Raw genomic sequence first — 56,778 nt, forward strand, 5'->3', positions numbered from 1 at the left:
TGCGGTCCGGGAGGGACCCCGCCGCCCACCAGCCGTCGCGCTCGGTGAGGGGGGTGCCCTCGTAGAGCCCGAGCAGCTCGGGGTCGTCGGCCGGCGCCTCGTCCTCGACGAGCACGACGACGTTGTCCATGAGCGCCGTGAGCTCGGGGGGCACGAGGTCGAGCGCGTCGCGCACGGCGTCCTCGAAGGCGTCCCGCGTCATCTCGACCACGGCCCCATCGTGCGGCCGGAGGGGCCGTTTTGGAGATCGGGCCCGGGGTCGCGTACATTGAACCCCGGTCTTCCGACGCCTCGACGTCCGGGGCGGCAACGCCCTCATCGTCTAGCGGCCTAGGACCCCGCCCTTTCACGGCGGTAGCACGGGTTCGAATCCCGTTGGGGGTACGAGCTCGGCAGCACGGCGCAGGTCAGCACGGCAGCAGGAACAGCAGGAAGGTCTCACCACGAGGCCCCGTAGCGCAGTTGGTTAGCGCGCCGCCCTGTCACGGCGGAGGTCGCGGGTTCAAGTCCCGTCGGGGTCGCTCCACCACCCGGTCCCCGGACCCGGGTGACCACGGCTCTGTAGCTCAGTTGGTAGAGCGCACGACTGAAAATCGTGAGGTCACCGGATCGACACCGGTCGGAGCCACCACCGACGCAGGCCCCGGAGCACATGCTCCGGGGCCTGCGTCGTGCTCGGGCCCCGTCGCCACGGCGCCCTGCTCAGCCGTGCGTCCGCGGCCCCGGCGCCGCCCCGTCGTCGGGCAGCGTGTGCAGCACGAGCGCGACGAGCGCCGCCCGGTCCAGCAGCGTCGGGAACCGGACGTGCTCCGCCTCGGCGTGCGCCCCGCCGCCGTGCGGCCCGAAGCCGTCGAGCGTCGGCAGGCCCAGGGCACCCGTGGCGTTCGTGTCGGCCGCCCCCGGGGCGGGACGCGCCGTCACCGGGGTCCCCAGCACCGCGGCGGCCGCGGCCACCGTCGCCAGCAGGCCGGCGGAGGCGGCACCCGGGGCCCAGGTCGGCCGGTGCGTGAGGACCTCCGCGGCGAGCCGGGCCCCCGGCCGCACGGGCGTCAGCGCGGCGAGCGCGTCGAGCACCTCCCGCTCCACCGCGAGGTCGCCGAAGCGCAGCCCCAGCAGCGCCTCCGCGTGCCCGGCGACGACGTTCGCCCGCCCGCCGCCGGACACCGCGCCGGCGTTGAGGAGCACGGTGCCGGGCCGACGGGCGGCGACGTCCGCGGCGAGCCCCCGCACGGCCAGCAGGGCGTCGACGAGCTCGTCGATCGCGGAGACGCCCTTCTCGGGGTCGACGGCGGCGTGCGCCTCGCGCCCCGTCACCGCCAGCCGCACGCGGGTGGAGCCCAGCCGCGCGTCCTTGAGCGCCCCGTCGGCGTGCGGCGCCTCCAGGCCCAGCACGGCCGCCACCCCGTCGGCGACCTCGGCCACGAGCGCGGCCGACGTCGGGGAGCCGACCTCCTCGTCCGCGACGACGACGAGGCGCACCGGCCGGTGGTCGGTCCCGGTCGCCGCCAGCGCCGCGAGCGCCGTCTCGGCAACGACGAGGCCCGCCTTCATGTCGAGGGTGCCGGGCCCGGCGACGACGTCCCCGCTCTCGCGCCACGGCACCGCGCCGGCGAGGGTCCCGACCGGCCAGACGGTGTCCGCGTGCCCGACGAGGAGCACCGGCGCGGCCCCCGCCCCGGCGCCGGCCCCCGGGACGTCGACGACGAGGTGCGGGCCCAGGTCGCCCACGACCGTCCGGGCGCGCGCCCCCGGCAGGGCGCCGAAGGCCTCCGCCAGGAGGTCGACGACGGCGGTGACGGCGGCGACGTCCCCCGTCGGCGACTCGAGGTGGACGAGGTCGCGCAGGCGGCGGAGCGCGCGGTCCGCGCGGCCCGCGACGGCCTCGCGCAGGGCCGCCGCCGCCACGGCGGGGTCGGGGCGGGCGCCCGGGGGCACCGGGGCAGCGGTCATGCGGGCAGCATACGCACGGCATCCGTCCGCGACCCGGGGCCGGCACGTGCCCGCGCGGACACCCCTGAGCCGCTGACACGAGCCGCCAGGCCCTTCCGTCCGGCGACATACGTTCCGTAAGGTGGCGCGGGTGACCACGCCGTCGCCGTCCCCGCCCGGGTCCGCCGCGCCCGACCTGGGAGCCGTCCGGGTCGAGGAGCTGCACACGGCCGAGGACCTCGACGCGGCCTCCCGGCTCTACCGCACCGTCTTCGGCTACACCGGGCCCGAGGCCGGGCTCAACCGCCGCCTGCTGCGCGCCCTGGCGGTCAACGGCGGCGCGACGCTCGGCGCCCGCGTCCCCGGTGGCCCCCTGCTCGCCTTCGCCTACGGCTTCCCGGGCCTGAGCGCGGGCGTCCCCTACTTCTACTCGCAGGCGGCCGTGGTCGCGGCGGGGGCGCAGGGGCTCGGGCTCGGCCGGCGCCTCAAGGCCGCCCAGGCCGACGCGGCGCGCGGCCGCGGCTTCACGACGATGCGGTGGTCCTTCGACCCGCTGTACGCCCGCAACGCGCACGTCAACCTCGACGTCCTCGGGGCGGTCGGCCGCTGGTTCCACCGCGACCTGTACGGCGACGGCGACTCCGACCGGCTCGTCGTGGAGTGGACCCTCGCGACCGCGGACGAGCCGGACGGTCCGGGCGGGGCGGGTGCCGTCCGGCCGGGGCCGTGGCGCACGTACGGGCCGCAGGACTGGGGGCGGCCCGACCCGCACCCGGACCGCCCGGACGCGCTCGTCGCGCTCCCGCTGCCCGCCGGGGTGCAGGTCGGCGCCGGCGACCGCGCGGCCGCGGCCGACGTGGCGGCCCGGCTCGGGCACGCGCTCGACGCGCTGCTCGCCGCCGGCCTCCCGGCCGTGCGCTGCGTGCGCCAGGACGCGACGACGGCCGTCTACGTCTGCGCGGCGACGCCGTGAGCGCGGGGACCCCGGGCGGTGCCCGCGGACCCGGCGCCACGACCGACGCCGGGTCCGACGCCGGGTCCGACGCCGGGTCCGACGCCGGGTCCGACGCCGGGTCCGACGCCGCGAGCGACGACCGGCTGCTCGATTCGCCCTCGGCCCGGTTCGGCGCCCGGCTGCAGGGCACGGCGTCGGCGGTCGCGCTCCAGGCGCGGCTCGTCGAGCAGGAGCGCCGGACGCTGGGGGCCGTCCTCGACGAGCACGTCGCCTCCGGGGCGCTGCTGCGGGCCGCGGCCCTCACGGTGGCGGCCCGCCGGCGCTTCGTCCTCGGCAGCGGCAAGTCCTTCGCGTACGCGACGCTCCTGGCCACGGACCTGTCGGCGGCGCTGTCGAACGTCACGCTCGTCGACGACACGATCGTCGGCGCCCTCGACGTGCTCACGGAGGTCCGGGACACGGACGTCCTCGTCGCCTTCTCCTTCCGGCGGTACCGGCGCACCACGGTGGCCGTCGCGGAGCAGTTCGTCGCCGCGGGTGGCACGCTCGTGGCCGTGACGGACGACGCCCGCGCCCCGCTGGCCGCGCACGCCGCCGTGACGGTGGTGGTGCGCACCGGCAGCGCGTCCTACGCCGACTCCCCCACCGCCGTCGCCGCGACGACCCACCTGCTGTCGGCGCTCACGACCGCGAGCTCCAAGGGCGCCCGCCGGCGGCTCGCGCACCGCGACCGCCTCAGCGTCGACCTCGGCCTGCACCTGGACGCGTCGGACGCGCCGCGGCGCGGGCCGGGCGTCGGGGGGAGCGGGCACCGCGCGGAGGGGACGCCGTGAGGGTCGTCGAGGCGGCGCTGCACGTCGTGCGGCTGCCGCTCGTGCACGCCTTCGCGACGAGCTCGCACTCCAAGACCACGCTCACCCACGTGCTCGTCGAGCTCCGCGGCGAGGACGGCACGGTCGGCTGGGGCGAGATCGCCTCGCCGGCGGGCCCCTGGTACTCCGCCGAGACCGTCGGCACCACGCTCCTCGTCGCGCGCGAGTTCCTCCTGCCCGCCCTGCTCGGCGCGGAGTGGGACCACCCGCGGGCGGCCGGCGCCCGGTGGCGCAAGGTCCGCGGCCACGAGTTCGCGAAGGCGGGCGTCGACGCCGCCGCGTGGGCGCTGTGGACGCAGGCGGAGGGGGTGCCGCTGGCCCGGGCGCTGGGCGGGACCCGCGACCGCGTGCCGGTCGGGGTGTCCCTCGGCATCGAGCCGACGGTCGACGCGCTGCTGGCGCAGGTGCAGAGGCAGGTGGACGCCGGCTACGGGCGCGTGAAGCTCAAGATCGCCCCGGGCTGGGACACGGAGCCCGTCGCGGCGGTCCGCGCCGCCTTCCCCGACCACGACCTGCACGTGGACGCCAACGGCGCCTACCCGGCCACGGAGGCGTCGTTCGCGGTGATGCGCGCCCTCGACGCCCACCGCCTGACGATGCTCGAGCAGCCCTTCGCCCCCCGGGACCTCCTCGCGCACGCCGCTCTGCAGGAGCAGGTGGCCACGCCCGTGTGCCTCGACGAGAGCGTCGTGGAGCTCGACGACCTGCGCACCGCGCTCGCCCTGCGCGCCGTGGGCGTCCTCAACATCAAGGTCTCGCGCATGGGCGGGCTGTCGGCCGCCGTCGACGCCCACGACCTCGCCCGCGAGGCCGGCCTGCCCGTGTGGTGCGGCGGGATGCACGAGTTCGGCGTGGGGAGGGCGGCGAACCTCGCGCTCTCGAGCCTGCCCGGCTTCACGCTGCCCTCGGACGTCTCGGGCTCGGAGAAGTACTACGCCCGGGACGTCGTCGTGCCGCCCGTCGTGTCCCGCGACGGGCACTCGGCGGTGCCGACCGGGCCGGGGCTGGGGTACGCGGTCGACGAGGCCTGGGTGCGCGAGAACACGCTCGGGCGCACCGTCCTGGCGCTCGCCCCGGACGGCGGCGTGCGCGTCGAGGTCACCCCCGGTCCCGCGGGGACGGGCGACCCCGGGCCCTGACCGCCGGCCCCGCCCGCGTCCGCACGGCCTGCACGCCCCCGTCCGTCCCGTCCGCGCCCGTCCGCCGCCGTCCCGCCCCGACCGCCAGGAGCCCCGCCCGTGCCCGTCCTCCTCCTCGTCGACGCCGCCCGCACGGGCGCCGGCGCCACCGACCCCGACGACCGCATCCGCGTCGTGCGCGCCGACGCCCCCCACGTGCAGGTCCTCGACCTGGGCGTCACCCGCGGCGACGGCGTGTTCGAGTCCTTCGGGGTCGTCGACGGCGCCGTGCAGGCCCTCGAGCCGCACCTGGCGCGGCTCGGCCGCTCCCTGGCGATGCTCGACCTGCCCGAGCTCGACCTCGACGTGCTCCGCACCGCGGTCCTGCGGTCCGTCGAGCTGCACGAGCCGCGGCCGGAGCTGCTGTGCAAGCTCGTCGTCACGCGCGGGGTGGAGGGCAGCGGCGTCCCGACGGCCTGGGTCTACACGGACCCGGGCGCCGACTTCTCGCGCGAGCGCCGGGACGGGATCGCGGTCGTGACGCTCGACCGCGGCCTCCGTCACGACGTCGCGCGGACCTCCCCCTGGCTGCTCCAGGGCGCCAAGACGCTGTCCTACGCGGTGAACAAGGCCGCGCTGCGCGAGGCGGCCCGCCGCGGCGCGCAGGACGTGCTCTTCGTCAGCTCGGACGGCCACGTCCTCGAGGGCCCGACGTCGACGCTCGTCGCGCGGTACGGGCGGACGGTCGTCACGCCCGCCACCGACCAGGGCATCCTCGCCGGCACCACCCAGGCCGCCGCGTTCGACTGGTTCGCCGCCGAGGGGTTCGACGTCGCCGAGCGCGTGCTCCTCACCGACGAGCTCGCCGGCGCCGACGCGCTGTGGCTGCTCTCGAGCGGGCGGCAGGCGGCCCCGCTGCGGGCGCTGGACGGCCGGGCGCTGGTCGTCGACGCGGAGACCACCACGGGCCTGCTGCGCCACCTGCTGGGCCGCCGGGAGTGAGGTGCGGAGGAGGCGCGGAGCCGGCCGGGGGGTGAGGTGCGCCGCACCGGGCGCACCTGGACGGGGCACGTCTCGCGTCGGGCAGCGCGGACCGACAGACTAGGCCGGACCGCCGCAGGCCCCGTGCCGCGGGCGGGGGCCGGGACCGCGGGACGGAGAGGGAGCACATGAGCACGCCACTGAGCACGTCACCCCTGGCAGGCGGGGGTGCGACGGGCCGCGAGCGGACGCTCGGCCAGCTCGTCAGCGACCTCAGCGAGCAGGGCGCGCGCCTCGTCCGCGCCGAGATCGACCTGGCGAAGGCCGAGCTCGTCGCGAAGACGAAGTCGCTGGGCACGGGCGCCGGCATCCTCGCCGCGGCGGGGGTCGTGGCGCTGTACCTGGTGAACGTCGTGCTCGCGCTGATGATCATCGTCCTGGACGAGTGGCTGCCCCTGTGGGCCGCCGCCCTGATCGTCGCCGGGCTGCTGCTCGTCGTCGTCCTGGTGCTGGCGCTCGTCGGGATCCGCGTCCTCAAGGCCGGCACGCCGCCGGCCCCGACGCGCGCCCAGGAGAACGTCCAGGAGGACATCACCGCCGTGAAGGAGGCCATCCGCTGATGGGCACCGAGGACAGCTTCGCCACGCCCCGCACCGTCGCCCTCGAGGCCGAGCTCGCCGCCACGCGCCGGCAGCTCGCCGAGACCGTCGACGAGCTCGCCGACCGCCTCGACCCGCGCGCCAACGCGCAGAAGGTCGTCGAGGGCGGCCGCCGGTACGTCGACGAGGGCCGCCGGCTCGTCCAGGACGTCGTCTCCGGCGAGGCGTCGGCCGACGAGCGCAACCGCGTGCTCGCCGTGGCCGGCGGCGTCGTCGGCGCCGTCGTGCTCCTCGTGACGATCGGCCTGCGCCGCCGCTGAGGCGGGCCTGAGGAGCACGGCCCCACCGACGACGACGGCCGCCCCGCTGCTGCGGGGCGGCCGTCGTCGTGCGCGGGTGCGGGTGGTGCGTCAGCCCTCGCCGACGCGCGGCCGCGGGAGGCCGTCGAGGAGGCTCCGGACCTCCGACTCGCGGTAGCGGCGGTGGCCGCCGAGCGTGCGGATCGACGAGAGCTTCCCGGCCTTCGCCCAGCGCGTCACGGTCTTCGGGTCGACGCGGAACATGCTCGCCACCTCGGACGGCGTGAGCAGGGTCTCCGACTCGGACTGCAGTGCCATGGGACCACCTCTTTCCGGGCCTGGGCGTGGGACACCTGTGGAGCTGCTGCCCCGTACACCGGGTGGGGTACAGGGGACAATCTACCCACCGGGTGAGATTCGGCGCGATTCGTGAGACCGATCCTGTACCGGATCTTGACGATCCCGACACACGGGTCGCGCTCGCGCGCGACGTGGCGGTCGCCACACGTCCTCACCCGGCCACGGCACGGGACCCGGTGGTCGGAACACTCCGGCGCCGTGTAGCGTTGCGCCACGACAAGACGAACCGGCATCCAGGGGCCGCCCGTCTCGGTTTCGAGAACGGTGCCGCCCCTCATCCACGTAAGAGGGGGTCGATGCCATGGGGCGCGGCCGTCAGAAGGCGAAGCAGACCAAGGTCGCTCGCGAGCTGAAGTACTACAGCCCGGAGACGAACTACCGGGCTCTCGAGCAGGAGCTGGGCGCCGTCGGTCATCGCGACGACAACCGGCGTGGGGCGCTCGAGACCTCGGACCGGCCTGCCGACCGCCTGCCGGACACGTGGGAGCGTTGGAGCGACGACGAGGACGACGACCGCTAGGTCCGTCGTCAGGTCATGACCGTGCGACCGGCCGTCCCCCGGGGCGGCCGGTCGCGCGCGTCCGGCACCCTCACGGTCGCCGGCGGGGCCCCGGTCGCCCCGGGGCCGCCCGCGTCCCGTCGGCTCAGGTGCGGTACGTCCCGTGGAGCAGCACCGCGCCGCCCGTCACGCCCTTCGTCCCCTCGACGAGGCCGCGGTCGTCCTGCGCGCGCGGCCGCACCCGCCCGAGCTCCCAGGCGGCGAGGCCGAGCGTCCTCGCGTGCGCCAGCACGGCGTCCGCCACCTCCGGCGCGACGACGGCGACCATGCCGACCCCGAGGTTGAGCGTGCCCTCGAGGTCCTCCCACGGCACCGCGCCCAGGCCCTGCACCAGCGCGAACACCGGCGGCACCGTCCACCCCGAGCGGTCGATCTCGGCGACGACGCCCGCGGGCAGCACCCGGGCGACGTTCGCCGCCAGGCCGCCGCCGGTGACGTGGCTGAACGTGCGCACCGCGCCCGCCGGAGCGGCGTCGACGAGCGCGAGGCAGTCGGCGGCGTAGACGCGCGTGGGCTCGAGCAGCTCCTCGCCGAGGGTGCGGCCCAGCTCGTCGACGTGCCGCTCCAGCCCCCAGCCGGCGTGCCGCACCACAGCGCGCACGAGGGAGTAGCCGTTGGAGTGCAGGCCGGACGACCCGAGCGCGAGCAGCACGTCCCCCGCGCGCACGCGGTCCGGCCCGAGCAGCGCGTCCGCCTCGACGACGCCGGTCGCGGCCCCGGCGACGTCGTACTCGTCGGGCGCGAGCAGGCCCGGGTGCTCCGCGGTCTCCCCGCCGACGAGCGCCGTCCCCGCCACGGAGCACGCGGCCGCGATCCCGCGGACCACGTCCGCGATGCGCTCCGGCACCACCCGGCCGCAGGCGATGTAGTCCGTCATGAAGAGCGGCCGGGCGCCCACGACGACGATGTCGTCGACGACCATGCCGACGAGGTCGAACCCGATGGTGTCGTGCACGTCGAGGGCCTGCGCGATCGCGACCTTCGTGCCGACGCCGTCCGTGCTCGTGGCGAGCAGGGGCCGCCGGTACGCCGTGAGGGCCGAGGCGTCCCAGAGCCCGGCGAAGCCGCCGACCCCGCCGAGCACCTGCGGCCCGTGCGTGGCGCGGACCGCCTCCTTCATGAGCTCGACCGCGCGGTCGCCCGCCTCCGTGTCGACGCCCGCCGCCGCGTAGGTCAGGCCGGCACCGGCAGCCGCCGCGGTCACGGGTGCTCCAGCGCCGAGGCGCCACCCGCACCGGGCACGATCGAGAGCAGCCCGTCCTCCGGCGCACCGATGGGCAGCACCTCCTGCTCGAGCAGGTGCTTGCCGAGCCGGTCGGCCGGCGGCAGCTCGATGGGGTACTGGCCGGTGAAGCACGCCGCGCAGAGCTGGCTCGCCGGCTGCTGCGTGGCCTCGACCATGCCGTCGACGGAGATGTAGCCGAGGGAGTCCGCGCTCAGCGACGCGGCGATCTCGGCGACCCCGAGGCCGTTGGCGATGAGCTCCGCGCGCGAGGCGAAGTCGATGCCGTAGAAGCACGGCCACTTCACGGGGGGCGACGAGATGCGCACGTGCACCTCCGCCGCGCCCGCCTCGCGCAGCATGCGCACGAGGGCGCGCTGGGTGTTGCCGCGGACGATGGAGTCGTCGACCACGACGAGCCGCTTGCCCCGGATGACCTCGCGCAGAGGGTTGAGCTTGAGGCGGATGCCGAGCTGCCGCAGCGTCTGCGAGGGCTGGATGAACGTGCGCCCGACGTAGGAGTTCTTCGTCAGCCCCTGGCCGAAGGGGATGCCGGACTCCGTCGCGAAGCCGATGGCGGCCGGGGTGCCCGACTCCGGCACCGGGATGACGAGGTCCGCCTCGACGGGGTGCTCCTGCGCGAGGCGGCGGCCCATCGCCACGCGCGCGGCGTGCACGGACCGGCCGGCGATCGTCGTGTCCGGGCGCGCGAGGTACACGTACTCGAAGACGCAGCCCGCGCGGTCGGGCGTGGCGAACCGGGTGCTGCGCAGGCCGTCGCCGTCGATCGCGAGGAACTCGCCCGGCTCGACCTCGCGGACGAAGGACGCGCCGACGATGTCGAGCGCGGGCGTCTCGCTCGCCACGACCCAGCCGCGCTCCAGGCGGCCGAGCACGAGGGGCCGCACGCCCTGCGGGTCGCGGGCGGCGTAGAGCGTGTGCTCGTCCATGAAGACGAGGCTGAAGGCGCCGCGCAGCCGCGGCAGCACCTCGAGCGCCGTCGCCTCGAGGGTGTGGTCCGGGTCCCCGGCCAGGAGCGCGGTGATGAGCGCCGTGTCGGTGGTGTTGCCGCGCGCGAGCTCGCCCCGCCGCTGCTGGCCGTACCGCTCCGCGACGAGGTCGACGAGCTCGGCCGTGTTCGTCAGGTTGCCGTTGTGCCCGAGGGCGACCGTGCCCCCGGCCGTCGCGCCGAGCGTGGGCTGCGCGTTCTCCCAGGTGGAGCCGCCGGTGGTCGAGTACCGGGCGTGCCCGATGGCGATGTGCCCCTGGAGGGCGTTGAGCGCCGTCTCGTCGAACACCTGCGAGACCAGGCCCATGTCCTTGTAGACGAGGAGGTGCTCGCCGTCGGAGGTGGCGATGCCCGCGGACTCCTGCCCGCGGTGCTGGATCGCGTAGATGCCGAAGTAGGCGAGCTTGGCGACCTCCTCCCCCGGCGCCCAGACCCCGAAGACGCCGCACGCGTCCTGGGGTCCCTTCTCACCGGGGAGCAGCTCGTGGTTCAGACGACCGTCTGCGCGAAGGGCCACGGGCACCATGGTGGCACAGCGGGCCCGTCCCGCCGCCGGGCGGTCCGCCGGGCGCCCCCGGTCAGGCGCGTCCGCGCCGCCGGCGGCGGGGGCCGCGCGGGCGCGGCGGGATCCCGGCGGCCCGGTCCGAGCGCCGCTCGGCGACGACGTGCGCGACCCCGCCGGCGGTCGCGCCCAGCAGCGCACCGGCGAGCACGAGCCAGGCGCGCGCCCCGCCCGACCCGCGCAGGAGGGGGAAGGCGCCGCCACCCTCCGCGGCGGACGTGCTGCCGAAGAACGACAGCACGAGCCCGAGCAGCACGCCGACGAGCACACCGGCGAGCACGAAGCGGCCGGGCCGCGGGGCCCGGCGCACCCGGGCGGGCTCGGCGACCTGCAGGAGCGCCTCCTCCGAGGGCACCGCGCGCTCCGAGGGCTCCGGGTCCTCCACGGGCTCCGGGTGCTCCGCGGACCGCGGGGGTCCGGCCTCGGGCACGGCCGGCGACGCCGGTGCGGCGACCGGGGCGGTGGGCTCCCGGGCCGGATCGGCGGCGGCGGGCTCCGGGGCGACGGGCTCGGGGGGCACCCGCCGATCCTAGGCGCCGCCCCCGGGGGCGTCCCCGGCGGACGGCCGGCGCCGGGCCGCCTGGAGCGGCAGCAGGCCGGTGAGGTCGGCGCGCTCGCCCGAGGCCCGCACCCGCCCCGCCGCGACCGCCTCGGCCCAGGTCAGGGTGCCGGTGGCGAGCGCGAGCCAGGTGCCGGGGTCCGTCTCGACGACGTTGGGCGGCGTGCCGCGCGTGTGCCGGGGGCCCGCCACGGCCTGCACGGCGCCGTCCGGCGGCACGCGGACCTCGACGGAGTTGCCGGGCGCGAGCGCGGCGACCTCCTCGAGCGTGAAGCGCACGGCGGTGCGGCGGGCCGCGAGGGGCACGCCCGCGGGGTCGGCCCGCCACGTCTCCAGCGCCGCCCGGCCGGCGGCGGGGTCGGTGCGGCGACGCGGTGGCACGGCGCCATCCTCCCCGCGTCAGCCGCGGGCGCGCACGTCGAACCGCAACGTGAAGGGGCTGAGGCTGCCGGGCAGCGGCGCCCCCTCCACCATCCGCGACGGGTCCGCCAGGGGCAGGTCGTGGTGCTGGAGCAGCCGCCCCAGGAAGGTGCTCGTCGTCTCCAGGACGAGGTTGCGTCCGGGGCAGGCGGCCGGGCCGGCGCTGAAGGGCACGAGCGGCCAGTCCCCGGCGGCCGCACCGCCGTCGCGCTCGTCCCACAGGCCCGGTGCGAAGGCGTGCGCCTGCGGCAGGTGCTCGTCGTCCCGGTGGAAGAGCGGCGCGTAGGTGAGGACGCTCGTGCCGGGCGGCACGGGCCCGCCCTCCCACCGCGTCCGCTCCACGGACTCGCGCAGCACCGCGGGCGTGGTCGGCCACAGCCGTACGGACTCCAGCACCGTGGCGCGCAGGAGCGGCAGGTCCTGGGGGACGGCGAGGTCGCGCCCGGCCAGCTCGCCCCGGACCCGGGCCGCGTGCGCGGGGTGCGCGGCGAGCAGCGCCAGGGCCCGCACGCCCGCCCACGCCGCGGCGTCGAAGGCGAACAGCCACTGCGTCACCTGCTGCGCGGGCTCCAGCCCGGGGGTGGCGGGGAACCGGGCGGCGTGCGCGGCGAGGCTGCCCGGCTCGGCGCGGCTCAGGTGCGCCTCGAGGCGCCGCAGCACGTCCGCACGGAGCGCGTGCCGCCGGGGGTGCAGGAAGGCCCAGTTGCCGGCGGCCCGCAGGCGGCGCAGGTCGTCGGTGAGCGCCGCGTCGTCCGCCGCGCCGTCGCCGAGCACGAGCCGCCGGACGGCCCGGTACCAGTGCGCCACGTAGTCGTCCCACCCCAGGCCCCCGGCGCGGCCGGCGTCGGCCAGGAGCCCGTCCGCCTCGTCGACGACCGCGCGCACGAGCGGGCCCGCGCCGTGGTGCACGGGGCTCGCGCTGTCGAGGACCGCGTCGTGGAACGGGCGCCGCACCGCCCGGTCGGAGGCGCTCGACACCAGCACGTTCTCGGGCTCGAAGTGGCCCAGGGCGGCCCGCTTCTCCCGCGTCGCGGGCGTGAACGGGACCGGAGTGCCCTCGAGCACGCGGTGCACGTGCCCCGGCGCGAGGAGCACGACCATGCGCCGCCCCGGCACGCGCAGCCGCAGCGGCCCGTCCCCGTGCCGTCGGCGCAGGCCCTGGAGCAGCCGGACCGCCCGGGCGTCGGCGTCGAGCCGCTCCGCCAGGCCCTCCGCCGCCGGCCGGCGGACGAGCACGCCCCGGGCGAGCAGCGGCACGACGACCTCGGCCATCACGCGGGCCGTCTCGGCCACCGACGCGCGGGGCAACGAGGACCCGGGCGCGGGCGACGGCTCCGGTGCGTGCGGGCGCCGGGGGGCGGGCGGGGCGGCGGTCATGGTCCTCCTCCGGGCACGGGCGCCGGTCGGCGCGGCATCCCCAGCGTCCGTGAACCCGGGAGCGCCCGCACCCGCACGGCCTCAGCGGCGGGGCGCCACCCGGTGGTGCTCGCGCGTCAGCCGCCGCACGCGGGCCCGCTCCTCCGCGGCCAGGCGGGCGTCCTCGCGCCGGGCCTGGTGCGCGGCCTCCCGCCGGAGCCGGCGCCACCGCTCCAGGCGTCCGGGGTCGAGCGCGCCGTCCTCCAGCGCGGCCCGCACCGCGCACCCGGGCTCGGACGCGTGCGCGCAGTCGGCGAAGCGGCACCCGAGGGCGAGGTCGGCGACGTCCGCGAAGGAGCGCTCCAGCGCGGCGTCGTCCGCCACGAGGCCGACGCCCCGGATCCCCGGGGTGTCGACGAGGAGCGCCCCGCCGGGCAGGGCGACGAGCTCGCGGTGCGTCGTGGTGTGCCGGCCCCGGCCGTCGGCGCGGCGGGCGCCCGTCGCCATGACCTCCTGCCCGGCCAGCGCGTTGACGAGCGTCGACTTGCCGGCGCCCGACGGCCCGACCGCCACGAGGGTCGTGCCGGGCGTGAGCAGCGCGCGCAGCGGGCCCAGCCCCTCGTCGCGCGGGACGCTCACGGCGAGGACCTCCGCGCCGAGCGCGACCGCCGCCACGTCCGCCGTCATGCCGGCCGGGTCGGGCACGAGGTCGGCCTTCGTCAGCACGACGAGCGGGCGCGCACCCGACCGCCACGCCAGGGTCAGGAGCCGCTCGACCCGCCCGAGGTCGGGGTCGGGGTCGAGGTGCTCCACGACGAGCACCACGTCGACGTTGGCCGCCAGCACCTGCGTCCGGGACGTCCGCCCGGCGCTGTCGCGGACGAGCGCGGTGCGCCGCGGGGCCACCGCAAGGAGGAGGCCGTCGGCGTCGCGGAGGACGAGGTCGCCGACGACCGGGGGCACCCGCTCGCCGTCGGCGCCCGGCACGAGCCCGTCGCGGTCGAGCGGCACCCGCTCGGGGGCGGTGGACGGGAGCCCGGCCTCCGCGCCCCCGTGCAGGCCCTCCCCCGCGCCGGTCGCGCCGCTCGCGCCGGCGGCCGCGGGCACGACGAGCACCGCCCCCCGGTCGCCGCGCACGACGCGCCAGAGGCCGTCCGCGCCGGCCGTGGTCCGCATGCCCGCGACGCTAGGACCCCGGCCCCGCGCCGCACCACGCCTTTACGCCGTGACCGGATCGTGACCCCCGCCGGCCCGCGTTCACACCGCCGAAACGCCCGCGCACCGGCGCCGACACGGGGCCTGCCTACCGTCGCCGCGGCGGTGCACGACCCGCACGCCGCCGACCCGCCTGCGCCCGCGTGCGCACGTCCCTCCCCGGAGCGCCGATGTCCCTCCCCCTGCACCCCCGCCGGCCCGCCCGCCGACGCCCCGTCGTGGTCGCGCTCGGCGCCGCCGTCGCGCTCGTGCTGACGGCGTGCTCGTCCTCGGACGCCGGGGCGGAGCCGGGGTCCGACGACGCGAGCGGCAGCGCCGGGACGGCCGACCTCGGGCCCCTGACCGTCCAGCTCTCGTGGGTCAAGAACGCGGAGTTCGCGGGCGAGTTCTTCGCGGACAGCAAGGGCTACTACGCCGACGCCGGCTTCTCCGAGGTCACCCTCAACGCCGGCCCGGGCGCGACGGAGTCCATCGTCCTGTCGGGCGGCGCCGACTTCGGGCTGTCCAACGCCGTGTCCGTCGGCCAGGTCGTCGCCGAGGAGGACGCCCCGCTGAAGATCGTCGGGACGACCTTCCAGAAGAACCCCTTCACGATCCTGTCCCTCGCCGACGGCGGGGACATCGCCACGCCGGAGGACCTCGTCGGCAAGCGCATCGGCGTCCAGGCCGGCCCGAACGAGGCCCTCTTCGACGCCCTGCTCGCCGTGAACGACATCGACCCGGCCGACGTGACGAAGGTGCCGGTCGAGTACGACCCGTCGCCGCTGGTCAACGGCGAGGTCGACGGCTTCCTCGCCTACGTGACGAACGAGGCCATCACCGTGGAGTCCGAGGGGAACGCGGTGACGAACCTGCTGTTCGCCGACAACGGCCTGCCCTTCGTCGCGGAGTCCGTCGTGACGACCGACCAGATGATCGCGGAGGAGCCGGAGAAGGTGAAGGCGTTCCTCGAGGCCGAGATCCGCGGCTGGAAGGACGCGGTCGCCGACCCCGCGGAGGGCGCGCGCCTGGCCGTCGAGGAGTACGGGACGGACCTCGACCTCGACCTCGAGAAGGAGGTCCAGCAGGCGACGGTCCAGGCCGAGACGCTCATCGTCACGGAGGAGACGGAGGCCAACGGGCTCTTCACGATCTCCGACGAGCTCGTCGAGCAGAACCTCGCGACGCTCTCGGCCGCCGGGATCGACCTGGCCGCGGAGGACCTGTTCGACCTCGGCCTGCTGACGGAGCTGCTCGAGGAGCAGCCCGAGCTGGCCGAGTGACCACGTGACCGACCTGCGGCACGACGCCGGTGCCCGCGTCCCCGCCCCGGGGTCGCTGGGCACCGGCGTGCGGCTCGACGGCCTGGGCAAGACCTTCGGCTCCGGGCGCCGGCAGGTGACGGCCCTGGCCGACACCACCCTCTTCACCGACAAGGGCAGCTTCCTGTCGCTGCTCGGCCCGTCGGGCTGCGGCAAGTCGACGATCCTGCGCATCCTCGCGGGCCTCGAGACCCCGACGACCGGCACGGCGCTCGTCGAGGGCCGCACGCCGCTGGAGCTGCGGGGCGAGCACGCGCTCGGCATCGCCTTCCAGGACTCCGCGCTGCTGCCCTGGCGCAGCGTCGTGGCGAACATCCGGCTGCCGTTCGAGGTCGCGGGCACGCGGCCCGACGACGCGCTCGTCGCCGACCTCGTGCGCCTCGTCGGGCTCGAGGGCTTCGAGCGGGCCAAGCCCGCGCAGCTCTCGGGGGGCATGCGCCAGCGCGTGTCCATCGCGCGGGCGCTCGTCGTGCAGCCGTCGGTGCTCCTGCTCGACGAGCCGTTCGGCGCGCTCGACGACATGACCCGCCAGCGGCTCAACCTCGAGCTCCTGCGGATCTGGACGGAGAAGCCGGCGACGACGCTCATGGTCACCCACGGCATCTCCGAGGCGATCTTCCTCTCCGACCGGGTGGCGGTCATGAGCCCGCGCCCGGGCCGCGTGAAGGAGGTCGTCGAGGTCGACCTGCCGCGCCCCCGCACCCCGGAGATGATGCGCACGCCGGAGTTCCACGCCCTGCACGACCACGCCTCCGACCTGCTCTTCGGCGGCGGGGCGTGACGGCCGGCCCGCGGGCGGCGGCCCTCGCGCGCCGCTGGGCGCCGGGTGCCGCGGGCGTGCTCGGGCTCGTCGGGCTGTGGTGGCTCGCGGCCCTCACCGTGCTGGCCGGCACGACGATGCCGACGCCGGCCGGGGTGCTCGGCGGCTTCGTCGAGGACGGGTTCGGGTTCTACGCCGCCAACCTGTCCGTCACCGTCGAGGAGGCCGTGCGCGGGTTTCTCGTCGGGAACGGGGTGGCGCTGGCCCTGGCCTCCCTCGTCCTGCTCGTCCCGGCGCTCGAGCGGCTCGTCCTGCAGCTCGCCGTCCTGTCCTACTGCCTGCCGCTCGTGGCGATCACGCCGATCCTCTACGTCGTCATCGGCCCGCCGCCGAGCGGGGAGCCGTCCGGCACCGCGGTGGTCCTCGCGGCGCTGTCGGTCTTCTTCACCACGGTCGTCGGGGCGGTCCTGGGGCTGCGCTCGGCCGACCCGGCCGCGCTCGACGTGGTGACGGTCCTCGGCGGCGGGCGGTGGCAGCAGCTCGTGCGCGTCCGGCTCGTCGCGGCGCTGCCGCACGTCCTCGGGGCGCTCCAGATCGCCGCACCGGCGGCCCTGCTCGGCGCGATCCTCGGCGAGTACATCGGCGGGGTCGACCGCGGGGTCGGGCCGGCCCTCGTCAACGCCGGGCAGTCCCTGAACGCGGAGCGGGCCTGGGCCATCGCGCTCGTCTGCGCGCTCCTCGCCGGCGCGGGGTACGCGCTCTTCGCCGCGCTCGCGCGGGTCGCCACGCCGTGGTCCTCGGGCACGTCCGGCGGCGCCGTCGCCACGGCCGCCGCCGGGGGTGCCGCGTGAGCGCCACCGCCGTCCCCCGGCCCCTCGACGAGGCGCGGCGCGCCCCGCGAGCCCACCCCGCCCTGCGGCGCACGGGCCGCGTCCTGCTCGACGCCCTCGTCACCGGCGCCGTCGTCCTCGCGGCGTGGACGGGCCTGCTCGCGGCCTTCGACGTCTCGCCCTACGTCGGCAAGGGCCCGGCCCAGGTGTGGGAGTACCTCGTCACCGACCCCGATGCGGCGGTGAACCGCGCCGAGGTGCTCGACCTGCTGGGGCGCACGCTCCTCGACGCGTCCATCGGCTTCGTCGCCGGCATGGCCGCGGCGCTGCTGCTCGCGGCCGCGATGGTGCTCTCGCGCGGGGCGGAGGGCGCGATCCTGCCCGTGGCGATGCTCTTCCGGTCCGTGCCGCTCATCGCGATGGCGCCGGTCATCATCCTGCTCGTCGGCCGGGGCGTGGCGTCCGTGGCGGTGATGAGCGGCATCGTCGTGCTCTTCCCCGCGCTCGTGACCATCGTGCTGGGGCTGCGCTCGTCGCCGCCGGGCATCCGCGACGTCGTCACGGTGCTCGGCGGCGGGCCGCGGACCGTGCTGCGGCTCGTCCAGCTCCCCGCGGCGCTGCCGTCCGTCTTCGCGGCCGTGCGCATCTCCGTGCCGGGCGCGATCACGGGCGCCCTCATCGCGGAGTGGCTCGCCACCGGCGGCGGCATCGGCTACGGGGTCGTCTCGGCGGTCGGGCGTGCCCAGAACACGAAGGTGTGGGCGCTCGTCGTCGTCGTGACGCTGGCCTCGCTGGTCCTCTACACGGTGGCGCAGCTCGTGGAGCAGTGGGTGCTGGCGCGCTTCGGGCCGGCCGCGGGCCGGGCCTGACCACCCGTCCGGCGTCGCGTCACAGGCCCTGCCACGCCGGCTTGCCACGCCAGGTCGCCCGGTAGTGCTCGGCGAGCTCGAGCCGCGCGGCCGCCGCCTCGTCCACGAGCACGGTGACGTGCGGGTGCAGCTGGAGGACGGTGGCCGGCCAGCGCGCGCTCACGGGTCCCTCGACGAGCTGCGCGACCGCCGCCGCCTTCGCCGGGCCCGCGGCGAGGAGCACGAGGTGCCGTGCGTCGCGGATCGTCGCCAGGCCCTGCGTGAGGACGTGCGCGGGGACGGCCGCGGGGTCGTCGCCGAAGAACCGCGCGTTGTCCCGCCGCGTCTGCTCCGCGAGCGTCTTCACGCGGGTGCGCGAGGCGAGGGAGGAGCCGGGCTCGTTGAAGCCCACGTGCCCGTCCGTGCCGATGCCGAGCACCTGGAGGTCGACGCCGCCCGCGTCCGCGATCGCCCGCTCGTAGGCGGCGCACGCGGCGGGCAGGTCGGCGGCGTCCCCGTCGGGGCCGAGCACGGCGTCCGGCGGCAGGTCCGTGCGCGCGACGAGCTCGCGCCCGACGACCGCCCGGTAGCGCTCGGGGTCGCCCGGCGGCAGCCCGACGTACTCGTCGAGGAGGAACCCGCGGGCGTGCGCGAAGGACAGGCCCTCGTCGGCGTGCCGGCGGGCCAGCTCGTCGTAGAGGGCCAGCGGGGAGGAGCCGGTGGCCAGCCCGAGGACGGGCCGCTGCCGGGTGCGCAGGACCGCCTCGACCGCGTCGGCCGCCAGCCGGGCCGCCTCCGCGACGGGGACGACGACGACCTCCATCAGCCCACCGCCGCCACGGCCTCGCCCGTGCCCTCCGCGGCGGCCAGGGCCGCCCCGATGGGCGCGACGAGGAGCTCGGGGCGCACGACCTGGACCCGGTCGGCGACGCCGAGGCTGGCCAGGAACGGCGAGGTGGCCGTCCGGGCACGCAGCGCCACCTCGAGCGCGACGAGGAGCGGCTGCCCCAGCTGCGCCACCCCGCCCCCGACGACGACGTGCTCCACGTCGCACGTGAGCACGAGCGTGAGGACGGCGGCCGCGACGGCGTCGACGAACCGGTCGCGGACCCCGCCCGCCGCCGCGTCCCCCTGCGACGCGGCGGCGAACACCTCCTGCGCCGGCGGCCGGCCCGTCCGGCTCGGCCAGGCGGCCGCGAGCGCCGACCCCGAGGCGTACAGCTCGAGGCAGCCGCGCTGCCCGCAGGGGCACACGGGCCCGTCGGGGCGGTAGGGCAGGTGCCCGACCTCCCCCGCGGCGCCGCGGTGGCCCCGGCGCAGGCGTCCGTCGAGGAGCAGGCCGGCGGCCAGCCCGGTGCCGAGCGAGAGGAACGCCAGGTCCCCGCGCAGCCCGAGCACCCGGGCGGCCCCGAGCGCCGCGGCGTTGAGGTCGTTCTCCAGCGCCACCCGCACGCCGCCGAGCGCCTGCCCCAGCAGGTGCGCGACGGGCGCCGCGTCCTCCAGGCCGAGGTTCACCGCGTGCGCGACGGTGCCGGCCGCGGCGTCGACCACCCCCGGCAGCCCCACGCCGACGGACGCGAGCACCCCCGGCGCCAGGCCCTCCGCGGCGCAGAGCCGCCCCACCGCGTCGGCGGCCGTCGCCACGACCCCCGTCACCCCGGGTCGCGAGGGCACCCGCACGGTCCGCCGCAGCAGCCCGTCCTCGAGCAGCACCGCGAGCACCTTGGAGCCGCCGACGTCGAGGCCGGCGTGCCAGCCGGCCGCGCCCCCGGGGCCGGGCGGCAGCGCACCGGGCACGCGCGGGCCCGGCACCGCCTCCAGTGCCGTCACCCCTTCACCGCGCCGGAGACCAGGCCCGCCGTCAGCCGGTGCTGCACGAGGAGGAAGAACACGATCACGGGCACGGCGATGAGCGTGGAGCCGGCCATGACCAGCCCCCAGTCCGTCGCACGGTTCGCCTCGACGAGGCCCTGCAGCCACAGCGGCAGCGTGCGCTGCCCGGGCTCGGTCATCACCACGAGGGCGAGCGTGTACTCGTTCCACGCCTGGAGGAAGCCGTACACGCCCGAGGCGACGAGCCCCGGCGCCAGCAGCGGGAACGTGATGCGGAAGAACGCCCCCGTGCGCGAGAGCCCGTCGACCATGGCGGCCTCCTCGAGCTCGACCGGCACCCCGGCGACGAAGCCCCGCAGCATCCACACGGTGAACGGCAGGATCGCCGCGACGTAGACCAGCGCCAGGCCCGCGGCGCGGTTGAGCAGGCCCCAGTCGTCGAGGACCGCGTACTGGGAGATGAACAGCGCCTCCGCCGGGATCATCTGGACGACGAGCACGGCGAGCACGAAGGAGCGCCGGCCGCGGAAGCGGTAGCGGCTGATCGCCAGCGCGGCGAGGAAGGCGAACAGCACCGCGGCCACCAGGGTGAGCGCCGTGACCGCGAGCGAGACGCGGAAGGCCGTGAGGAACGAGGCGTCGTCGAGCACGCGCCGGAAGTTGGCCAGCCCCCCGCCGAGCGGGAGGAACGAGGGGTCGGGCGCCCTGAGGCGGTTCGTCGGGAGGAAGGCGCTCTGCACCATCCAGTAGACGGGGAAGGCCCACAGCGCGGCGAGGACCAGGGCGAGCAGGGCCCACAGCCGCCCGGCGAGCGCGCGGCGCCTCACAGCTCCTCGTCCCGCAGGACGGACCGCAGGTAGAACGCGGTGAGGGCGAGCGTGAGCACGAGCATGATCGTCGCCATCGCGCCGGCCACGGAGAACTCCTTCGCCAGGGAGTAGATGTAGGTGCCGAGCAGGTGCGTGTCGCGCGTCGGGGCGCCGCCGCGCTGGAGGACGTGGACCTGGGTGAAGACGCGCAGGTCCCAGATGACCTGGAGCAGCGCCACGACGAGGAGCACGGGCCGCACCATGGGCACGGTGACGCGCCAGAAGCGCTGCGCGGGGCCGGCCCCGTCGAGCTGGGCGGCCTCCATCGTCTCGGCCGGCACCTGGAGCAGCGCCGCGTGCAGGTTGAAGGCGACGGAGGGCACCGACATCCACACGACGATGACGGTGGCCACCGCGTAGAAGGACAGGGGCTCGACGAGCCAGGAGTGCGCCCGCATGCCCTCGAACCCGAGCGGGCCGGACAGCACCCAGTTGACGACGCCGTACTGGGTGTCGAAGAGCCACTGCCAGACGGTCATCGTCGCCAGGACCGGGGTGCCCCAGGCGAGCAGGAGCGCGACCTGGAGCACGACCCGCGCCGGCCGCGCGACCCGCTGGAGCAGCAGCGCGAGCGCCGCGCCGAGGGCCATCGTGAGCCCGGCGTTGACGAGGCAGAACGCGACCGAGCGGCCCATGACCGTCCACACGTACGGGTCGGAGAGCAGCTCGGCGTAGTTGCGCAGGCCGACCCACTCGGCCGGCCGGCCGAACTGCTGCGCGAGCCCGTACTCCTGGAAGGACAGGACGAGCTGCCGGCCGAGCGGGTAGCCCAGCCCGACCACGATCGGCACGAGGGCCGGCAGGAGCAGCAGCGGGGGGCCGGGCGCGCGCCGCCGGCGCGGGCGGCGACGGGCGGCCGGCACGGGCGGCGACGGGCCCGTGGGCGGGACGGCCGGCGCGGGCACGGCGGCCTCCGGGGGGGCGAGGGGCATCGGGGGCTCCGTCGGGTCCGGGCGGGACGAGGGGCGGGGCGGGCGGGGTGCGGCGGCGGACGGCGGCCGGGCGGCGCAGGGGCGGCGGTCGGTCACCCGCCGCCCCGGGCGCGTCAGCCGAGCGTCCGGGTGAGGAGCCTGTCCGCCTCGGCGGCGGCCGCCGCCGGGTCGGTGCCGGTCGCGATCTGCTGGAAGAAGTCCTCCAGGATGCGGTCGCCCTCCACGTCGGCCCACTTCTCGGCCGGCGGGGTGGGCTTCGCGTCGAGCGCCGCCGCCACGGCCGCGGCCGCGTACGGGTCGTCGCCCAGGGCGTCGACGAACGTGGTGTTCCCGGGGATGAGCCCGTTCTCCGCGAGCATCGTCTGGTACTCGTCGTCGAAGACGATGCGCAGCAGGTCCTGGGCGAGGTCCTGGTGCTGCGAGAGCGCCGGGACGGCGATGCTGGACCCGCCCCCGAAGACGGTCGCGGGCGTGCCCTCCTGCGGACCGGGGAGCGGGAAGACCCCCGTCTTCTCCTCGTTGCAGGCCTGCTGCTCGGCGAGCAGCGCCTTCGCCTCCTCCGACTCGTCGTCGGCGGCGACCCCCTGGTTGCACTCCGGCAGGTCGATGCTCCACCGCGCCCACGTCGGCGCGGAGAACATGGCGGCCTGGCCGTTGTTGAAGGGCACCCACGGCTCCTCGGAGTCCGCGTCCCTCGGGGCGCTCGTGCCCTCGGCGAAGAGCCGCTGCACCTGCGCCAGCCCGGCCTGGGCCTCGGGCTCCGCCAGCGCGCCGCGCCAGGTGCCGCCCTCCTGCACCGCGAGGTCGCCGCCGCTGCTGAAGACCCAGGCGATGCCGTTGTACCAGTCCTGCCCCGGGAACCAGAACCCGCTGTAGCCCTCCTCGCCGGACGGGTTGGCGGCCTGGAGCGCCACGGCGGCGTCCCCGAACTCCTCGAGCGTCCGCGGCACCTCGACCCCGGCCGCCGCGAAGTGGTCCTTGCGGTAGAAGACCGCGCGGGAGCCGGCGTAGTACGGCAGCGCGTACACGGACCCGTCCGCCGTGCCGGCCTCGACGAAGCCGGGCAGCAGGTCCTCGCCGCCCAGCTCCTCGGAGAGCTCCGTCAGGTCGGCGAAGGCGCCCGCGTAGGAGAACGTCGGCGCCTGGGTGTTGCCGATCTCGACGACGTCCGGGGTCTGGTCCTCCGACGCCAGGGCCGTCTGCAGCCGCGGGACGAGCCCGCTCCAGTCCTGCTCCTCGATGACGAGGCGGGTGCCGGGGTGCTCCGCCTCGAAGGTCTCGGTGAGGTGGTCGCGCAGGGCCTGGGGCGTGTCACCGCCCGCGAGCCACAGCGTGATCTCCTCGGCGCCGCCGGAGCTCTCCTCGGCCCCGGCCTCGCCGCTGCAGGCCGCGAGGGCGAGGAGCGCCGTCGCCCCTGCCCCCGCGAGGACGCGGCGGCGCTGCGTTCGTAGCATCGTCATGTCGGTGACCCCTCTGGTGCTGTGGCGGTGCTGGCCGGCACCGCCGCCGGATGGTGATCGGACGGAGGACGGTCGGCTCGGGGTCACGAGACCCCGAGCTGACCGGACAGCACGAGCACGGCGGCCCCCGCGAGGGCGCCGTGCTCGTCGAGCGTGGTCATCCGCAGGCGCAGGTCGCCGCCGATGACCGGCATGGTGCGGCTCCGCACGGTGGCCAGCGCGGCCTCCGTGAGGGGTCCCTCGAGGAGCTCCGCCGGACCGGCGAGCACCACCTCGGTGAGGTTCAGGGCCCCGAGCACCGGGGCGAGGACGATGCCGAGCCGCCGGCCGACGGCCGCGAGCGCGGCACGGCGCTGCTCCGGCGGCAGGCCGGCGACCCGCTCCCGCAGCGCGGGCACGGACAGCACCGTCTCCAGGCACCCCGTGCGGCCGCAGGCGCAGGGCCGCGGCGCGCCGAGGGGGGCGTGCTCGTCGTCCCGCTCGTCGACGGCCGTGACGTGGCCGAGCTCCCCGGCCGCGTGCCGCTCCCCCTGCACGAGCCGGCCGTCGAGCACCGTGCCGACGCCGACGCCGAGCCCGACGGTCACGACCAGGAGCCCGTCCCCGCGGGCCCCGCCGTAGGTGAGCTCGCCGAGGGCGGCCGCGTTGGCGTCGTTCGCCACGTGCACGGGCAGGTCGAGGGCGGCGGCCAGCTCCGCCGCGAGCGGGACGTCCCGCCAGCCGCGGTTCGGCGCCTCGAGGACGCGGCCGGCGCCGTCGACGACGCCCGGGGAGGCGACGCCCACGCCGAGCACGGGGGCGGTCGCCGCGGCGACGAGGTCGCGGCACAGGTCGAGGAGCGCGTCCTGCGCGGCGGCGCCCACGAGCCCGTGCGCGGCCCGCGTGCGGCGCTCGAGCACCGTGCCGGCGAGGTCCAGGACCGCGCCGCGGAGCTCGAGGTCGTCCGTGAGGTCGACCGCGACGATCTGGAACGCGCCCGTCCGCAGGCCCAGCAGGGTGGCCGGCTTGCCGACGCGGCCCTCGCTGGCGGCCGGGCCCAGCTCGCCGACGAGCCCCTCGTCGAGCAGCGTCCCGACCAGGTCGGACACCGTCACCCGGGTGAGGCCCGTGGCGCGGGCGAGGTCGGCGCGCGAGGCGGGCCCGTGGTGGAACAGCCGCTGCAGGACCATGGACCGGTGCTGCACCCGGGCGTGCTCCGGCAGCACCTTCGCAGTGGGCCGGAGCGTCGTCGTCACATTTGTTAGTAGACCTGCCTTACTATCTCGCGTCAAGACCTCCCCGCCGTCCCGCACCGGGGCGGGCGGAGCTCGCCGCCCGACGCCCACACCGCCGTGGAGGACCCCCGTGGCCGCACCGCCCACCCCGCTCCCGCTCGTCCCGGCCCCCGTCCGCGCGGTCCCCGGCCCCCCGGGGGCCGTCGTGCGGCTGGGGGCCGCCCCCGACGTCGACGCCGACCCCGGGGCCGAGCTCGCCGCCGCGCACCTGCGCCGGGTGCTCGCCGGCACGACGGGCGGCACCCGCACCGGTGCGCGGACCGGCGCACCGGGCGCCGCGGACGCCGACCCCGTGCGGGTGCGTCCGGCCCCCGTGCGGCTGCGCCTGGACGGGCCGCCGCCGGCGGGCGGCGTCCCCGGCACCCCCGTCCCCGGCACCCCCGTCCCGGGCGGCCCCGTCGCGGGCGCCTACCGCCTGACCGTGGCCGCCCCCGCCGACGGGACGGGGCCGGGCCACGTCGAGGTGCGCGCGGAGGACGCGGCGGGGCTCCTGCACGGGGTCGTCACGCTGGCCGCCCTGCTGCGACCGGCCGCGAACGGGTGGGAGGTCGACCCCGTGACGGTCGAGGACGCGCCCCGCTTCGGCTGGCGGGGGCTGAGCCTCGACGTCGCGCGCAGCTTCCTGGCGCCGGAGGACGTGCGGCGGGTCGTGGACCTGCTGGTCGAGCTCAAGCTCAACGTGCTGCACCTGCACCTCACGGACGACCAGGGCTGGCGCCTCGAGGTCCCGTCGCGGCCGGCGCTCGTGGAGCGCTCGTCGGGCACGGCGGTCGACGGCGGCCGCCCGGGCGCGTACACGGTGGCCGAGTACGCGGACCTCGTCGCCTACGCCGGCGAGCGAGGCGTCGTCGTGGTCCCCGAGATCGACCTTCCCGGCCACGTGAACGCCGCCCTGCACGCGTACGGCGAGCTGTCCCCGGACGGCGAGCGCACGCAGGAGTACACCGGCATCGACGTCGGGTTCAGCCGCCTGCGGCCGGACCTGCCCGCCACGGAGCCGTTCCTCGTCGACGTGCTCGGGGACGTGGCCGCGCAGACCCCCGGGCCGTTCGTGCACATCGGCGGCGACGAGGTGCACGAGGCGCCGGCGGAGGAGTACGCCGCGGTCGTCGCCGTCGCGGCGCGGGAGGTGCGCCGGGCGGGCCGGACGCCGGTCGCGTGGCAGGAGGCCGCCGGGACGGACCTGGGCCCCGGCGCGGTCCTGCAGCTCTGGGACGTGCGGCTCGACCCGACGACGCTGCTGCGCGCCGCCGCCGACGGAGCGCACGTGGTGCTCTCCCCCGCGCCGCGGGTCTACCTCGACATGAAGTACGACGAGCGGACCGAGCTCGGCCTCTACTGGGCCGGGTACGTCGAGCTGCGGGACTCCTACGACTGGGAGCCGCTCGACCTCGTGGCCGGGCTGCCCGCCGACCGCGTGCTCGGGGTGGAGGCGGCGCTGTGGTCGGAGACGGTCCGGTCCCTCGACGACGTCATGCACCTGCTCCTGCCGCGGCTCGCGGCCGTCGCGGAGGTCGCGTGGTCGGCGGCGGAGGTGCGGGGCTGGGACGGGTTCGTCGCGCGCGTGGGCGCGCTGTCGCGGCGGTGGGACGCCGACGGACGGCGCTGGTACCGCTCGCCGCAGGGCGTCTGGCCGGCACCTCCCGGGGACGGTCACGCCCGCCCCGAGACACGCGTCACCCGAAGGGGTGAGCGCGAGGACCGGTCGGTGGTGTAGCGTTCCCTGCGTTGCAGTGCACGTGTCGTTCGAAGGTCAGTCCCGACCGCCTCGGCGATCGGGTCAGCATGACTCCCCGAGCAGACGGACGAAGCATCGTGACGACCGGTGACGATCCCGTCGTCGGTCCGACCGCTCGAGAGGAGCACATAATGGCCACCGGTACCGTGAAGTGGTTCAACGCCGAGAAGGGCTTCGGCTTCATCGCGCCGGACGACGGCAGCGCCGACGTCTTCGCCCACTACTCCGCCATCCAGTCGAGCGGCTACCGCTCGCTGGAGGAGAACCAGAAGGTCGAGTTCGAGGTCCAGCAGGGCCCCAAGGGCCTCCAGGCCGCGAACATCCGCCCGCTCTGATCTCCTAGCGGCTGCGAAGGCCCCCCGGACCTCACGGTCCGGGGGGCCTTCGTGCGTGTCGGGGCGGTCCTCGGGCCCGGGTGCGCCGCCGGAGGACCGCTCCGCCCGGGCATGCGACGACGGCCCCGCACGCGCGTGCGGGGCCGTCGTCGTCCGGCGCTCAGGGCCCGGTGAGCGCCGCTCGCGCGTCCTGGGCCTGCGCGGTCAGGCGCGCGCGTGCCGCCTCGGTGAGGGTGCTGCCCGCGGGCGGGGACGCCAGGCGCTCGACCAACCGCGTCAGCTGCTGCGCCGCTGCCGCGTCCTGGCCGCGGTCGAGGTGGCGCTGCGCCGCCGTGACGTTCTCCGCCAGGAGGAAGGCGAGCGGCCCGGCGACCGCCCGGTCCTCCCGCAGCGCCGCGAGGGCGGCCGCCAGCCCGCGGGTGCTGCGCACGGTGAACGACGCCGTGAGGTCCGCCTCCGACGAGCCGCCCACGGCGACCGTGTAGCGCCCGGCGGCGGTCGTCCACCGCTCGGTGACGTCGTCCCAGTGCTGCAGGGCGCGGTGCTCGGCGAGCTCGGCCTCGGTGAGCACGATCTCGACCCACCGCGACGCGCCCGGCTCGAGCGTCACCTCCTGCCACCCGACGAGCCGGGAGCCGGGGTCGCCGGCCGACCCGGGCAGCGTGACGTAGGCCTGCGCGGTCTCCGTGCCGGCGCGCCCGCCGGTGTTCGTCAGGCGGAACCGCACGCGCAGCGCGCGGTCGCCGTCCGTGCTCCGCGGGGTGACCGTGAGGTCGTCGTAGGCGAAGCTCGTGTACGTGAGCCCGTGCCCGAAGGCGAAGAGCGGGTCGACGCCCCTCTCCTGGTACCACCGGTAGCCGACGGCGCGCCCCTCGGCGTAGTCGACCCGGCGGATCTCCTCCGAGCCCGCGGGGCGCTCGGTGCCGCCGTCCGCGAAGGTCCCGGGGTACTGCGCCGCCGAGCCGGCGGTGGGGGTGTCCGCGAGGAGGCGCGGGAAGGTCATGGGCAGCCGTCCGGACGGGGACACGTCGCCGAACAGCAGGCTCGCGATCGCCGGGCCGCCCTGCTCGCCGCCGTACCAGGCCTCGAGCACGGCGTCGACGTCGTCGACCCACGGCATCTCGACGGCGCTGCCCGTCTGCAGGACCACGACCGTGTCGTCGTTGGCCGCCGCGACGGCGGCGACGAGCGCGTCCCCGCCGCCCTGCAGGTGCAGGTCGGACGCGTCGGCGAACTCCCCCAGGCGCTGGTGGCCGAGCACCACGGCGACGTCGGCCGCCGCCGCGGTGGCCGCCGCGGCCGCGAGGTCCTCGCCCGTGTCCACCACGACCGTCGCCCCCGCCTCCGCGGCCCGCGCCCGCAGGGCGTCCTCCGGCGTCACGAGGTCCTCGCACAGGAGGGTCCCGGCGCCGGTGAAGCGCCACGGCATGCTGCACACGTCGGCGGCGCCCACGCCGCCCGTGCGCTCCGCCCGCGCCGTGGGGCCGATGAGGGCGACCGTCGCGCCCTCCGCGAGGTCCAGCGGCAGCACGCCGGTGTTCTTCAGCAGCACGCTCCCCTCCTGCGCCGCCCGCAGCGCGACGGCCTTGTGCTCGGGCGTCGAGGCGTCGGTCGAGGGCACCGCGGGGAGCGGGTGGTCGAAGAGCCCGCCGGCGACGTACGAGCGGACCACCCGGGCCGCCGCCGCGTCGACCTGCGCCTCCGTGATCTGCCCGGCCGCCACAGCCGCGTCGAGCCGCTCGGGGGTGTACCAGACGGGCCGGTTGAGCTCCTGGTCGAGGCCGTTCACGAGCGAGGGCGCGGTGCTGTGGACGGCACCGAAGTCGGACACGACGTAGCCGTCGAAGCCCAGCTCGTCCTTGAGCAGCGTCGTGAGCAGGCTGTTCTCGCAGCCGTAGGCCCCGTTGACCTGGTTGTACGAGCACATGATGCTCGCGGGGTCGCTCCCGGCCAGCGCGATCTCGAACGGCAGGGCGTAGGTCTCGCGCAGCGTCCGCTCGTCGAGGTCGGAGGAGCTCCGCTGGCGGTCGAGCTCCTGCTCGTTCGCGACGAAGTGCTTGAGGTCCGCCAGCACCGGGCGCTCGGGGTCGCCGTCCTGCAGGCCGTTCACGCTCGACGCCGTCAGGAGCCCGGTGAGCAGCGGGTCCTCGCCGAAGTACTCCGCGGTGCGGCCGGACAGGGGCGTCCGTCCGCTCGCGAGGCCCGGGCCCAGGACCACGTTCTTGCCCGTGTCGAAGGCCTCCGCCGCCTGCGCGGCGGCCTTCTCCTGCGCCAGCCCGGTGTCCCAGGCCGACGCGAGTGCGATCGGCGCGGGGAAGGCCGTGACCCCCGGCGTGAAGCGGACGCCGTCCGGCCCGTCCGTGTAGACCACGCGCGGTGTGCACGGGACCTGCGCGGGGTAGGTGACGCCGCCGAACACCGTCTGCTCGGGGGCGTTGGCCGCCTGCTCCACCAGCCACCGGTACTTCTGGTGCCGCGTGCTGGCGTCCAGCAGCAGGCGGGTCCGCTCGTCCGCGTCCAGGGTGGTGTCCATCCAGGGGCAGGCGTCCAGGTCGGCGGCCGCGGCCACGCGGGCGACGGCCGGGGACGGGGTGCCGCCGGCGGCCGGCAGCGCTCCCGCCCCGAGCGCGGTGGGCAGGAGCACCGCCAGCGCGACGCCGGGCGCCGCACGCCGGCGGGGCCGGTCCGTGCGGCGAGGTGGGGTGGGTGAGGGGGCGGGGTGGTGGGGTCGTCGGTGCACGTCCGGGCCTCTCTGCCGGGATCGACCGACGGGCGCGCCGGCCCGCACGGGTGCACCACCCGGCCGGCTCGACGCCCTCGTCGATTGAAGCGCTTCGTTGACGCGGCCCAGGGAACCACCGGCCCCGAGGGCCGTCAACAGCACCCGTCCCCCTTGACACGGCGCCAGTAGCGGCGCACAGTTCTTGAAGCGCTTCATTCGCACGGTCGCGACGAGGCGTCCCGCTCACACTTCGAGGAGGAACTGTGACCCCCATCCGTCGCACCCCCCGGCGCACGATGCTCCTGCTGGCCACGGGCACCGTCGCCGCGCTCGGCGTCGCCGCCTGCTCCGGCCCCGCCGACGGCGGCAGCGCGTCCGCCGGGGCGGAGGCCGAGGAGTTCAAGTTCCTCGTGAACACCGAGAACACGACGATCCCCGACCTGCTCACCTCGCTGTCCGAGGGCGCCTGCAGCGAGCAGGAGGCGGCGCTGCCGCTGTCCGTCGAGACGGTGCCGCAGACGCAGCTCGACCAGCGGCTCCAGCTGCTGGCGGGCCAGGACGCGCTGCCCGCGATGTACGCGGCCGGCAACTCCCCCGCCCTGACGAAGGAGCTCGCGGAGAACGGCCAGGTGCTCGACTTCGAGCAGGCCCTGGCGGACCTCGGCAAGGAGGACGCCGTGCTGCCGGCGGCGAGGAGCACGATCGAGGCGCTCTACGGCGGTTTCAACGTCCTGCCCTTCCAGTACAACATCGAGGGCATCTGGTACAACGAGACGCTCTTCGCCGACAACGGGATCGAGCCGCCGGCCACCTGGGACGAGCTCGTGGCCGCGGCGCAGACGCTCAAGGACGCCGGCGTCGTGCCCTTCGCCGCGTCGGGCGAGCAGGGCTGGCCCATCACCCGCCTCATCAGCGGCTACCTCTTCCGCGACCTCGGCCCCGACGCGCTGCAGAAGGTCGCCGACGGCGAGGCGGAGCTGACCGACCCGGAGTACGTGGCGGCGGCGCAGGCGGTGGCCGACCTCGGCGCCGCCGGGTTCTTCTCTGAGGGCGTCGGCTCCATCGACTACGACACGGCCTTCAACCAGTTCACCTCCGGCGACGCCGGCATGTTCTACATGGGCTCCTGGGCGCTCAGCACGTTCGCCGACCCCGAGGCGAACCCCATCGGCGCGGACGCCGTGGGCTTCATGCCCTTCCCGGCCGTCGAGGGCGGCGCCGGCGACGTCGACGCGTACCCCTCCAACGTCGGTCTGCCCATGACCTTCTCCGCGAAGGCGTACGGCGCCGGGGTCGACGACTGGCTCGGCTGCCTCGCGGACAGCTACGGCGACGCCTCCCTCACGGAGGCGAACACCATCTCCGGCTTCGCCTCGACGGCGCAGATCGAGGACCCGCTCGCCCAGCAGGTCCAGGACACGATCGCCGCCTCGGACTCCTCCGTGCTGTGGTTCGAGGCGCTCTTCGGCACGCAGGCGACCACGACGAGCCAGACGAACGCGGCCCAGCTCCTCACGGGCGCGATCTCCGCCGAGGAGTTCATGTCCCTCGTCCAGGCCGACCTCGACGCCGAGTGACGCGCGCGGGCGGGGCGGCCCTCTCGCCCCGCCCGCCCCGTCCCGCCCGCCCGGCCCGCCCGGCCCCTCCCCCGAAGGGAACGACCCGTGAAGCGCATCTTCGAGGACCGCCGGACGGCGCTGCTGCTGCTGGCGCCCGCGCTGCTCGTCTACACGCTCGTCATGCTCGTGCCCGTCGTGTGGTCGCTCGGCTACACGCTCCTGGACGGCAACGCCGTGGCCGGCTTCCAGTACACGGGGTTCGACAACTTCGCGCGGCTGGCCGACGACCCGAAGGTCTGGCAGGCCTTCACGTTCACGCTGAAGTACGCGGTCGTCATCACGACCGGGCAGGTGCTGCTCGGGTACGTGCTGGCCGTCTTCTACGTGTTCGTGCTCCGCAGGAGCGGCAGCGTGGTCCGCACCCTCACGTTCTTCCCGGTCGTGCTGCCCACCGTCGCGGTGGCGCTGCTCTTCCAGAAGATGTTCGAGATCGCGCCGCAGAACGGCCTCGTCAACTCCGTCCTCAACGCGCTGGGGATGGGCTCGGTCGACTGGTTCGGCAGCGCCGGCACCGCGTTCTTCGTCCTGGCGCTCATGGACATCTGGCGCTCCATGGGCTTCTACGCCGTGCTGCTCTACACGGGCCTGCTCGACATCCCCGAGGAGGTCCTGGAGTCCGCCCGGATGGACGGCGCGAGCGGCTGGCGCCTCGTGCGGCAGATCGTCCTGCCGCTGTCGCTGCCGGTGCTCGTCTCCTCCCTCATCTTCAGCATCAACGGCACGCTCAAGGTCTTCGACTCCGTGCTGGCGCTCACCAACGGCGGCCCCGGGCTCGGCACCACGCCGCTGACGCTCTACATGTTCCAGACCTCCTTCAGCTTCGGCGACTACGGCTACGGCAGCACCATCGCCCTGCTGCTCACCCTCGTCTGCCTCGTCGTGACCCTCGCCGTCTTCCGCTCGGCCCGACGGGACGTGAACGCATGACCACCCTCACCGCGGGCGCCACCGCCGCCCCCGCCCGCCCCGCCCCCCGGCGCCGGCCCTCCCCCCGCACCGCCGGCCGCACCCTGGTCCGCCGGTCGCTCATCGGCCTGCTGCTGCTGGTCGAGGTGGGCCCGCTGCTCTGGCTCCTGCTCGGCTCGCTGAAGTCGCAGCGCGACTGGCTGGACAACCCCACCTGGTCGCTGCCGACCTCCCTGCAGTGGGGCAACTACGCGGAGGCGTGGACCACGGGCAACATCGCCCAGTACCTGCAGAACAGCCTCGTGGCCGTCCTGCCGTCGCTCGCGATGATCATCGCCTTCGGCGTGGCCGCCGGGTTCGCCCTGGAGGTCCTCGTCTGGAAGGGCCGCGGGCCGGTCCTGCTGCTGTTCCTCGCCGGGATCATGGTGCCGGGGCAGATGATCCTGCTGCCCCTGTTCAACACCTACTTCCGCGCGGGCCTCACGGGCACGCTGTGGCCGCTGATCCTCACCTACACCGCCACGGGCCTGCCCCTGACCGTCTTCATGATGGCGACGTACTTCCGGGCCGTGCCGCGCGAGGTGTTCGAGGCCGCGACCCTGGACGGCGCATCCGTGGTCCGGGCCTTCTTCTCCGTCGCCGTGCCCATGGTGAAGAACGCGATCGTCACGGTCGGGCTCGTCCAGTTCTTCTTCATCTGGAACGACCTGCTCATCGCGCTGACGTTCACCACGGACAGCTCGCTGCGGACCGTGCAGGTCGGCCTGCTGAACTTCACGGGCGAGTTCGGGGCCACGCAGTACGGCCCGCTCTTCGCCGCCATCTGCATCAACGTGCTCGGCCTGCTGGCGATCTACCTCTTCCTCAACCAGCGCATCATGGCCGGCCTCACCAGCGGCGCCGTCAAGGGCTGAGGTCCGTCCCGCTCCCCGCGCCCGCCCCGTCGCCCGGCCCGACTCCCGGCCCGTCGTCCGGCCCGTCGCCCGGCCCGTCGCCCGGCCCGTCGCCCGGCACCGCGGCCATCCCGTCCCCCCCTGGAGGTCCCTGCATGCCTGCCGCCCACCCCGGCGCCCCCGTCCTGGGCGCCGGAGCCCCCGCCCTCGGCCTGGGCACCGACCGCCCGTCCCTCTCGTGGGTGACCACCGCGCCGGCCGGCTGGGTCCAGGTCGCGTACGAGCTCGAGCTCGTCGTCGACGGGGTCGCGCGGACGACGGGCCGGGTCGAGAGCCCGGACTCCGTCGCGCTGCCGTGGCCGCTCGCGCCGCTGGGCTCGCGGGCGCGGGTCGAGGCCCGTGTGCGGCTGTGGGGGCGCGGGGACGACCGCCCCTCGCGCTGGTCCGACGTCGGCCGGGCGGAGACCGGTCTGCTCGCGCCGTCGGACTGGACGGCGCGCCTCGTCGGGCCCGCGTGGGAGGAGGGCACGGGCGACGACCGGCGGCCGCCCCTCGTGCGCGGGGCGTTCCGGCTGGCGTCCCCCGCCGCGTCCGCGCGCCTGTACCTGTCGGCGCACGGCCTCGTCGAGGCCGAGCTCAACGGCGTCCGGGTGGGCGACGAGACGCTCGCGCCGGGCTGGACCGTCTACCACCAGCGCCTGCAGTACTCGACCTTCGACGTCACGGACCTGCTCGTCCCGGGCGAGAACGCCCTCGGCGCCTGGCTCGCCGACGGCTGGTACCGGGGGCGCCTGGGCTTCCACGGCGGCCACCACGACCTCTACGGCTCCGACCTCGGCGTCCTCGCGCAGCTCGAGGTCCGTCACCCCGACGGGACGACGACCACGGTCGGCAGCGACGGCACCTGGACGTCCGGCCGGGGTCCCGTCCTCGCGAGCGGCCTGTACGACGGGGAGCGCTACGACGCCCGCCTCCTGCCCGCCGGGTGGTCGCGCCCGGGCTTCGTCGACCCCAGCTGGACGCCGGTCGTGGAGCTGCCGCTCGACCCGGGCGTGCTCGTCGCCCCCGACGGGCCGCCCGTGCGCTGCACGGAGGAGCTGCGGCCGGCGGCGGTCTGGACCTCTCCCGCGGGCCGGACCCTCGTCGACCTCGGCCAGAACCTCAGCGGCCGCCTGCGCCTGCGCCTGCGCGGGGTGCCCGCGGGCACGACGATCACCCTGCGGCACGCGGAGGTGCTCCAGGAGGGCGAGCTCTACACGCGCCCCCTGCGCGACGCCCGTGCCACCGACGTCTACGTCCACGACGGCGTCGACGCCGAGTGGGAGCCGCGCTTCACGATGCACGGCTTCCGGTACGCGGAGGTGACCGGGTGGCCGGGCGCCCTGACGGCGGACGACGTCGTCGGCCGCGCCTACCACTCCGACATGGCCCCGGCGGGGACGTTCTCCTCCTCCGACCCGCTGCTCGACCGGCTCCACGAGAACATCCGCTGGAGCATGCGCAGCAACTTCGTCCACGTGCCGACGGACTGCCCCCAGCGCGACGAGCGCCTGGGCTGGACCGGCGACCTCCAGGTCTTCGCACCGACGGCGACCTTCCTCTACGACTGCCTCGGCCTCCTGCGCGGCTGGCTCAAGGACGTCGCGGCCGAGCAGCTCGAGGACGGCACGGTCCCCTGGTACGTGCCCGTCATCCCGGGCGACGACCCGTGGACGCCCGTGCGGCCCGGTGCCGTGTGGGGCGACGTCGCGGTGCTCACGCCGTGGGTGCTCTACGAGCGCACCGGCGACCCGGCCGTCCTCGCCCAGCAGTACCCCAGCGCGAAGGCATGGGTGGAGCTCGTCGAGCGGCTGGCCGGGCCGGGGCGCGTGTGGGACACGGGCTTCCAGCTCGGCGACTGGCTCGACGCCGCCGCGCCGCCGGAGGACCCGGCCGACGCCCGCACGGACCGGTACCTCGTCGCCACGGCGTACTTCGCGTGGTCCGCGCGGCACCTGGCCCGCACGGCGGAGGTGCTCGGGCACGAGGCCGACGCGCACCGCTTCGCCGGCCTGGCCGACGAGGTGCGCAAGGCCTTCCTCGACCGGTGGTCGACGGGCCCGGGCGTGCTGTCCGACGACGCGGAGACGGCCTACGCGCTGTCCATCTGCTTCGACCTGTGGCCCGACGAGGAGCAGCGGCGCGCGGCGGGCGAGCGCCTGGCCGCGCTCGTGGCGGCCGGGGGCGACCGCGTCACCACGGGCTTCGCGGGCACCCCGCTGCTCACCGACGCCCTCGCGACGACGGGCCACCTCGACCGCGCGTACGCGCTGCTGCTCGGGCGCGAGTGCCCCTCGTGGCTGTACACCGTCCTGTCGGGGGGCACCACGACGTGGGAGCGCTGGGACAGCCTCCTGCCCGACGGCACGGTCAACCCCGGCGGCATGACGTCCTTCAACCACTACGCCTTCGGCGCGGTGGGCGACTGGCTGCACCGGACGGTCGCGGGCCTGGCGCCCGCCGCGCCGGGGTACCGCCGCCTCCGCGTGCACCCCCGGCCCGGGGGCGGGCTCACCGCCGCGCGCGCCGAGCACCGCACGCCCTACGGGACGGCCGCGGTCCGCTGGACGCTCGAGGCGGGGCGGTTCGTCGTCGACGTCCGGGTCCCCACGGGGACCACGGCCGTCGTGGTGCTGCCCGGGGAGGACGAGCGGCACGTGGGCAGCGGGGAGCACCGCTTCGAGGTCCCCGTGACCGCCTCGACGCGGTTCTAGCCCTCGCGCCCCAGGGTCGAGGCCCGCGGCACGAGCACGGGCTCGAGGCGCGCGGTGCGGTGCCGGTGCTGCTCCCGGCTCCGCCCGCGCACCCCGAGCTCGTCGAGGAGCATGTCCGCGGCGGTGGCGCCCATCTCGTCGCCGGACTGGTCCAGCGTGGTGATGGGCACCATGCTGCTCCAGGCCTCGCGGTTGTTGTCGTAGCCGACGAGGGCCACGTCGTCGGGGATCCGCAGCCTGCCGCGCGCCTGGCACACCTGCACGAACCCGAGGGCGAGCAGGTCGGCGCCCGCCACGACCCCGTCGGGGCGGCGCTCCGGGGGCAGGTGGTGCACCGTCTCCGCCACCCGCCGGCCGTCCTCGACGCGGACGTCCCGGGTCACCTCGACGGTGAGCGTCACGTCGCCGCCCGCCTCGGACACCGCGCGCTCCACGCCGGACAGCCGCTCGCGCGTGGGCCGGAAGTGCCGCGGCCCCGCCCACAGGAGGCGCCGTCGGCCCAGCCCGATGAGGTGCTGCGCCGCCAGGTAGCCGCCGTGGGCGTTGTCCGTCTCGACGGCGCAGAGCCCGGCCTCGCCCGAGGGCACGTTGAGCAGCACGATGGGGACGCGCCGCGACCGCACGTGGTGCACGCGCTCCGCGACGTCGTCGCGGGGGGCCAGCAGGATGCCCGCCGCCCGCTCCTCCTCGAAGAGGTCGAGGTAGGCGCCCTGCCGCTCGCCCTCGGCACCGGCGTCGGCCAGGAGGAGCTTGAAGCCCGCGGCCTCCGCGCGCTCCTGCACCCCGCGGACCATGTCCGTGAAGAAGGAGTTCGTCAGGTCCGCCACGACGAAGCCGAGCGTCGTGCTGCGCCCCGCGGCCAGCGACCGCGCCGCACCGTTGCGGACGAAGCCCAGCGTGGCGATCGCGTCCTCGACGCGCCGGCGGGTGGCGGGGGCGACCTTGTCGGGCCGGTTGAGCACGTTCGACACCGTGCCGAGGGAGACGCCGGCGGCACGCGCGACGTCGGACACGCTCGGGGCCCTCGTCACCGCTGCTCGTCCCTCCCCCGCTCGGGCCCCCAGGCTAGTCGAGGGGCGACGCGCGGCGGACGGGCGTCAGGGGGCGACCGCCACGAAGCGGGTGCGCCGGGCGACGGGGTCCGCCTCGACCAGGCGGACCCCGAGCGGCTCCCCGAGCACCAGCGTCCCGCCCTCCGCCGCGTCGACGCGGGCCCGGACGGCCGGGTCGGCGAGCGCGACCTCGCCCCGGCGGCCGCCCTCGTCGTCGAGGTCGACGACGACGCCCCGGAAGGTCCGCCCGACCTGCGGCGCCAGGACGAGGGCCTCGACGAGGTCGACCCCGCCCCGGTCGTAGCCGGAGCTGCGGCGCCCCGTCGCCGCCATGGTGGCGGGCAGCCCGGGCAGCGCCGCGCGCACCCAGTCCGGGACGGGGGCGCCGGCGCACGCCGCGAGGCACACCTCCGTGGCGTACCGGTCGACGAGACGGCGGAGGGGCGCCGTGACGTGCGCGTACGGCGCGGCGATGGCGGCGTGCCGGGCGTCGTCGCCCGCTGGCGGGGCCGCACCGTCGTCGCCCCCGAACGCGACGTAGGCCGCGCCCCGGAAGAGGGACGTCGCGGCGTCGAGGAAGGCCGCGTGCGCCGGCAGCGCGGCGTCGAGCGTCGGCAGCAGCTCGCCGTAGGGACGCTCGGGCGCCCACCCGACGCCGAGCGCGGCCGCGGTGCGGCGCAGCCGCGCGACGTCACGCCCGTCGGCCGGCGGCAGCGTGCGCAGCACCCCCGTGCCGGCCCGGAGCTGGATCCCCGCCGCGACGACGCCCGTGAGCAGCGAGACCTGCGCGTTCCAGCCCTCGACGGGCGCCGGCGCGCGGAACGCGAGCACCCAGGCGCCGTCGGCGCCGCGCGCCACCTCCTGCTCCGGGACGCCGAGCGAGACGCCGCCGCGGGCCCGCTCGCGCTCCTGGCGCAGGAGCCCGACCCGGGTGAGGGCGACGAGCGCGGCGTCGGCCGTCCCCGCGTCGAGCGCCCGCTGCGCGCCGTCGTAGGTGAGCTGGGCGCGGCTGCGCACCGTCGCCGGCTCCACGTGGGCGTCGAGCACCTCGCCGTCGGCGTCGAGGTCGATGCGCCAGAGGGCGGCCGCCCGGTCCTGGTCCGGCAGGAGGCTCGCGGCGCCCTCGGAGAGGACGGGCGGGTGCAGCGGCACCTTGTCCGCCGGCCCGTAGGCCGTCAGGCCGCGGGCGTGCGCGGCGGCGTCGAGGGCGCCGCCCGGGGTGACGACCGCGGCCACGTCCGCGATCGCGTAGTGGACGCGCCAGCCCGGCCCGTGAGCCTCGACGTGCACGGCCTGGTCGAGGTCGCGGGAGCCGGGCGGGTCGAGGGTGACCAGGGGCAGGTCCGTGCGGTCGGCGCGGCCGGGGGCGCGCCCCGGCACCGGGCCCGGGCCCCGCGCCGCCACGGCCTGCGCCTCGGCGAGGGCGGCGGGGTCGAAGGCCTCGGGGAGCCCGAGCTCGGCCCGCAGCCGCCCGAGGCCCGCCGCGAGGTCGCCCTCGAGGGGCGCGGTCACCTGCAGGCGCGACGTCGGCACGGCCCCGACCCTAGGCCGGGGCCCGTGCCCCGGCGCGCCGGGCCCCGGGGGTCCGCGTCAGCGCGCGGAGCGCAGCTCCAGCGTCAGCGGGCACTGGAACGGGTCGCGGGCGCCGAGGCCGACCTTGTTGAGGTGCTTGATGACGATCGCGTACGACTGCAGGACGGTCGTCTCCGTGTAGGAGACGCCGTGCTTCGCGCAGAACTCGCGGACGATGGGCTGGACGCGGCGCAGGTGCGGCCGCGCCATGCTCGGGAAGAGGTGGTGCTCCACCTGGTAGTTCAGGCCGCCCATCATGAGGTCCGTGAACCGGCCGCCGCGGACGTTGCGGCTCATGAGCACCTGGCGGCGCAGGAAGTCCACGCGGGCGTCGCGCGGCACGATCGGCATGCCCTTGTGGTTGGGCGCGAACACCGCGCCCATGTAGAGGCCGAACAGGCCCATCTGCACCCCGAGGAACGCGAACGCCATGCCCAGGGGCAGGAACCCGAAGACGAGGCCGAGGTAGGCGCCCAGGCGCAGCGTCACGAACGCGATCTCCACGGGACGACGCTTGACCTCGCCCTTGCCGAAGATCGTCTTGACCCCGGAGATGTGCAGGTTGAGGCCCTCGAGCAGCAGGAGGGGGAAGAACAGCCAGCCCTGGCGCGCCCGGAACCAGGCGACGGCCCCGCGGGGCGGCTCGACGACGTCGTCGTGGTGGAAGAGCAGGACGCCGCTCTTGACGTCGGGGTCCGCCGCGATCTGGTTGGGCTTCGCGTGGTGGCGCGAGTGCTTGTGCTGCCACCAGCCGTAGCTCATGCCGGCGTAGAGGTTGGCGATGACGAGGCTCGCCCAGTCGTTCCACCGGCCCGACTTGAAGATCTGGCGGTGCGCCGCGTCGTGCCCGAGGAACATGACCTGGCCGAGGACGAACGCCAGGCCCGCCGCCACCGCCATCTGCCACCACGAGTGCCCGATCGCGAAGGCCGCGACGCCGAGCCCGACGAGGAGCAGCGTCAGCACCACGAAGCGGGTCCAGTAGTACGCGTACCGGCGGCGCATGAGGCCCGCGGCCTGCACCATCGCGGACAGCTCGGTGAACTCGCCCACCGCCCGGCGCGCGCCCTCGCGCGGACGGGTGGCGGTGGCGGTCCCGGCGACGGGGCTCGACGACGAGCCCGCCCCGGGGTCCGCGGGGGCGAGGGCCGGGGTCGAGCCCGGCAGGGCGACAGCATCCATGCGGCGGTCCGCTCGTTCGTCGGGGTGACGCCCGCAGGGTCCGGGACGTCGGGAACCTACGCGAGCGTAACCGCCCCGGCGCACGGACGTGCCGACGGCGTGGCGCGCGTCACGTGCGGGGGCCCCGCCCGGCGCCCGTCCGGTCAGGCGAAGGCGGCCCGCAGCGGGCGCTCCCAGACCTCGCGCGCCTCGTGCAGCGGCAGGGTGAACAAGCCCTGGACCTCCACGGCCGGCACGTGCTCGTGCTCCTCCGGGGACCCGGGCGCCCCGGCGCCGACGGAGCACGTCTCCGCCGTCTCGCCGAGCCGGACCACGGGCACGCCGCGCGCCGTGCACAGGTCGGCCAGGCGGACCTCCTCCGACCGCGGCACGGCCACGAGGACGCGCGCGGTCGACTCCGAGAAGAGGGCGACGAACGGGTCGACGCCGTCGCGGGCGCACAGCGGCGCCAGGTCGACCTGGACGCCGACGCCGTAGCGCAGGCAGGACTCGACGAGCGCCTGCGCCAGCCCGCCCTCGGACAGGTCGTGCGCGGCGTCGACGAGCCCGTCCCGGGCCGCGTGCGCCAGCACCTGCGCCAGCCGGCGCTCGGCCGCGAGGTCGACGGCCGGGGGCACGCCGCCGAGCTGGTCGTGCACGACGTCCGCCCAGGCCGAGCCGTCGAGCTCGTCGCGCGTGACGCCGAGGAGCAGGACCGCCTGGCCCGCGGTCGTCCAGCCCGAGCGGACGGCCTCGGCGACGTCGTCGATGACGCCCAGGACGCCCACGACCGGCGTGGGGTGGATGGCCGAGTCGATGCGGCCGGGCTCGCCCGTGCCGTTGTAGAGCGAGACGTTGCCGCCCGTGACGGGGACCTCGAGCTCGGCGCAGGCGTCGGCGAGGCCGCGGATCGCCTCGACGAGCTGCCACATCGTGTCGGGGTGCTCCGGGCTGCCGAAGTTCAGGCAGTCGGTCACCGCGAGGGGACGCGCCCCCGAGGTGGCGACGTTCCGGTACGCCTCCGCGAGCGCCAGCTGCGCCCCCGTGTACGGGTCGAGCTTGGCGAAGCGGCCGTTGGCGTCCGTCGCCAGCGCGACCCCCAGGCCCGTCGTCTCGTCGACGCGGACGACGCCGGCGTCGTCGGGCATCGCGAGCGCGGTGTTGCCCTGGACGAAGCGGTCGTACTGGTCGGTGACCCACGACGGCGAGGCGAGGTTCGGCGAGCCGAGCAGCCGCAGCACGGTCGCGCGCAGCTCCTCCGCCGACGAGGGCCGCGCGTACCGGGCGGCGCCCCCGGGCCCGGACACCGTGTCGGCGACGAGCGCGTCCTGCCAGGCGGGGCGCGCGAAGGGCCGGTCGTACACGGGCCCGTCGTGGGCCACCGTGCGCGGGTCCACGTCGACGATCCGCCGCCCGTGGTGGTCGATCGTCAGGCGCCCGGTGCCGGTCACCTCGCCGATGACGGCCGTCTCGACGTCCCACTTCCCCGTGATCGCGAGGAAGGCGTCGAGCCGGTCGGGCCGGACCACGGCCATCATCCGCTCCTGCGACTCCGACATGAGGATCTCGCCGGCGGTCAGGGTCGGGTCGCGGAGCAGGACCTTCTCGAGGTCGACGTGCATGCCGCCGTCGCCGTTGGAGGCCAGCTCGCTCGTCGCGCACGAGATGCCGGCGGCACCGAGGTCCTGGATGCCCTCGACGACCCCGGCGGCGAAGAGCTCGAGGCAGCACTCGATGAGCACCTTCTCCATGAAGGGGTCGCCCACCTGCACCGAGGGGCGCTTGGAGGGCTTGGCGTCGTCGAAGGTCTCCGAGGCCAGGATGGAGGCGCCGCCGATGCCGTCGCCGCCCGTGCGGGCGCCGAAGAGGACGACCTGGTTGCCCGCGCCGGAGGCGTTCGCGAGGTGGATGTCCTCGTGCCGCAGGACCCCCAGGCACAGGGCGTTGACCAGCGGGTTGCCCTGGTAGCAGGGGTCGAACACGGTCTCGCCGCCGATGTTCGGCAGGCCGAGGCTGTTGCCGTACCCGCCGACGCCGGCCACGACGCCGTGGACGACGCGCGCGGTGTCGGGGTGGTCGATCGCGCCGAAGCGGAGCTGGTCCATCACCGCGACGGGCCGGGCGCCCATGGAGATGATGTCGCGCACGATCCCGCCGACGCCCGTGGCCGCGCCCTGGTAGGGCTCGACGAAGGACGGGTGGTTGTGCGACTCGACCTTGAAGGTCACCGCCCAGCCGTCGCCGATGTCGACGACGCCCGCGTTCTCGCCGATCCCGACGAGCAGGTGCTCGCGCATCGCCGGCGTCGTCTTCTCGCCGAACTGGCGCAGGTGGGTGCGGCTCGACTTGTACGAGCAGTGCTCGGACCACATGACGGAGTACATGGCGAGCTCGGCGGCGGTGGGGCGGCGGCCGAGCAGGTCGCGGATGCGCGCGTACTCGTCGGGCTTGAGCCCGAGCTCCGCGAAGGGCTGCTCCAGGTCCGGCGTGGCCGCGGCGTCCTCGACGGTGTCGGCCGGGTGGACCGGACGCCCCGACGCGGCGGACGAGGAGCTGGCGGGCGAGGTGCTGGCGGGCGCGGGGCTGGTGGGCGCGGTGCTCATGGGGGTCCTCGTGGTCCTCGGGCGCCCCGGCGCGCAGGGCGGGCGGGACGACGGGCGGCGGCGGGGTCAGCCTACCGACGCGGCCGTCCCCTCCCGGTGCCGGCCCTCCCTGTGGACGGGCCGAGACCCCGCCCGCGCGGGGGCCCCGGCCCGCGGCCATGCTCGGTCCGCCGATGCTGTCGTCGATGGAGAGGCCCGTCATGCGCGCTCGACCCCTGCTCGCCGCCCTCGCCCTGGCCCTCGCGGCCACCCTGCCGCCGGGCGCCGCCGCCGCCGCCCCGCCCGGCGCGTTCCCCGAGCGCATCCCGCTGCCGCCCGGCTTCCAGCCGGAGGGCATCGACGCCGGCCCGGGCACCACGTTCTACGTCGGCTCCCTGGCCGACGGCTCCATCTACCGCGGCGACCTGCGCACCGGTGAGGGCGCGGTGCTCGCCGAGGGTGCCGGCGCGCCCGCGGTCGGGGTCCTGCACGAGGCGGGACGCGACCGGCTGTGGGTGGCCGGCGGTGCCAGCGGCGAGGTCCGCGCCTACGACGCCACGACCGGCGAGCTGCTGGCGCTGTACTCCTTCCCCGGTGCGGGCTTCCTCAACGACGTCGCGATCGCCGACGGCGCGGTCCACGTCACCGACTCCGTGGTCCCGCAGCTCGCCGTGATCCCGCTCGGCGCGGGCGGAGCGCTGCCCGACGAGGACGCCGCGACGACGCTGCCCCTGACCGGCGACCTCGTGTACGGGGCCGGCTTCAACGCCAACGGCATCGTCGCGACGCCCGAGGGCGCCCTCGTCCTCGTGCAGTCGGGCACGGGCCTGCTCTTCGCGGTGGACCCCGCGACGGGGGTCGCCACGACGATCGACCTCGGCGGTGCGACCGTCGTGAACGGCGACGGCCTCGAGCTGCGGGGGCGCACGCTCTTCGTCGTGCAGAACCGGCTGAACCAGGTCGCCCCCGTGCGCCTGGCGGCGGACCTGCGGACGGGCACGGTCGGCCCGGTGCTCACCGACCCCGACTTCCGCGTGCCGACGACCATCGCGTTCGCCGCGGGCCGGCTGTGGGCCGTCAACGCCCGCTTCGGCACACCGCCCGGGCCGGACGTCGACTACGACGTGGTCCAGGTGGCGCTGCGCTGACCGTCCGCCCCCCGTCCGCTCCCGTCCGCCCCCGTCCGGTCACCGTCACCCGTCAGCGCCGACGCGTGACGGTGACCGTGGCCTCCTGCGCGTCGTCCGGGCACCGGCCGAGGTCGTCGCAGCCCCACGCGGTCACCCGCACGGACGCGCGGCCGCCGCCGAAGACGCCGCCGGAGGACGCGAGGAGCACCTCGGTCGGACCGTCGGCGCAGGGCACCCAGGTGTAGCCGTACCCGGAGACGAGCCCGCGCCCCGCGAAGCGCTGGTCCACCCAGGCCTCCAGGCCCACCCCGTCCGTGCCGGTGCACGTCAGGGTCGCCCGGACGACGGCGGCGCCGTCGCGCAGCGCCCGCACCGAGACGTCCCCGACGACGACGACCGGCGGCGGCGGCGCGACCTCCGCGGAGAACCGGAGCGGCCCACCCGGGCCGCCGCCGTACGCGCCGACCTGGACGAGGTACGTCCTGCCTGCGACGACCTCGAGGACCACGACGCTCGTGAGGTCCTCGCCGCCGTCGTCGTCGCACGCCACCTGCTCGGGTCCGTCCGGTCCGGCGACGTGGACGGCGATCGTCGTGTCGTAGGCGCTCCCCGCCGTGCGCAGCACGACGGACCCGCTCCTGGGAAGTCGCACCGCATACCACACCGTGGGTCCCGCACCGGCGCAGAGGTCCGGCTCGTCGGGCTCGGACGTCGCCTCCTGCGTGTCGGTCTCGTCGACGAAGGGCAGCGCCCCGACCGGCGTCGCGGCGGCGCGCTCGTCGTTCGCCGGCGGTGCCGCGGCCGCTCCCGGCGCCGTGGTGACGACGAGCCCGACGGCGAGGACCCCCGCCGCCACGGCCCGTACGACGACGGACCAGACGGGGCGCCGGTCCTCGGTGAGGGTCATCGCCCGACCGCCCCGGGGCCCGGTCACCTGTTCCGGCTCAGGCCGATGCGGCCCGAGAGGGAGGCGTCGTCGCAGCGCTCCCAGGCATCGCAGCCGTACGCGTTCAGGGTCAGCTGCGCACGCCCACCGCCGAAGGTGCCGTTGTCGGCGGACACCCCGAACGTCACCGGGACGGACGGGGGGGTGCAGGAGACGTACGTGTCGCCCGTGCCGACGAGCAGCCCGCGCCCGGCGAACTTCTGGCTCAGAGAACCGCTGACCCACACGCCTCCGGGCGCCGCGCAGCCGATGGACGTGCTGATGGTCGCCCGGCCCGCACGGTCCACGGAGACCAGCACCGGTCCCAAGGAGATGTCCTGTGCAGCGGGAGCGCGCGAGATCGAGAACGTCAGCTGCCCGCCCTCGGCGTCCAGCGCCTCGACACCGACGAGGAAGGTCCCGGCCCCGAGGAAGACCGGGAAGGTCGTCCCGCCCTCCCCGTCCCCGGAGCACCCGATGTTCTCCAGACCCCACTCCGTCTCGACCCAGAGCGACATGGCCACGGCGTGATCGCTCCCCTCGGTACTCAGGCTCAGGTACTCCTCGTCGTCGAGCTGCAGCTCGTACCACACGACGCTGCTGCCGCCCCAGCAGGACGGCTCGTCCTCGGGCCGGGTCGCCTCCGATGTGTCCACGTCGTCGGTGAAGGGGATGCTCGTGATCGGCGTGGGCGACGCGAGGTCGTCGTGGGGCGGCGGGGCCGCGTGCGCGGCGGGTGCGAGGGCGAGCGGCAGCAGCAGGGCGAGCGCGGCGACGAGGCCGGCGCGGCGGCGGGTACGCATGGGGGACTCCGGGGCGGGTGAGGACGGGCGGGGCGGGGTGGCCGCGCGCGTCGTCGCGGCGGCGGGGCAGGGGTGCCGGCGTCAGGCCGGGGAGCCCTTGCGGTAGTCGAACGAGACGACGGAGCGGGGCCGGAAGCGCAGGACGACGCTGTCGTAGCGGGCCCCGAGGCCCTCGGCCATGCCGCGGGCGGTGGCCTCGTCCACGTACCGCCGGAAGATGCGGACCCGCCGCTCGACGACGTCGTCGCGCTCGACCTCGACGGTCCCGCGCAGCATCGCCCCCATGAGGTCCGGCGTGGTGACGTCGACGAGGACCGTCGCGTCGGGGTCCCGGACGAGGTTGCGGACCTTGCGGCTCTCGGCCTGCGAGCCCAGCAGCAGGTCGGGCTTCTCGTAGAGGAACCACAGGGGTGCCACGTGCACCGAGCCGTCGAGGTCGTGCGTGGCGTGCCGGGCGATCTCGGCGGTCGACAGCAGCTCGTCGAGCCTGGGGCCGGTCAGCGGCAGCGCCTGCGGGTAGCCCGGTCCGGCCACGGCTCAGCCCGCCAGCTCGGCGCAGAGGTCGCGCGTGGGACCGCTCGAGCTCACCAGGGTGAACGTCCCGCCGGCGTCGACCTCGAGCACGGTGCGGCCGACGTGGAGGGTGGTCGACGGCCCGGCCGGCACGTCGGTGTCGAAGAGGACGAGGAGCGTGGTGCCCGTGGAGGTCACCGTGGCCGTGCCGTCGGGGTGCAGGGCCGTCCGGATCATGGAGCCGCCGCCGGGCAGGACGAGCTGCCGGTCGGGACGGTCGAGGCGCGTCAGGGTCGTCGTCGGGCCGTGGCCGCCGAGGAGGGCGCCACCTCCGCCCGTCCGCGCCACCACCGAGCCCCCCTCCTGCTCCAGGAGGACCGGGAAGGGGCAGCCGAGCGGGAGGACCACGCCGTCGAGCGGCAGGCTCGACGAGACGGGCCCGGGGTGGGCGGGCGGGCCGGGGGGCCGGGCGGCGACCGCCGGCGGTCCCGCGGTCCCGACGAGCACCGCCGTCGCGAGGACGAGGGCCGCCCCGGCTCGTCCTGCCCCGGCCCTCACGCTGCCGTGCATGGTGCCTCCCCCGACGGGGCCGACGACGTCGACCGCTGGGGAGAGCCCACACCCGCCGGTACGCGGCGGGCGATACGCAGATGTACGGACCGGCGCGGGCCGGGAGGCTCAGGCGAGCGGGCGCGCGTCGTCGACGAGGTCGACCGGGAGCGACGGGGCCAGCCGCCGCAGGGTCGTGAAGGCCGGCACGAGGGCGTCGTAGACCTCCGTGAACACGCCGAGGAGCTGGCGCAGCACCTCGGACTCCGCCGGACGCGGCCGGACGGTGCGGGTCACCTCGACCATGTCGGCGGCCACGTCGATGCTGTCGACGAGGCCGAGCGCCTCCATCGCCAGCAGCGCCGCGCCGAATCCCGAGCCCTCCTGCCCCTCCGCGAGGCCGACGGGCATGCCGAACGCGTCCGCGAGCGTCTGCTGCCACAGCTCGCTGCGCATGACGCCGCCGGTGGCGCGCACCTCGTCGACGACGAGGCCCGCCCCGCGCATGGCGTGCAGCACGGACGCGAGCTGCAGGCACACGCCCTCGACGGCCGCACGCACCAGGTGCTCGCGCCGGTGCGCGCGCGTGAGGCCGAGGTAGACGCCCTTGGGCAGCGAGCTCCAGTGCGGCGCCCGCTCGCTCAGCAGGTACGGCAGCATGAGCAGCCCCCCGGAGCCGACGGGGGCGCGGGCGGCGAGCGCGAGCAGCTCCGCCTCGTCCTCCACCTCGGGGGCCAGGGTGTCGCGCGCCCAGCCCATGACGACGCCACCGTTGTTGATCGCCCCGCCGACGACCCAGCGGCTCGGGGTCAGGGCGTAGCAGAACACCCCGCCGAGCGGGTCGACGGCGGGCCGGTCGACGACGACGCGCAGGGCGCCGCTGGTGCCGAGGGAGCAGGCGGCGACACCGGGGCGGACGGCACCGACCCCGAGGTTGGCCAGCGGCCCGTCGGCAGCCCCGACGACGACGCGCGTGGCGGCGGGCAGCCCCGTCTCCCGCACGCCCTCGTCGGACAGGCCCGGCAGGACGTGGGTGGTGGGGACGATCTCGGGCAGCTGCTCGGCGGTGATGCCGGCGATCGCGAGCGCCTCCCCGTCCCAGGACAGCGTCGCCATGTCCATGAGGCCCGTGGCGCTGGCGATGGAGTGGTCGACGACGAGCGCGCCGCACAGCCGCAGCAGCACGTACTCCTTGATGCCGACCCAGAACCCGACGCCCTCGCAGAGCTTGGCCTCCTGCTCGTGGAACCACACGAGCTTGGGCAGGGGCGACATGGGGTGCAGGGGCGTACCGGTCCGCCGGTGCAGCGCGAGCCCGCCGACGCCGGCCCGCAGGCGCTCCGCCTGCGCCGCCGCGCGGGTGTCGCCCCACGTGACGACGGACGTGACCGGCCGCAGCGTCGGCGTGAGGCCGAGGAGGCTGTGCATCGCCGACGAGAACGACAGCGCCGCCACCCGCCCCGCCCCGAGCTCGGCGACGACGTCACGCAGGCCGGCCATCACCGCGTCGACGATGAGCTCGGGGTCCTGCACGGCGTGGCCGGGGTGCGGCTCCTCGAGCGGGTACCCGTGGGACGCGCTCGCGAGCGTCCGTCCCGCGACGTCGAAGGCGACGACCTTCGTGCTCGTCGTGCCGAGGTCCACGCCGAGGACGACGTCCGCGACCGGTCCCGTCGCCACGTCGCTCGTGCCGCTCACGCCGCGCCGCCGTCGGCGCCGGGGTCGCCGCCCCACAGGTCGACGAGCACCTTGCCGCTCGCGGCCGAGTCCGCGGCCAGCGCGAACGCGGCCACCGCGTCCTCCGCGGGCAGGACGTGCGTCACGACGGAGCCGATGCCGGGCTCGGCCGCCAGCAGGGCCACGGCCTCCTCGACCTCGTCGCGGAAGCGGAAGGAGCCGCGCCACGTCACCTCCTTGGAGATGAAGGGCGCGAGGTTCACCGGCCGGGGCTCGTCCGGCACCATGCCGACCTGCACCACCGTGCCCCGCCGCCGGGCGGCCACCAGGGCGGTGCCGACGGCCGCGGGCACCCCGGAGCACTCGAGGACGACGTCGAAGGCACCCGCCGGCACCGCGTCGACCCCCACGCGCAGCGTGGCCGAGGCCCCCACCGCCCGCGCCCGCTCCAGCGGGCCCGGCAGGACGTCGCTCGCCGTGACCTCGGCGGCGCCCCGGGCGCGGGCGGCCGCGACCGCGAGGAGCCCGATGGGCCCGGAGCCCGACACGAGGACGCGCGCCCCCGTGAGGTCGCCCGCCAGCCCCGCGCCGTGCAGCGCGACCGCGAGCGGCTCGGCGAGGGCCGCCCGCCGCAGCGGGAGGCCCGCGGGCAGGACGCGGACCTGGTCCCGCCGCACGACGAGGTGCTCGCTCATGCCGCCCTGCGTGTGCGGCCAGGTGGAGGCGCTGCCGAGGTAGGCGCCCTGCGGCCACAGGTGGGGCGCGTCCTCCAGGCCCGGCTCGGGCGTGCCGAACGTGGCCGGGTGCAGCGTCACCGGCGTGCCCGGCGCGAGCTCGCCCGCCGGGTCCTCGTCGACGGTGCCGACGACCTCGTGCCCCGGGACGAGCGGCTCCCGGACGACGAACTCCCCGTTCGCGCCGTGCCGCCAGTAGTGCAGGTCCGAGCCGCAGATGCCGCCGTAGGCCATCCGCAGCCGGACCTGCCCCTCCCCCGCCCGGGGCGTGGGGACCTCCTCGACGCGCAGGTCGTCCTTGCCGTGGATCACGAGCGCTCGCACGTGGGTACGCCTCTCTGTCGCGGCCGCCCCGGACGGGCGCCGGTCGTCCGCCCGGGGGCGGGCGGGTCACACGACGGCCGTCATCCCGCCGTCGACGAACACGTTCTGCCCCGAGACGAAGCTCGAGGCGTCGGAGGCCAGGAACAGCAGCGTCCCGACGAGCTCCTCCACGCGGCCCCAGCGCTGCGCGGGCGTCCGCTGCGTCACCCACCGGTCGAACTCGGGGTCCTGCCACAGCGCCGCGTTCATGTCCGTGGCGAAGTAGCCGGGCGAGATCGCGTTGACCTGGATGCCGTGCCGCGCCAGGTCGGCCGCCATGCCCTGGGTGAGCAGCGCCAGGCCGCCCTTGCTGGCGGAGTAGGGCGCGATGGTCTGGCGCGCCAGCCGCGACTGCACGGAGGCGATGTTGACGATCTTCCCCGAGCCGCGGGCGGCCATCCCCGGCGCGACGAAGCGCGAGACGTAGAAGGCGCTCGAGAGGTTCGTCGCGATGACGGCGTCCCAGTCGGCGACCGCGAACTCCGTGATGGGGGCGCGCCGCTGCACGCCCGCGTTGTTGACGAGGACGTCGGGCACGCCGTGGGCGGCGACGAGCTCCGCCACCCCGACCTCGACGGCGGCCGCGTCCGTGACGTCGAAGGCCACGGCCGCGGGCCGCCGGCCGGTCCGCCGCTCGAGGTCGTCGGCGACGTCCCCGAGGGCGGCCGTGTCCCGGCCGTGGAGCACGAGGCGGGCGCCGGCCTCGGCGAGCCCCGTGGCGAGCGCGCGGCCCAGGCCCCGCGAGGACCCCGTGACGAGGGCGAGGCGGTCCGTCACGTCGAACAGGCTGCTGGCGGTCACGCCAGACCCACGACGACGTAGAGCACGGAGATGATCGCGAACGCGAGCACGGACTCGATGCCCTGCTGGACCGTCCAGGTGCGCAGCGTGGTCTTCACGTCCATGCCCATGAGGCGTCCGACGAGCCAGAACCCGGAGTCGTTGACGTGGCCGGCGAAGACGGAGCCGGCGGCGGTCGCGAGGGTGATGCAGGCGATCTGGAGTCCGCTGTAGTCGCCGGCGGTGACGGCCGGTGCCATGAGCCCGGCGGCGGTCACGAGGGCGACGGTCGCCGAGCCCTGGGCGAGGCGGAGGATGACCGCGATGATGTAGGCCGCGACGATGACGGGCAGGCCGATGGACTCGAGGGAGTCCGCCAGCGCGTCGCCGATCCCGGAGGCGCGCAGGACGCCGCCGAACATGCCGCCGGCGCCCGTGATGAGGATGACGGAGCACACCGGGCCGAGCGAGGAGTCGAGGACCTTCTCGAGCGCGCTCCCGTGGACGCCCCGGCGGGTACCGAGCACCAGCATGGCGACGAGGACGGAGATGAGCAGCGCGACGGCGGAGGTGCCGATCACCGTCAGGACCTGGAACCAGGTCTCGTCCTCCGACACCACGCCGGCCCCGTTCAGCGCGTCGAGGCCCGTGTTCATGAAGATGAGCACGAGGGGCAGGGCCAGCACCGCCAGGACCGTGCCGACGCGCGGCGGGTTGCTGGGCTGGTCCTCGTCGATGCTGCCGAACAGCGCCGGGACGGGCAGGGGGTACCGGTCGCCGACGCGCTTGCCCCACAGGTACCCGGAGACGTACCAGACCGGGAAGGCCAGGATGATCCCGACGAGGAGCACGAGCCCCAGGTTCGCCTCGTAGAGCTCCGTGGCGGCGACCGGTCCGGGGTGCGGCGGCAGGAAGACGTGCATGACGGAGAACGCCGCCGCGGCGGGGATGCCGTAGCCCAGGACGTTCCCGCCACCGAGGCGCCGGGCCACCGCGAAGATGATCGGCAGCATGACCACGAGCCCGGCGTCGAAGAAGATGGGGAAGCCCACGGCCAGCGAGGCCAGGCCCAGCGCGAACGACGCGCGCTTCTCGCCGAACCGGCCCACGAGCGCCTCGGCCAGCACGCGGGCTCCGCCGGAGTGCTCCACGAGCTTGCCGAGCATCGCGCCGAGCCCGATGAGCAGGGCGACCGTGCCGAGCGTGCTCCCGAAGCCGCCGACGAGGGTGTTGACGATCTCGCCGATCGGGATCCCCGTGGCCAGGGCCGTGAGCAGCGAGACCACGACGAGCGTGAGGAACGCGTGGAGCTTGAAGCGGATGACGAGCACGAGGATCAGCGCGATGGCCGCGGCGGCGATGGCCAGGAGGGGCCCCGCGCCGAGGGTCTGCGTCCATTCGTCCATGGGATCTCCGTCGATCGATGGGGTGGTGCCGGCAGGCGCCGACGGGCGCCGGCAGGGTGCGGACAGGGCGACCTCGGCACCCATCGTGGTGCCGGCCGGCGGCGCGCGCTACGGTGGCAGAAAGTCATACTTTTTGGCAAGCCTCGGGTCGGCGTGAGCGACCCGGCCGACGGAACGGTTCACCCGCCCCCGGCCGTCGGCGCCCGGGGAGCGGCCCGTACACTCCTGCAGCGGCGCGGCGGAGGGCGGGACATGCGGGGGGGCCTGCACAGCGGGGTGCTCGACCGGCTCGGCCGGGAGATCGCCGCCGGCACGCGCCCGCCCGGGTCCGTCCTCACGCTGGCGGGGCTGGAGTCCGAGCTCGGGGTCTCCCGGACGGTCGTGCGCGAGGCGGTGCGGGTCCTGGAGGCGGTCGGCATGGTCGAGTCGCGGCAGCGCGTCGGCGTGCGCGTCCGGCCCGAGGAGGAGTGGAGCGCCCTCGACCCGCAGGTCGTCGGCTGGCGCCTGGCGGGCCCCGGGCGCTACCGGCAGCTCGTCGCGCTCACGGAGCTGCGCCTGGCGATCGAGCCGACGGCGGCCCGGCTGGCCGCCCGGCACGCGGACGGCGCGACCCGCGAGCGCCTCGCCGCCCTGGCCGCGCGGCTGCGCGCGCTCGGCGAGGAGGGCCGCGGCCAGACGGCGCCCTACCTCGAGGCCGACGTGGCCTACCACGCCCTCCTGCTGGAGGCCTCGGGGAACGCGCTGCTCGCGGCGCTCACGGGGCCGGTCGCCGAGGTGCTCTCCGGGCGCTCGGGGCTCGGCCTCATGCCCGCGTCGCCCGTGCCCGGTGCGCTGGACGACCACGAGGCCACGGCGCGTGCCGTCGCGGCGGGCGACGAGGACGCCGCCGAGCGCCACGCGCGCGCCGTCGTCGAGGAGGTCTGGCGCGAGGTGCTCCGGGCGGCCGGTGCCCCCGGGGCCGGTGCGCCCGGGACCGGTGCGCCGTGAGCCGGCTCGACGGCGGACGCCGGGGCCGGACCCTGCTCGCGGCCGTCCTCGCGGCCGGGGTCGCCGGGGGCGTGCTGGCGGGGTGCACACCCGGCGGCGGCACGCCGCCCCCCTCGGCCGCGGCGACCGCGCCCGGGACGGGGGCGGACCCGCAGGCAGGGGGCCCCGACGCCCCGGCGCCGGGGCTGCCCGACGCGGCGACGGTGCGCGGCACGGGCACGCCGCTCGTCGTCGGGACCACGACGCTGTGGGTCCTGCCGACCGCGGGCGCCGGCGTCCGGACGCTCGCGGCGGAGGACGGCTCCGCGGTCGCCGTCGTCACGGTCCCGACCCCCGCGACGGGTGCGGTCACCGGGGCCGCGGGCGGCGCCGTCGGCGCGGGTGCGGTGGGCACGGGTGCGGCGGGCACGGGCGGGGTGGGCATGGCGGCCCCCGCGGCGGGCGACCGCGTGGTCGTGGCCGTCCTCGCGGCGCCGGCGGACCGCACCCTCGCCGTGCGCGACGACGGCTCCGTGGTCGTGGACGCGGGCGACGCCTTCGTCGCCGGCCTCGCACCCGCGGGCCACGCCCCGCCCTCCGTGGCGCTCACCCCCGCCGGCAGCCCCCGCGTCGCGGCCGTGGACCCGGCGGCGCCGGCGGCCGACGCCTCCGGTGCGGACGACGCGCCGACGGGCCCGGGCGTCGTCGTGACCCTGACGGTGCCCGCCGGGGCGGTCGGCGACGTGCCGCTGTGGCTCGCCGACGTCACGGTCCTCGACGCCACGTGGGGGCAGCGCGAGGGCGGGCGGTCCCTCGCGGTGGAGCCGTCGGCGTGGGCACGCGCCGGGGGGCAGGCGGCGGGGGTCGGGGTGTGGGCGCAGGTCGTGGCGCGCGAGCCGGAGGCGGACCTGCCGACGATGCGCGACCAGCTGTGGTGCCACCAGCTCGGGGCGCCGGAGAAGGACACGTGGAACCTCGAGCCCTGGCGGCCCGAGGTCGACACGCTCACGCTGCTCGCGGCCGGCTGCAACCCCGTCGACGGGGACGGCTGAGGTGGCGCCGCGGCTGCAGGCCCTCGAGCTCCTGCCCGACGCCGCCGGGCAGGCCCGCGTGCGCGCCGACTGGGACGCGCTGGCCGCCGCGGGCCTGCCGTCGCAGGCGCAGCACCGTGGCGCGACGAACGCCCCCCACGTGACGCTCCTGCCGGCCCCGGTCCTCGACGCCGCGCTGCTCGACCGGGCGCGGGACGGGCTGGCCCCCCTGCTCCCGGTCCGGGTGCGGGCGGCGGGCCTCGTCGTGCTCGGCGGGCCCCGCGTCACGCTGGCGCGGCTCGTCGACGCGCCGGACGCCCTCGTCGCCGCCGTGCTGGCGCTGCGCGCCGCGGCGCCCGCGACGCCGCACCCGGGGTGGCTCGCGCACGTGACCCTCGCCCGCCGGCTCGACCGGGCCGACGTCGGCCGCGCGGTCGAGCTCCTCGGTCACGAGGACGTGGAGCTCGACCTCGTCGCGCTGCGGCACTGGGACCCGGCCGGGGCGGACGGCGCGGGCGCGACGACCACCCTCGTCGGCCCCGACGGGCTCAGCGCGGCGTCGCCCCCGCCCGCAGCGCCGTGACGGGACCGGGGCGGCCGAGGAGGTAGCCCTGGGCGTCGTCGCAGCCGGCGTCGGCGAAGAACGCCAGCTGCGCGTCCGTCTCGACGCCCTCCGCGATCGTCCGCACGCCGAGCTCGCGGGCCAGCCGCAGGATCGCGGCCACGACGACCCGCGTGCGCTCCTCGTCGACGGAGGAGGCGAACGAGCGGTCGAGCTTGAGGACGTCCACGGGCATCCGCCGCAGCCAGGTGAGCGCGGTGTTGCCGGCACCGAAGTCGTCGAGCGCGATGGAGAAGCCGCGCTCGCGCTTGCGCCGCAGCCGGTCCCCCAGGCCCGGCACGTCCGTGCCCAGCACCTCCTCCGACAGCTCGAAGAAGATGCCGTGCGGGTCGACCCCGTGCCACGCGGCGAGCGCGGCGAGCTCGCGGTCGAGCTCGGGCACCGCGAGCTGCACCGCGGCGAGGTTGATGAAGACCTCGAGGTCCGTGCCGTCGGCCTGCCACCGGGCGGCCTGGGCGAGCGCCGCGTCGACCGCCCACTGCGACAGCGCCGGCACGAGCCCGACCTCGCCCGCCAGGGGCAGGAACTCCCCGGCCGGCACGAGGCCGCGCAGCGGGTGCCGCCACCGCAGCAGGGCCTCCGCGGCGACGACCCGCCGGTCCCGCAGCCGGACGATGGGCTGCCACGCCAGCTCGAGCTGCCCGTGCTCGAGGGCGTGGTGGAGCTGGCTGCCGAGGTCGAGCCGGTACTGCACGCGCGTCCCGAGCTCCCGGGTGAAGGGGGCGCTGCGGGCCCGGCCCAGCCGCTTGGCCTCGTACAGCGCCGCGTCGGCCTGCGCGAGCAGCTCCTCGGCCCGGCGGCTGCCGCCGGGGCCGTCGAGCGCGAGCGCGGGGTCGTCGTCCGCGCCCGCGTCGGGCACCGCGTCGTCCGCCGGGCGGTGCGTCACCACGCCGAGCGAGACCGTCACGTGCGAGGCGACGGGCCCGATCCGGTAGCGGCCCGTGGCGGCCGCCGCCACGCGGTCCGCCAGCGCGCGCTCGGCCCCCTCGGCGGCGGCGTCGAGGCCCTGCGCGACGACGACGAACTCGTCGCCGCCGAGCCGGGCGACGGCCACGTCCGCCGCTGCGGCACCGGGCCCGGCGGCCGCCCGCGGCCCGGCGTGCTCCGGCCGCAGCGCCGTCACCAGGCGCGAGGCCATCTCGACGAGCAGCAGGTCGCCCGCCGCGTGCCCGAGGCTGTCGTTGACGACCTTGAAGTCGTCGACGTCGAGCACGACGACGGCGAAGGCGGTCCCCTCACGGGTGCTGCGGACCACCGCCTCGCGCAGGGTGCGCGTGAACCACCGCCGGTTGGGCAGGCCCGTGAGCGCGTCCTCCAGCGCCAGGTGCTCGAGCCGGCGGGTGGCGGCGCGGTGGGCCGTGACGTCGCGCAGGGCCACCGCGACGCCCCCCACGGCGGGCTCGGCCCCCCAGTCGCGCGCGACCGCCTGCACCCAGCGCACCTCGCCGGAGGTGCGCACGACCCGCAGCTCGGCGGCGACCCGATCGCCCGGCGCGACCTGCGCCCGCACGAGCAGGTCCTCCAGGACGGCGCGGTCGTCGTCGAGCACCACCCGCGCGAAGGTCGCGCCCGCCGCCGGCCCCGGGCCCCCGAGGAGCTCGGCCAGGGCCGCGCTCGACCAGTCGACCGTGCCCTCGGGCGTCAGCACGACGATCGCGTCCGCGGCGTGCTCGAGCAGGAGGCGGTGGCGCTCCTCCCGGCGCCGGCGCATGACGTCGGCCGCGCGCTCGTCCGTGACGTCCCGCCACAGCACGACGACGAGGCCCGCCACGGGCAGGTGGGACATCTCGGCGACGCGGTGGCGCACGGCCCGGCCCCCCAGCGCCAGGGCCGGCGGCACGCCCCGGGGGTCCGGGTCGGCCACCTCGGGACGGGAGCCGGGCACCCCCGGCAGGTCGGCGCCCCCGGGCCCGGCGGGGCGCGGCGGCGTCCGCAGCGTCCCGTCGGCGTCGAGCGCGAGCAGCAGGTCCTCCCGCTGCGGCCGGCCGGTGACGAGCACCTTGCGGTTGAGCGCGACGACGCGGTCCGCCACGGCCTCGCCGAACAGCTCGCGCAGGGTGCGCCCCACGGAGGGGGTGCCGGCGAGGCCGTCGGTCCCGCCCGAGTCCGCGACCACGAGGAAGTCCCGCACGCAGCCGTCCAGGCCGGGGACGGGACGCAGCAGCGTGACGCGCTCGCGGTCGTCGCGGTGGAGGGCGGCCAGCAGCGCCGGCAGCAGGTCCGCCGGGTCGGTCGCGGGCACGGGCAGGGCCGCCGTGGCCGGTCCGGACGCCTCTGGCACGTCGACCCCCTGCAGCGCCGGCGTCCGCACCCGCCGGCTCGCGGTGCCGGCCCCGCACGGGTCCGGTGCGCCCACTCTGCGCGGCCCGGGGGGCGCGCCGCCACTCCTGCGGGCGAACGGGGCCGGAAGCGGACACCTCGGGGCCGTCCGCCGGGTCAGCCCCGGCGGGGGCGGGCCTCCGGGACGGGCGCGTCGCCCCGGGCGCGCTGGGCGCGGGCCCAGGCGCGCGCCTCGTCCTGGCGCCGGGCCTCGGCGCCCGACGCGACGGCCGCGCGCAGGTGCTCGGGGCCGTAGCCGAACGCGTCGACGAGGTCCTGGGCGTGCGGCCGCAGCCGTGCCAGGAGGCGGTCGACGTAGGACGCGACCGTCCGCGCCCGGCCGACGGACAGGCGCCCGTTCAGCAGGTACCAGTCGAGGTGGCGCTCGACGAGCCCGAGGCCGAACAGGTCGCGCAGCCACGTGAGCACCTGGCGGGTGCCGGGGTCCGTGACCCGCTCGAGCGCGGCGGTGAAGGACTCCCACTGCACGAGCTCGGCGTGCGCCCGGGCCGCCTCGACGAGGGCGTGCTGGTGGGCGCCGACGATCGCCGCGGCCTCCCGCGGGGACGCCTTCTGGGCCGGGCGCACCCCGGCCGCCACCTCGGCGACCATCGTCTCGACCCGGTCCACCAGCAGGGCGCGCTGCTCGTGGGTCTCGCGCAGCTGCCCGACGGAGCGGCGCGGGTCGCCGGCGTCGGCGATCGTCTGCAGGGCCCGGGTCAGCGGCGTGCGGTAGCGCGCGGCGTCGGCGGCCCGCTCGGCGACGAGCCGCGCCACCCGGACCGCGTCGAGGTGGCGGAAGCCCTGCGCGTGGTCGGCCAGGAGCCGCTTGCCGACGAGCTGGAGCAGCACGGTGTTGTCGCCCTCGAACGTCACGTAGACGTCGAGGTCCGCGCGCAGCCCGACGAGGCGGTTCTCCGCGAGGTAGCCCGCGCCGCCGCAGGCCTCGCGGCACGTCTGCAGCGTCGTCAGGGCGTGCCAGGTGGACGCCGGCTTCAGCGCCGCGGCGAGGGTCTCGAGGTCCTCGCGCGTCTGCTCCGTGTCGTTGCGGCCGGAGAACACGTCGTCGAAGGCGGCGAGCAGGTCCTCGTGCGCGAACCCGGCGGCGTAGGTCGTCGCGAGCAGCGGCAGCAGGCGGCGGGCGTGCTCCGGGTGGTCGAGGAGGACGACCTCGTCGACGTCGGGGCCGGCGAACTGCCGGCGCTGGTTGCCGTACGTCACCGCGACCGCCAGGCCGGCGCGGGCCGCCGCCACCGCCGCCCCGTCGAGGGACACCCGGCCCTGCACGAGCGTGCCCAGCATCGTGAAGAAGCGCCGGCCGGGGCTGGCGATCGGGGAGGTGTAGGTGCCGTCGGGTGCCACCGACCCGTACCGGTCCAGGAGGTTCGTCCGGGGGACCCGCACGTGGTCGAAGCACAGCCGGCCGTTGTCGATGCCGTTGAGGCCGCCCTTGAGCCCGTCGTCCTCGCCGGAGACCCCGGGGAGGAACTGCCCCGCCGCGTCCC

Annotated in this window: 51 protein-coding genes and 3 tRNA genes (2 of these 54 running past the window's edge); 24 read left to right on the top strand and 30 right to left on the bottom strand. The window is 76.6% G+C overall.

Going from position 1 to position 56,778, the window contains the following annotated elements; all coding sequences use genetic code 11:
• Positions 1–202, bottom strand: partial view of a metallopeptidase family protein gene (locus EJA20_RS01605; protein WP_129336501.1) — the 5' portion only. Its footprint begins 143 nt before the window's first position; 202 of the gene's 345 nt are visible here — the first part of the coding sequence; the start codon lies at positions 200–202; its stop codon lies off the left edge, out of view.
• Between the two features lie 109 nt (positions 203–311).
• Here EJA20_RS01605 and EJA20_RS01610 point away from each other — a divergent pair.
• The 3 genes from EJA20_RS01610 to EJA20_RS01620 all read left to right on the top strand — a co-directional run bounded on the left by EJA20_RS01610 (position 312) and on the right by EJA20_RS01620 (position 631).
• Positions 312–384 (top strand) — tRNA-Glu (locus tag EJA20_RS01610).
• A gap of 63 nt (positions 385–447) precedes the next feature.
• A tRNA-Asp gene (locus EJA20_RS01615) sits at positions 448–521 on the top strand.
• Between the two features lie 34 nt (positions 522–555).
• Positions 556–631, top strand: a tRNA-Phe gene (locus EJA20_RS01620).
• Between the two features lie 71 nt (positions 632–702).
• Here EJA20_RS01620 and EJA20_RS01625 read toward each other — a convergent pair.
• Positions 703–1,950, bottom strand: a complete 1,248-nt coding sequence (locus EJA20_RS01625) for a M20/M25/M40 family metallo-hydrolase (protein ID WP_129336432.1) — start codon at positions 1,948–1,950, stop codon at positions 703–705.
• 130 nt (positions 1,951–2,080) lie between these two features.
• On the opposite strand from EJA20_RS01625, the gene EJA20_RS01630 reads away from it, so the two are divergent.
• From EJA20_RS01630 to EJA20_RS01655, 6 genes are all read left to right on the top strand, one after another.
• A complete protein-coding gene (locus tag EJA20_RS01630; RefSeq protein ID WP_129336433.1) occupies positions 2,081–2,902 on the top strand; it encodes a GNAT family N-acetyltransferase in 822 nt (273 codons plus the stop codon).
• Positions 2,899–3,717 (top strand): MurR/RpiR family transcriptional regulator, encoded by an 819-nt coding sequence (locus EJA20_RS01635; RefSeq protein ID WP_205687309.1) that lies wholly within the window; start codon positions 2,899–2,901, stop codon positions 3,715–3,717. The genes EJA20_RS01630 and EJA20_RS01635 overlap by 4 nt, the downstream gene beginning before the upstream one ends.
• Positions 3,714–4,895 carry an o-succinylbenzoate synthase gene (menC, locus tag EJA20_RS01640; RefSeq protein WP_129336434.1) on the top strand — a complete coding sequence of 394 codons (1,182 nt, stop codon included), beginning with the start codon at positions 3,714–3,716 and terminating at the stop codon, positions 4,893–4,895. Before EJA20_RS01635 ends, menC begins: the two co-directional genes overlap by 4 nt.
• A 99-nt stretch (positions 4,896–4,994) precedes the next feature.
• Complete coding sequence (locus tag EJA20_RS01645) at positions 4,995–5,876, top strand: aminotransferase class IV (RefSeq protein WP_129336435.1); 882 nt, start codon at positions 4,995–4,997, stop codon at positions 5,874–5,876.
• Between the two features lie 167 nt (positions 5,877–6,043).
• Positions 6,044–6,475 carry a phage holin family protein gene (locus EJA20_RS01650; RefSeq protein WP_129336436.1) on the top strand — a complete coding sequence of 144 codons (432 nt, stop codon included), beginning with the start codon at positions 6,044–6,046 and terminating at the stop codon, positions 6,473–6,475.
• Positions 6,475–6,774, top strand: a complete 300-nt coding sequence (locus EJA20_RS01655; protein ID WP_129336437.1) for a DUF3618 domain-containing protein — start codon at positions 6,475–6,477, stop codon at positions 6,772–6,774. The genes EJA20_RS01650 and EJA20_RS01655 overlap by 1 nt, the downstream gene beginning before the upstream one ends.
• A 90-nt stretch (positions 6,775–6,864) precedes the next feature.
• Here EJA20_RS01655 and EJA20_RS01660 read toward each other — a convergent pair whose 3' ends face one another.
• Entirely contained in the window at positions 6,865–7,071 is a 207-nt protein-coding gene (locus EJA20_RS01660) for a BldC family transcriptional regulator (protein ID WP_129336438.1), read from the bottom strand.
• A 343-nt stretch (positions 7,072–7,414) separates the two neighbouring features.
• Here EJA20_RS01660 and EJA20_RS01665 point away from each other — a divergent pair, with 343 nt between their 5' ends.
• On the top strand, positions 7,415–7,633 hold the full coding sequence (locus EJA20_RS01665; protein ID WP_129336439.1) for a DUF3073 domain-containing protein: 219 nt from the start codon (positions 7,415–7,417) through the stop codon (positions 7,631–7,633).
• A gap of 124 nt (positions 7,634–7,757) precedes the next feature.
• Here the strand turns inward: EJA20_RS01665 and purM are convergent, their stop codons facing one another.
• The 6 genes from purM to rsgA all read right to left on the bottom strand — a co-directional run bounded on the left by purM (position 7,758) and on the right by rsgA (position 13,976).
• On the bottom strand, positions 7,758–8,876 hold the full coding sequence (gene purM / locus EJA20_RS01670; protein WP_129336440.1) for a phosphoribosylformylglycinamidine cyclo-ligase: 1,119 nt from the start codon (positions 8,874–8,876) through the stop codon (positions 7,758–7,760).
• The gene (purF, locus tag EJA20_RS01675) at positions 8,873–10,420 is read right to left on the bottom strand and encodes an amidophosphoribosyltransferase (RefSeq protein ID WP_129336441.1); all 1,548 of its coding nucleotides are present in this window, start codon (positions 10,418–10,420) and stop codon (positions 8,873–8,875) included. The genes purM and purF overlap by 4 nt, the downstream gene beginning before the upstream one ends.
• A gap of 61 nt (positions 10,421–10,481) precedes the next feature.
• Positions 10,482–10,985, bottom strand: a complete 504-nt coding sequence (locus EJA20_RS01680; protein ID WP_129336442.1) for a hypothetical protein — start codon at positions 10,983–10,985, stop codon at positions 10,482–10,484.
• 9 nt (positions 10,986–10,994) lie between these two features.
• Positions 10,995–11,405 carry a sterol carrier family protein gene (locus tag EJA20_RS01685; protein ID WP_129336443.1) on the bottom strand — a complete coding sequence of 137 codons (411 nt, stop codon included), beginning with the start codon at positions 11,403–11,405 and terminating at the stop codon, positions 10,995–10,997.
• Between the two features lie 18 nt (positions 11,406–11,423).
• Complete coding sequence (locus EJA20_RS01690) at positions 11,424–12,821, bottom strand: cytochrome P450 (protein ID WP_129336444.1); 1,398 nt, start codon at positions 12,819–12,821, stop codon at positions 11,424–11,426.
• 81 nt (positions 12,822–12,902) lie between these two features.
• Positions 12,903–13,976 carry a ribosome small subunit-dependent GTPase A gene (gene rsgA / locus EJA20_RS01695; RefSeq protein ID WP_129336445.1) on the bottom strand — a complete coding sequence of 358 codons (1,074 nt, stop codon included), beginning with the start codon at positions 13,974–13,976 and terminating at the stop codon, positions 12,903–12,905.
• Between the two features lie 209 nt (positions 13,977–14,185).
• On the opposite strand from rsgA, the gene EJA20_RS01700 reads away from it, so the two are divergent.
• From EJA20_RS01700 to EJA20_RS01715, 4 genes are read left to right on the top strand one after another with little or no spacing between them, the layout of a single operon-like run.
• Entirely contained in the window at positions 14,186–15,277 is a 1,092-nt protein-coding gene (locus EJA20_RS01700) for an ABC transporter substrate-binding protein (protein ID WP_129336446.1), read from the top strand.
• A gap of 4 nt (positions 15,278–15,281) precedes the next feature.
• On the top strand, positions 15,282–16,097 hold the full coding sequence (locus tag EJA20_RS01705) for an ABC transporter ATP-binding protein (protein WP_129336447.1): 816 nt from the start codon (positions 15,282–15,284) through the stop codon (positions 16,095–16,097).
• On the top strand, positions 16,094–16,927 hold the full coding sequence (locus EJA20_RS01710) for an ABC transporter permease (protein WP_129336448.1): 834 nt from the start codon (positions 16,094–16,096) through the stop codon (positions 16,925–16,927). Before EJA20_RS01705 ends, EJA20_RS01710 begins: the two co-directional genes overlap by 4 nt.
• Positions 16,924–17,775, top strand: a complete 852-nt coding sequence (locus EJA20_RS01715) for an ABC transporter permease (RefSeq protein WP_129336449.1) — start codon at positions 16,924–16,926, stop codon at positions 17,773–17,775. The genes EJA20_RS01710 and EJA20_RS01715 overlap by 4 nt, the downstream gene beginning before the upstream one ends.
• Before the next feature lie 19 nt (positions 17,776–17,794).
• Here EJA20_RS01715 and nagB read toward each other — a convergent pair whose 3' ends face one another.
• The 6 genes from nagB to EJA20_RS01745 form a co-directional block, all read right to left on the bottom strand.
• Complete coding sequence (nagB, locus tag EJA20_RS01720) at positions 17,795–18,577, bottom strand: glucosamine-6-phosphate deaminase (RefSeq protein ID WP_129336450.1); 783 nt, start codon at positions 18,575–18,577, stop codon at positions 17,795–17,797.
• Complete coding sequence (locus EJA20_RS01725) at positions 18,577–19,584, bottom strand: ROK family protein (RefSeq protein ID WP_240674877.1); 1,008 nt, start codon at positions 19,582–19,584, stop codon at positions 18,577–18,579. The genes nagB and EJA20_RS01725 overlap by 1 nt, the downstream gene beginning before the upstream one ends.
• Positions 19,581–20,414: a carbohydrate ABC transporter permease gene (locus EJA20_RS01730; RefSeq protein ID WP_240674878.1), complete on the bottom strand. Its 834-nt coding sequence runs from the start codon at positions 20,412–20,414 to the stop codon at positions 19,581–19,583. The genes EJA20_RS01725 and EJA20_RS01730 overlap by 4 nt, the downstream gene beginning before the upstream one ends.
• Positions 20,411–21,388, bottom strand: coding sequence for a carbohydrate ABC transporter permease (locus EJA20_RS01735; RefSeq protein ID WP_129336451.1), 978 nt, complete (start codon positions 21,386–21,388; stop codon positions 20,411–20,413). Before EJA20_RS01735 ends, EJA20_RS01730 begins: the two co-directional genes overlap by 4 nt.
• 113 nt (positions 21,389–21,501) lie before the next feature.
• A complete protein-coding gene (locus EJA20_RS01740; RefSeq protein WP_240674880.1) occupies positions 21,502–22,848 on the bottom strand; it encodes an extracellular solute-binding protein in 1,347 nt (448 codons plus the stop codon).
• Between the two features lie 83 nt (positions 22,849–22,931).
• Positions 22,932–24,083, bottom strand: coding sequence for an ROK family transcriptional regulator (locus tag EJA20_RS01745; RefSeq protein ID WP_240674881.1), 1,152 nt, complete (start codon positions 24,081–24,083; stop codon positions 22,932–22,934).
• A gap of 109 nt (positions 24,084–24,192) precedes the next feature.
• Between EJA20_RS01745 and EJA20_RS01750 the strand changes: the two genes are divergently transcribed.
• Complete coding sequence (locus tag EJA20_RS01750; RefSeq protein ID WP_205687310.1) at positions 24,193–25,839, top strand: family 20 glycosylhydrolase; 1,647 nt, start codon at positions 24,193–24,195, stop codon at positions 25,837–25,839.
• A gap of 152 nt (positions 25,840–25,991) precedes the next feature.
• Entirely contained in the window at positions 25,992–26,195 is a 204-nt protein-coding gene (cspE, locus tag EJA20_RS01755) for a transcription antiterminator/RNA stability regulator CspE (RefSeq protein WP_129336453.1), read from the top strand.
• 160 nt (positions 26,196–26,355) lie between these two features.
• Here cspE and EJA20_RS01760 read toward each other — a convergent pair whose 3' ends face one another.
• Positions 26,356–28,935 carry a glycoside hydrolase family 3 C-terminal domain-containing protein gene (locus EJA20_RS01760; RefSeq protein WP_205687311.1) on the bottom strand — a complete coding sequence of 860 codons (2,580 nt, stop codon included), beginning with the start codon at positions 28,933–28,935 and terminating at the stop codon, positions 26,356–26,358.
• Between the two features lie 245 nt (positions 28,936–29,180).
• Between EJA20_RS01760 and EJA20_RS01765 the strand changes: the two genes are divergently transcribed.
• The 4 genes from EJA20_RS01765 (at position 29,181) to EJA20_RS01780 (ending at position 35,088) form a co-directional block, all read left to right on the top strand.
• The gene (locus tag EJA20_RS01765; RefSeq protein ID WP_240674882.1) at positions 29,181–30,494 is read left to right on the top strand and encodes an ABC transporter substrate-binding protein; all 1,314 of its coding nucleotides are present in this window, start codon (positions 29,181–29,183) and stop codon (positions 30,492–30,494) included.
• 87 nt (positions 30,495–30,581) lie between these two features.
• Positions 30,582–31,463 carry a carbohydrate ABC transporter permease gene (locus EJA20_RS01770; protein ID WP_129336454.1) on the top strand — a complete coding sequence of 294 codons (882 nt, stop codon included), beginning with the start codon at positions 30,582–30,584 and terminating at the stop codon, positions 31,461–31,463.
• The gene (locus EJA20_RS01775) at positions 31,460–32,356 is read left to right on the top strand and encodes a carbohydrate ABC transporter permease (protein WP_129336455.1); all 897 of its coding nucleotides are present in this window, start codon (positions 31,460–31,462) and stop codon (positions 32,354–32,356) included. Before EJA20_RS01770 ends, EJA20_RS01775 begins: the two co-directional genes overlap by 4 nt.
• Before the next feature lie 134 nt (positions 32,357–32,490).
• Complete coding sequence (locus tag EJA20_RS01780) at positions 32,491–35,088, top strand: glycoside hydrolase family 78 protein (protein WP_129336456.1); 2,598 nt, start codon at positions 32,491–32,493, stop codon at positions 35,086–35,088.
• Here EJA20_RS01780 and EJA20_RS01785 read toward each other — a convergent pair.
• The 4 genes from EJA20_RS01785 to purL all read right to left on the bottom strand — a co-directional run bounded on the left by EJA20_RS01785 (position 35,085) and on the right by purL (position 41,476).
• A complete protein-coding gene (locus EJA20_RS01785; RefSeq protein WP_129336457.1) occupies positions 35,085–36,101 on the bottom strand; it encodes a LacI family DNA-binding transcriptional regulator in 1,017 nt (338 codons plus the stop codon). The genes EJA20_RS01780 and EJA20_RS01785 overlap by 4 nt on opposite strands.
• 84 nt (positions 36,102–36,185) lie before the next feature.
• Complete coding sequence (locus EJA20_RS01790; RefSeq protein ID WP_129336458.1) at positions 36,186–37,673, bottom strand: RNB domain-containing ribonuclease; 1,488 nt, start codon at positions 37,671–37,673, stop codon at positions 36,186–36,188.
• A gap of 57 nt (positions 37,674–37,730) precedes the next feature.
• Complete coding sequence (locus EJA20_RS01795) at positions 37,731–38,738, bottom strand: fatty acid desaturase family protein (protein WP_240674898.1); 1,008 nt, start codon at positions 38,736–38,738, stop codon at positions 37,731–37,733.
• A gap of 299 nt (positions 38,739–39,037) precedes the next feature.
• A complete protein-coding gene (gene purL / locus EJA20_RS01800) occupies positions 39,038–41,476 on the bottom strand; it encodes a phosphoribosylformylglycinamidine synthase subunit PurL (RefSeq protein WP_129336460.1) in 2,439 nt (812 codons plus the stop codon).
• A gap of 200 nt (positions 41,477–41,676) precedes the next feature.
• On the opposite strand from purL, the gene EJA20_RS01805 reads away from it, so the two are divergent.
• Positions 41,677–42,603 carry an NHL repeat-containing protein gene (locus EJA20_RS01805; RefSeq protein WP_129336461.1) on the top strand — a complete coding sequence of 309 codons (927 nt, stop codon included), beginning with the start codon at positions 41,677–41,679 and terminating at the stop codon, positions 42,601–42,603.
• A 52-nt stretch (positions 42,604–42,655) separates the two neighbouring features.
• Here EJA20_RS01805 and EJA20_RS01810 read toward each other — a convergent pair whose 3' ends face one another.
• From EJA20_RS01810 to EJA20_RS01845, 8 genes are all read right to left on the bottom strand, one after another.
• The gene (locus EJA20_RS01810; protein ID WP_129336462.1) at positions 42,656–43,492 is read right to left on the bottom strand and encodes a hypothetical protein; all 837 of its coding nucleotides are present in this window, start codon (positions 43,490–43,492) and stop codon (positions 42,656–42,658) included.
• Between the two features lie 23 nt (positions 43,493–43,515).
• Positions 43,516–44,313: a hypothetical protein gene (locus EJA20_RS01815; RefSeq protein WP_129336463.1), complete on the bottom strand. Its 798-nt coding sequence runs from the start codon at positions 44,311–44,313 to the stop codon at positions 43,516–43,518.
• Between the two features lie 81 nt (positions 44,314–44,394).
• Positions 44,395–44,847 (bottom strand): pyridoxamine 5'-phosphate oxidase family protein, encoded by a 453-nt coding sequence (locus tag EJA20_RS01820; protein ID WP_129336464.1) that lies wholly within the window; start codon positions 44,845–44,847, stop codon positions 44,395–44,397.
• A 3-nt stretch (positions 44,848–44,850) separates the two neighbouring features.
• Positions 44,851–45,396: a hypothetical protein gene (locus EJA20_RS01825; RefSeq protein WP_129336465.1), complete on the bottom strand. Its 546-nt coding sequence runs from the start codon at positions 45,394–45,396 to the stop codon at positions 44,851–44,853.
• Positions 45,397–45,504: 108 nt separating this feature from the next.
• On the bottom strand, positions 45,505–47,073 hold the full coding sequence (locus tag EJA20_RS01830) for a gluconokinase (RefSeq protein WP_240674883.1): 1,569 nt from the start codon (positions 47,071–47,073) through the stop codon (positions 45,505–45,507).
• Positions 47,070–48,110 (bottom strand): zinc-binding dehydrogenase, encoded by a 1,041-nt coding sequence (locus EJA20_RS01835; RefSeq protein WP_129336466.1) that lies wholly within the window; start codon positions 48,108–48,110, stop codon positions 47,070–47,072. Before EJA20_RS01835 ends, EJA20_RS01830 begins: the two co-directional genes overlap by 4 nt.
• A 66-nt stretch (positions 48,111–48,176) precedes the next feature.
• Entirely contained in the window at positions 48,177–48,950 is a 774-nt protein-coding gene (locus EJA20_RS01840) for an SDR family oxidoreductase (RefSeq protein WP_129336467.1), read from the bottom strand.
• A complete protein-coding gene (locus EJA20_RS01845) occupies positions 48,947–50,335 on the bottom strand; it encodes a GntP family permease (RefSeq protein ID WP_129336468.1) in 1,389 nt (462 codons plus the stop codon). The genes EJA20_RS01840 and EJA20_RS01845 overlap by 4 nt, the downstream gene beginning before the upstream one ends.
• Before the next feature lie 252 nt (positions 50,336–50,587).
• Between EJA20_RS01845 and EJA20_RS01850 the strand changes: the two genes are divergently transcribed.
• Genes EJA20_RS01850 through EJA20_RS01860 form a run of 3 tightly spaced genes read left to right on the top strand, consistent with a single transcriptional unit; the run spans position 50,588 to position 52,915 of the window.
• Complete coding sequence (locus tag EJA20_RS01850; RefSeq protein WP_129336469.1) at positions 50,588–51,322, top strand: FadR/GntR family transcriptional regulator; 735 nt, start codon at positions 50,588–50,590, stop codon at positions 51,320–51,322.
• The gene (locus tag EJA20_RS01855) at positions 51,319–52,353 is read left to right on the top strand and encodes a DUF2599 domain-containing protein (protein ID WP_129336470.1); all 1,035 of its coding nucleotides are present in this window, start codon (positions 51,319–51,321) and stop codon (positions 52,351–52,353) included. The genes EJA20_RS01850 and EJA20_RS01855 overlap by 4 nt, the downstream gene beginning before the upstream one ends.
• Before the next feature lies 1 nt (position 52,354).
• Positions 52,355–52,915, top strand: a complete 561-nt coding sequence (locus EJA20_RS01860) for a 2'-5' RNA ligase family protein (protein ID WP_240674885.1) — start codon at positions 52,355–52,357, stop codon at positions 52,913–52,915.
• Here EJA20_RS01860 and EJA20_RS01865 read toward each other — a convergent pair.
• Together EJA20_RS01865 and EJA20_RS01870 are read right to left on the bottom strand one after the other, a co-directional pair.
• Positions 52,881–55,235, bottom strand: a complete 2,355-nt coding sequence (locus EJA20_RS01865) for a putative bifunctional diguanylate cyclase/phosphodiesterase (protein WP_129336471.1) — start codon at positions 55,233–55,235, stop codon at positions 52,881–52,883. The genes EJA20_RS01860 and EJA20_RS01865 overlap by 35 nt on opposite strands.
• Positions 55,236–55,390: 155 nt before the next feature.
• Positions 55,391–56,778, bottom strand: the 3' portion of a protein-coding gene (locus EJA20_RS01870) for an acyl-CoA dehydrogenase family protein (RefSeq protein ID WP_129336472.1). It continues 718 nt past the right edge of the window; the window shows 1,388 of its 2,106 coding nt (coding positions 719–2,106); its start codon lies off the right edge, out of view; the stop codon is at positions 55,391–55,393.

This window comes from Cellulomonas endophytica (assembly GCF_004123805.1).
GTDB classification, from domain to species: Bacteria; Actinomycetota; Actinomycetes; order Actinomycetales; family Cellulomonadaceae; genus Cellulomonas; species Cellulomonas endophytica.

Excerpts from the sequence above, each read along its gene's own strand:
- EJA20_RS01625 (WP_129336432.1), bottom strand. The coding sequence starts at position 1,950 with ATGACCGCTGCCCCGGTGCCCCCGGGCGCCCGCCCCGACCCCGCCGTG.
- EJA20_RS01650 (WP_129336436.1), top strand. The coding sequence starts at position 6,044 with ATGAGCACGCCACTGAGCACGTCACCCCTGGCAGGCGGGGGTGCGACG.
- EJA20_RS01655 (WP_129336437.1), top strand. The coding sequence starts at position 6,475 with ATGGGCACCGAGGACAGCTTCGCCACGCCCCGCACCGTCGCCCTCGAG.
- EJA20_RS01660 (WP_129336438.1), bottom strand. The coding sequence starts at position 7,071 with ATGGCACTGCAGTCCGAGTCGGAGACCCTGCTCACGCCGTCCGAGGTG.
- EJA20_RS01665 (WP_129336439.1), top strand. The coding sequence starts at position 7,415 with ATGGGGCGCGGCCGTCAGAAGGCGAAGCAGACCAAGGTCGCTCGCGAG.
- EJA20_RS01690 (WP_129336444.1), bottom strand. The coding sequence starts at position 12,821 with ATGACCGCCGCCCCGCCCGCCCCCCGGCGCCCGCACGCACCGGAGCCG.
- rsgA (WP_129336445.1), bottom strand. The coding sequence starts at position 13,976 with ATGCGGACCACGGCCGGCGCGGACGGCCTCTGGCGCGTCGTGCGCGGC.
- EJA20_RS01700 (WP_129336446.1), top strand. The coding sequence starts at position 14,186 with ATGTCCCTCCCCCTGCACCCCCGCCGGCCCGCCCGCCGACGCCCCGTC.
- nagB (WP_129336450.1), bottom strand. The coding sequence starts at position 18,577 with ATGGAGGTCGTCGTCGTCCCCGTCGCGGAGGCGGCCCGGCTGGCGGCC.
- EJA20_RS01735 (WP_129336451.1), bottom strand. The coding sequence starts at position 21,388 with ATGCCCCTCGCCCCCCCGGAGGCCGCCGTGCCCGCGCCGGCCGTCCCG.
- EJA20_RS01740 (WP_240674880.1), bottom strand. The coding sequence starts at position 22,848 with ATGACGATGCTACGAACGCAGCGCCGCCGCGTCCTCGCGGGGGCAGGG.
- cspE (WP_129336453.1), top strand. The coding sequence starts at position 25,992 with ATGGCCACCGGTACCGTGAAGTGGTTCAACGCCGAGAAGGGCTTCGGC.
- EJA20_RS01775 (WP_129336455.1), top strand. The coding sequence starts at position 31,460 with ATGACCACCCTCACCGCGGGCGCCACCGCCGCCCCCGCCCGCCCCGCC.
- EJA20_RS01780 (WP_129336456.1), top strand. The coding sequence starts at position 32,491 with ATGCCTGCCGCCCACCCCGGCGCCCCCGTCCTGGGCGCCGGAGCCCCC.
- EJA20_RS01795 (WP_240674898.1), bottom strand. The coding sequence starts at position 38,738 with ATGGTGCAGGCCGCGGGCCTCATGCGCCGCCGGTACGCGTACTACTGG.
- purL (WP_129336460.1), bottom strand. The coding sequence starts at position 41,476 with ATGAGCACCGCGCCCACCAGCCCCGCGCCCGCCAGCACCTCGCCCGCC.
- EJA20_RS01805 (WP_129336461.1), top strand. The coding sequence starts at position 41,677 with ATGCGCGCTCGACCCCTGCTCGCCGCCCTCGCCCTGGCCCTCGCGGCC.
- EJA20_RS01810 (WP_129336462.1), bottom strand. The coding sequence starts at position 43,492 with ATGACCCTCACCGAGGACCGGCGCCCCGTCTGGTCCGTCGTCGTACGG.
- EJA20_RS01815 (WP_129336463.1), bottom strand. The coding sequence starts at position 44,313 with ATGCGTACCCGCCGCCGCGCCGGCCTCGTCGCCGCGCTCGCCCTGCTG.
- EJA20_RS01825 (WP_129336465.1), bottom strand. The coding sequence starts at position 45,396 with ATGCACGGCAGCGTGAGGGCCGGGGCAGGACGAGCCGGGGCGGCCCTC.
- EJA20_RS01845 (WP_129336468.1), bottom strand. The coding sequence starts at position 50,335 with ATGGACGAATGGACGCAGACCCTCGGCGCGGGGCCCCTCCTGGCCATC.
- EJA20_RS01850 (WP_129336469.1), top strand. The coding sequence starts at position 50,588 with ATGCGGGGGGGCCTGCACAGCGGGGTGCTCGACCGGCTCGGCCGGGAG.